Annotated in this window: 54 protein-coding genes and 1 pseudogene (2 of these 55 cut by a window edge); 32 read left to right on the forward strand and 23 right to left on the reverse strand. The window is 52.3% G+C overall.

Annotation, left to right across the window (positions count from 1 at the left end; all coding sequences use genetic code 11):
- A protein-coding gene (locus R1T41_RS18045; protein WP_317338344.1) for a peptidoglycan DD-metalloendopeptidase family protein crosses the window boundary here: on the forward strand, nucleotides 1–678 show its 3' portion. 321 nt of this gene lie to the left of the window's left edge; only the last 678 of its 999 coding nucleotides appear in the window; its start codon lies beyond the left edge, outside the window; the stop codon is at nucleotides 676–678.
- Between the two features lie 68 nt (nucleotides 679–746).
- Here R1T41_RS18045 and R1T41_RS18050 read toward each other — a convergent pair whose 3' ends face one another.
- Complete coding sequence (locus tag R1T41_RS18050; RefSeq protein WP_317338346.1) at nucleotides 747–1,610, reverse strand: ATP-binding protein; 864 nt, start codon at nucleotides 1,608–1,610, stop codon at nucleotides 747–749.
- 236 nt (nucleotides 1,611–1,846) lie between these two features.
- Here R1T41_RS18050 and yajC point away from each other — a divergent pair, with 236 nt between their 5' ends.
- From yajC to R1T41_RS18075, 5 genes are all read left to right on the forward strand, one after another.
- Entirely contained in the window at nucleotides 1,847–2,227 is a 381-nt protein-coding gene (gene yajC / locus R1T41_RS18055) for a preprotein translocase subunit YajC (RefSeq protein ID WP_317338348.1), read from the forward strand.
- Nucleotides 2,228–2,362: 135 nt separating this feature from the next.
- Complete coding sequence (secD, locus tag R1T41_RS18060) at nucleotides 2,363–3,937, forward strand: protein translocase subunit SecD (RefSeq protein WP_317338350.1); 1,575 nt, start codon at nucleotides 2,363–2,365, stop codon at nucleotides 3,935–3,937.
- 19 nt (nucleotides 3,938–3,956) lie between these two features.
- Nucleotides 3,957–4,886, forward strand: a complete 930-nt coding sequence (gene secF / locus R1T41_RS18065) for a protein translocase subunit SecF (RefSeq protein ID WP_062959951.1) — start codon at nucleotides 3,957–3,959, stop codon at nucleotides 4,884–4,886.
- A gap of 177 nt (nucleotides 4,887–5,063) precedes the next feature.
- The gene (locus tag R1T41_RS18070) at nucleotides 5,064–5,933 is read left to right on the forward strand and encodes a DMT family transporter (protein WP_317341593.1); all 870 of its coding nucleotides are present in this window, start codon (nucleotides 5,064–5,066) and stop codon (nucleotides 5,931–5,933) included.
- Between the two features lie 47 nt (nucleotides 5,934–5,980).
- On the forward strand, nucleotides 5,981–6,361 hold the full coding sequence (locus R1T41_RS18075) for an Mth938-like domain-containing protein (RefSeq protein WP_062959950.1): 381 nt from the start codon (nucleotides 5,981–5,983) through the stop codon (nucleotides 6,359–6,361).
- A gap of 15 nt (nucleotides 6,362–6,376) precedes the next feature.
- Here R1T41_RS18075 and R1T41_RS18080 read toward each other — a convergent pair whose 3' ends face one another.
- Entirely contained in the window at nucleotides 6,377–7,735 is a 1,359-nt protein-coding gene (locus R1T41_RS18080; protein ID WP_317338351.1) for an NAD(P)-binding protein, read from the reverse strand.
- A gap of 111 nt (nucleotides 7,736–7,846) precedes the next feature.
- Here R1T41_RS18080 and R1T41_RS18085 point away from each other — a divergent pair, with 111 nt between their 5' ends.
- From R1T41_RS18085 to R1T41_RS18095, 3 genes are all read left to right on the forward strand, one after another.
- A complete protein-coding gene (locus R1T41_RS18085; protein WP_317338353.1) occupies nucleotides 7,847–9,037 on the forward strand; it encodes a mechanosensitive ion channel family protein in 1,191 nt (396 codons plus the stop codon).
- A gap of 6 nt (nucleotides 9,038–9,043) precedes the next feature.
- A complete protein-coding gene (locus tag R1T41_RS18090; protein ID WP_317338355.1) occupies nucleotides 9,044–9,889 on the forward strand; it encodes a phytoene/squalene synthase family protein in 846 nt (281 codons plus the stop codon).
- Between the two features lie 144 nt (nucleotides 9,890–10,033).
- The gene (locus R1T41_RS18095; RefSeq protein WP_317338358.1) at nucleotides 10,034–10,600 is read left to right on the forward strand and encodes a hypothetical protein; all 567 of its coding nucleotides are present in this window, start codon (nucleotides 10,034–10,036) and stop codon (nucleotides 10,598–10,600) included.
- A gap of 38 nt (nucleotides 10,601–10,638) precedes the next feature.
- On the opposite strand, the gene trmFO is transcribed toward R1T41_RS18095, so the two are convergent.
- Nucleotides 10,639–11,985 (reverse strand): methylenetetrahydrofolate--tRNA-(uracil(54)-C(5))-methyltransferase (FADH(2)-oxidizing) TrmFO, encoded by a 1,347-nt coding sequence (trmFO, locus tag R1T41_RS18100; protein ID WP_247793417.1) that lies wholly within the window; start codon nucleotides 11,983–11,985, stop codon nucleotides 10,639–10,641.
- Nucleotides 11,986–12,170: 185 nt separating this feature from the next.
- Between trmFO and R1T41_RS18105 the strand changes: the two genes are divergently transcribed.
- The gene (locus R1T41_RS18105) at nucleotides 12,171–13,145 is read left to right on the forward strand and encodes a hypothetical protein (RefSeq protein WP_317338359.1); all 975 of its coding nucleotides are present in this window, start codon (nucleotides 12,171–12,173) and stop codon (nucleotides 13,143–13,145) included.
- A 22-nt stretch (nucleotides 13,146–13,167) separates the two neighbouring features.
- Here R1T41_RS18105 and uvrA read toward each other — a convergent pair whose 3' ends face one another.
- From uvrA to R1T41_RS18140, 7 genes are all read right to left on the reverse strand, one after another.
- Entirely contained in the window at nucleotides 13,168–15,996 is a 2,829-nt protein-coding gene (gene uvrA / locus R1T41_RS18110) for an excinuclease ABC subunit UvrA (protein ID WP_317338360.1), read from the reverse strand.
- Between the two features lie 191 nt (nucleotides 15,997–16,187).
- The gene (fbaA, locus tag R1T41_RS18115; RefSeq protein ID WP_097050272.1) at nucleotides 16,188–17,267 is read right to left on the reverse strand and encodes a class II fructose-bisphosphate aldolase; all 1,080 of its coding nucleotides are present in this window, start codon (nucleotides 17,265–17,267) and stop codon (nucleotides 16,188–16,190) included.
- A gap of 20 nt (nucleotides 17,268–17,287) precedes the next feature.
- Nucleotides 17,288–18,355, reverse strand: coding sequence for a Gfo/Idh/MocA family protein (locus tag R1T41_RS18120; protein ID WP_062948918.1), 1,068 nt, complete (start codon nucleotides 18,353–18,355; stop codon nucleotides 17,288–17,290).
- A gap of 43 nt (nucleotides 18,356–18,398) precedes the next feature.
- Nucleotides 18,399–19,535, reverse strand: coding sequence for an N-acetylglucosamine-6-phosphate deacetylase (gene nagA / locus R1T41_RS18125; RefSeq protein WP_317338364.1), 1,137 nt, complete (start codon nucleotides 19,533–19,535; stop codon nucleotides 18,399–18,401).
- Nucleotides 19,535–20,578: an SIS domain-containing protein gene (locus R1T41_RS18130; RefSeq protein WP_317338366.1), complete on the reverse strand. Its 1,044-nt coding sequence runs from the start codon at nucleotides 20,576–20,578 to the stop codon at nucleotides 19,535–19,537. Before R1T41_RS18130 ends, nagA begins: the two co-directional genes overlap by 1 nt.
- Nucleotides 20,579–20,628: 50 nt before the next feature.
- Nucleotides 20,629–21,390, reverse strand: coding sequence for a GntR family transcriptional regulator (locus R1T41_RS18135; protein WP_317338367.1), 762 nt, complete (start codon nucleotides 21,388–21,390; stop codon nucleotides 20,629–20,631).
- Complete coding sequence (locus tag R1T41_RS18140; protein ID WP_317338368.1) at nucleotides 21,387–22,277, reverse strand: BadF/BadG/BcrA/BcrD ATPase family protein; 891 nt, start codon at nucleotides 22,275–22,277, stop codon at nucleotides 21,387–21,389. Before R1T41_RS18140 ends, R1T41_RS18135 begins: the two co-directional genes overlap by 4 nt.
- 265 nt (nucleotides 22,278–22,542) lie before the next feature.
- On the opposite strand from R1T41_RS18140, the gene R1T41_RS18145 reads away from it, so the two are divergent.
- From R1T41_RS18145 to R1T41_RS18230, 18 genes and pseudogenes are all read left to right on the forward strand, one after another.
- Complete coding sequence (locus R1T41_RS18145) at nucleotides 22,543–23,430, forward strand: N-acetylmuramic acid 6-phosphate etherase (protein WP_317338369.1); 888 nt, start codon at nucleotides 22,543–22,545, stop codon at nucleotides 23,428–23,430.
- A 47-nt stretch (nucleotides 23,431–23,477) separates the two neighbouring features.
- Nucleotides 23,478–24,740 carry an ABC transporter substrate-binding protein gene (locus R1T41_RS18150; RefSeq protein ID WP_114110190.1) on the forward strand — a complete coding sequence of 421 codons (1,263 nt, stop codon included), beginning with the start codon at nucleotides 23,478–23,480 and terminating at the stop codon, nucleotides 24,738–24,740.
- 188 nt (nucleotides 24,741–24,928) lie between these two features.
- Entirely contained in the window at nucleotides 24,929–25,867 is a 939-nt protein-coding gene (locus R1T41_RS18155; RefSeq protein WP_317338371.1) for a sugar ABC transporter permease, read from the forward strand.
- 15 nt (nucleotides 25,868–25,882) lie between these two features.
- Nucleotides 25,883–26,731, forward strand: a complete 849-nt coding sequence (locus R1T41_RS18160; RefSeq protein WP_062959935.1) for a carbohydrate ABC transporter permease — start codon at nucleotides 25,883–25,885, stop codon at nucleotides 26,729–26,731.
- 27 nt (nucleotides 26,732–26,758) lie between these two features.
- The gene (locus R1T41_RS18165) at nucleotides 26,759–27,877 is read left to right on the forward strand and encodes a sn-glycerol-3-phosphate ABC transporter ATP-binding protein UgpC (protein WP_317338374.1); all 1,119 of its coding nucleotides are present in this window, start codon (nucleotides 26,759–26,761) and stop codon (nucleotides 27,875–27,877) included.
- A gap of 306 nt (nucleotides 27,878–28,183) precedes the next feature.
- Nucleotides 28,184–29,275, forward strand: coding sequence for an extracellular solute-binding protein (locus tag R1T41_RS18170; RefSeq protein ID WP_114121997.1), 1,092 nt, complete (start codon nucleotides 28,184–28,186; stop codon nucleotides 29,273–29,275).
- 134 nt (nucleotides 29,276–29,409) lie between these two features.
- A pseudogene (locus tag R1T41_RS18175) lies at nucleotides 29,410–29,842 on the forward strand (ABC transporter ATP-binding protein); the annotation flags it as partial.
- Nucleotides 29,843–29,878: 36 nt separating this feature from the next.
- Nucleotides 29,879–30,523 carry an ABC transporter ATP-binding protein gene (locus R1T41_RS18180; RefSeq protein ID WP_317341594.1) on the forward strand — a complete coding sequence of 215 codons (645 nt, stop codon included), beginning with the start codon at nucleotides 29,879–29,881 and terminating at the stop codon, nucleotides 30,521–30,523.
- The gene (locus tag R1T41_RS18185) at nucleotides 30,520–31,401 is read left to right on the forward strand and encodes an ABC transporter permease (protein WP_317338377.1); all 882 of its coding nucleotides are present in this window, start codon (nucleotides 30,520–30,522) and stop codon (nucleotides 31,399–31,401) included. Before R1T41_RS18180 ends, R1T41_RS18185 begins: the two co-directional genes overlap by 4 nt.
- Before the next feature lie 12 nt (nucleotides 31,402–31,413).
- A complete protein-coding gene (locus R1T41_RS18190) occupies nucleotides 31,414–32,274 on the forward strand; it encodes an ABC transporter permease (RefSeq protein WP_062948900.1) in 861 nt (286 codons plus the stop codon).
- A 445-nt stretch (nucleotides 32,275–32,719) separates the two neighbouring features.
- Nucleotides 32,720–34,018 (forward strand): extracellular solute-binding protein, encoded by a 1,299-nt coding sequence (locus R1T41_RS18195; RefSeq protein WP_317338380.1) that lies wholly within the window; start codon nucleotides 32,720–32,722, stop codon nucleotides 34,016–34,018.
- Between the two features lie 80 nt (nucleotides 34,019–34,098).
- The gene (locus R1T41_RS18200; RefSeq protein WP_062948896.1) at nucleotides 34,099–34,977 is read left to right on the forward strand and encodes an ABC transporter permease subunit; all 879 of its coding nucleotides are present in this window, start codon (nucleotides 34,099–34,101) and stop codon (nucleotides 34,975–34,977) included.
- 11 nt (nucleotides 34,978–34,988) lie between these two features.
- On the forward strand, nucleotides 34,989–35,843 hold the full coding sequence (gene ugpE / locus R1T41_RS18205) for a sn-glycerol-3-phosphate ABC transporter permease UgpE (RefSeq protein ID WP_062948894.1): 855 nt from the start codon (nucleotides 34,989–34,991) through the stop codon (nucleotides 35,841–35,843).
- A 63-nt stretch (nucleotides 35,844–35,906) separates the two neighbouring features.
- The gene (locus tag R1T41_RS18210) at nucleotides 35,907–36,977 is read left to right on the forward strand and encodes a sn-glycerol-3-phosphate import ATP-binding protein UgpC (RefSeq protein ID WP_317338383.1); all 1,071 of its coding nucleotides are present in this window, start codon (nucleotides 35,907–35,909) and stop codon (nucleotides 36,975–36,977) included.
- Nucleotides 36,978–37,145: 168 nt separating this feature from the next.
- Nucleotides 37,146–37,619 (forward strand): GAF domain-containing protein, encoded by a 474-nt coding sequence (locus R1T41_RS18215; RefSeq protein WP_317338384.1) that lies wholly within the window; start codon nucleotides 37,146–37,148, stop codon nucleotides 37,617–37,619.
- Between the two features lie 59 nt (nucleotides 37,620–37,678).
- The gene (ssb, locus tag R1T41_RS18220) at nucleotides 37,679–38,203 is read left to right on the forward strand and encodes a single-stranded DNA-binding protein (RefSeq protein WP_062948888.1); all 525 of its coding nucleotides are present in this window, start codon (nucleotides 37,679–37,681) and stop codon (nucleotides 38,201–38,203) included.
- Between the two features lie 144 nt (nucleotides 38,204–38,347).
- Nucleotides 38,348–39,220: a hypothetical protein gene (locus R1T41_RS18225; protein ID WP_317338387.1), complete on the forward strand. Its 873-nt coding sequence runs from the start codon at nucleotides 38,348–38,350 to the stop codon at nucleotides 39,218–39,220.
- 103 nt (nucleotides 39,221–39,323) lie between these two features.
- Nucleotides 39,324–39,743 (forward strand): NUDIX domain-containing protein, encoded by a 420-nt coding sequence (locus tag R1T41_RS18230; protein ID WP_231858141.1) that lies wholly within the window; start codon nucleotides 39,324–39,326, stop codon nucleotides 39,741–39,743.
- On the opposite strand, the gene R1T41_RS18235 is transcribed toward R1T41_RS18230, so the two are convergent.
- Nucleotides 39,740–40,249: a YchJ family protein gene (locus R1T41_RS18235; RefSeq protein WP_317338388.1), complete on the reverse strand. Its 510-nt coding sequence runs from the start codon at nucleotides 40,247–40,249 to the stop codon at nucleotides 39,740–39,742. The two genes, R1T41_RS18230 and R1T41_RS18235, sit on opposite strands and share 4 nt — an antisense overlap.
- Nucleotides 40,250–40,874: 625 nt before the next feature.
- On the opposite strand from R1T41_RS18235, the gene rpoH reads away from it, so the two are divergent.
- On the forward strand, nucleotides 40,875–41,744 hold the full coding sequence (gene rpoH, locus R1T41_RS18240; RefSeq protein WP_037992565.1) for an RNA polymerase sigma factor RpoH: 870 nt from the start codon (nucleotides 40,875–40,877) through the stop codon (nucleotides 41,742–41,744).
- Nucleotides 41,745–41,840: 96 nt separating this feature from the next.
- Here the strand turns inward: rpoH and R1T41_RS18245 are convergent, their stop codons facing one another.
- Both R1T41_RS18245 and R1T41_RS18250 read right to left on the reverse strand, forming a co-directional pair.
- Nucleotides 41,841–42,284 (reverse strand): NUDIX hydrolase, encoded by a 444-nt coding sequence (locus R1T41_RS18245; protein ID WP_317338389.1) that lies wholly within the window; start codon nucleotides 42,282–42,284, stop codon nucleotides 41,841–41,843.
- Nucleotides 42,274–42,540, reverse strand: a complete 267-nt coding sequence (locus R1T41_RS18250) for a hypothetical protein (protein WP_062948880.1) — start codon at nucleotides 42,538–42,540, stop codon at nucleotides 42,274–42,276. Before R1T41_RS18250 ends, R1T41_RS18245 begins: the two co-directional genes overlap by 11 nt.
- Before the next feature lie 202 nt (nucleotides 42,541–42,742).
- Here R1T41_RS18250 and R1T41_RS18255 point away from each other — a divergent pair, with 202 nt between their 5' ends.
- A complete protein-coding gene (locus tag R1T41_RS18255; RefSeq protein ID WP_317338390.1) occupies nucleotides 42,743–43,591 on the forward strand; it encodes a DUF502 domain-containing protein in 849 nt (282 codons plus the stop codon).
- Nucleotides 43,592–43,649: 58 nt separating this feature from the next.
- Here R1T41_RS18255 and recG read toward each other — a convergent pair whose 3' ends face one another.
- Nucleotides 43,650–45,737, reverse strand: a complete 2,088-nt coding sequence (gene recG, locus R1T41_RS18260) for an ATP-dependent DNA helicase RecG (protein ID WP_317338392.1) — start codon at nucleotides 45,735–45,737, stop codon at nucleotides 43,650–43,652.
- A gap of 233 nt (nucleotides 45,738–45,970) precedes the next feature.
- Here recG and R1T41_RS18265 point away from each other — a divergent pair, with 233 nt between their 5' ends.
- Both R1T41_RS18265 and mfd read left to right on the forward strand, forming a co-directional pair.
- On the forward strand, nucleotides 45,971–46,246 hold the full coding sequence (locus R1T41_RS18265) for a succinate dehydrogenase assembly factor 2 (RefSeq protein WP_317338394.1): 276 nt from the start codon (nucleotides 45,971–45,973) through the stop codon (nucleotides 46,244–46,246).
- 4 nt (nucleotides 46,247–46,250) lie between these two features.
- Entirely contained in the window at nucleotides 46,251–49,748 is a 3,498-nt protein-coding gene (gene mfd, locus R1T41_RS18270; RefSeq protein WP_317338396.1) for a transcription-repair coupling factor, read from the forward strand.
- A 60-nt stretch (nucleotides 49,749–49,808) separates the two neighbouring features.
- Here mfd and R1T41_RS18275 read toward each other — a convergent pair whose 3' ends face one another.
- The 9 genes from R1T41_RS18275 to R1T41_RS18315 form a co-directional block, all read right to left on the reverse strand.
- A complete protein-coding gene (locus R1T41_RS18275) occupies nucleotides 49,809–50,495 on the reverse strand; it encodes a DsbA family oxidoreductase (protein WP_317338398.1) in 687 nt (228 codons plus the stop codon).
- Nucleotides 50,496–50,498: 3 nt separating this feature from the next.
- Nucleotides 50,499–51,722 (reverse strand): phosphopentomutase, encoded by a 1,224-nt coding sequence (locus R1T41_RS18280; protein WP_317338399.1) that lies wholly within the window; start codon nucleotides 51,720–51,722, stop codon nucleotides 50,499–50,501.
- Nucleotides 51,723–51,779: 57 nt separating this feature from the next.
- The gene (gene deoC, locus R1T41_RS18285) at nucleotides 51,780–52,613 is read right to left on the reverse strand and encodes a deoxyribose-phosphate aldolase (RefSeq protein WP_317338401.1); all 834 of its coding nucleotides are present in this window, start codon (nucleotides 52,611–52,613) and stop codon (nucleotides 51,780–51,782) included.
- A gap of 88 nt (nucleotides 52,614–52,701) precedes the next feature.
- Nucleotides 52,702–53,841, reverse strand: coding sequence for a M14 family metallopeptidase (locus R1T41_RS18290; protein ID WP_317338402.1), 1,140 nt, complete (start codon nucleotides 53,839–53,841; stop codon nucleotides 52,702–52,704).
- A 140-nt stretch (nucleotides 53,842–53,981) separates the two neighbouring features.
- Nucleotides 53,982–54,728 (reverse strand): ABC transporter permease, encoded by a 747-nt coding sequence (locus tag R1T41_RS18295; protein ID WP_197468238.1) that lies wholly within the window; start codon nucleotides 54,726–54,728, stop codon nucleotides 53,982–53,984.
- 3 nt (nucleotides 54,729–54,731) lie between these two features.
- Nucleotides 54,732–55,424, reverse strand: coding sequence for an ABC transporter permease (locus R1T41_RS18300; RefSeq protein WP_062948862.1), 693 nt, complete (start codon nucleotides 55,422–55,424; stop codon nucleotides 54,732–54,734).
- Nucleotides 55,425–55,511: 87 nt separating this feature from the next.
- Nucleotides 55,512–56,309 (reverse strand): lysine/arginine/ornithine ABC transporter substrate-binding protein, encoded by a 798-nt coding sequence (locus R1T41_RS18305; protein ID WP_062948861.1) that lies wholly within the window; start codon nucleotides 56,307–56,309, stop codon nucleotides 55,512–55,514.
- 84 nt (nucleotides 56,310–56,393) lie between these two features.
- Entirely contained in the window at nucleotides 56,394–57,155 is a 762-nt protein-coding gene (locus tag R1T41_RS18310; RefSeq protein WP_348772122.1) for an ABC transporter ATP-binding protein, read from the reverse strand.
- Nucleotides 57,156–57,584: 429 nt separating this feature from the next.
- A protein-coding gene (locus tag R1T41_RS18315) for a methyl-accepting chemotaxis protein (protein ID WP_317338405.1) crosses the window boundary here: on the reverse strand, nucleotides 57,585–57,671 show its 3' portion. 1,857 nt of this gene lie beyond the right edge of the window; 87 of the gene's 1,944 nt are visible here — the last part of the coding sequence; the start codon falls outside the window, past its right edge — the gene reads right to left on this strand; it ends in the stop codon at nucleotides 57,585–57,587.

Raw genomic sequence — 57,671 nt, forward strand, 5'->3', positions numbered from 1 at the left:
ATTGGCGGAAAGCGCGAAGTTGTCAGCGTGCCACTAGAGACGCCGGAACCAACCGTTGCACCGGAACGCTCGACAACGGTGCAGATGGCCCGCGTGAGCCCGAACAATGGTGGCAGCATTCCGACACCAGGACTTAAGCCACAGGACTTTGCCGCACGCGCCGAACAGCGTTATGCATCGGTCAATACGTGGAAAACCGATACACGTGAAATGCCAACAACAACGCCGGTCGCTGGACAGGGCAGTGCTGTTCGCAAGAATGTGGTTATTGCCGAACCTGAAAACCGTAAGGGATTTGTCTGGCCGGTGCACGGGGATATCGTGCTGAAATACGGTGCCAGCGCGGGCGGACTTTACAATGACGGGATCAATATCAAGGCGGATCGCGGTACACCGATACTTGCAGCAGATAATGGTGTTGTCACCTATGTCGGCAACGAACTGCGCGGATTTGGCAATTTGATCCTTATCAAGCACGCCGATGATTATGTGACGGCCTATGCGCACACAGAAAACCCGATGGTGGCGCGCGGGGATATGGTTGAACGCGGTCAAAAGATTTCAAGTGTCGGCAGTACGGGGGCAGTCAATCAGCCGCAACTGCATTTTGAAATCCGGCGCGGACGCAAATCCGCCGACCCGATGAAATATCTGCCACAGATGATGGTATCACGGTAAAAGAAACGCCTGGAACCATGCAGTCCGGGCGTTTCTTTTCCTAGGTGCGCTCTGGTCAGTTAATTCACTCAGCCAAGCCTTTTGCCCATTTCACCAGCAATTTCCTGAATGAACTGCCATGCCACGCGGCCCGAACGGCTACCGCGTGTAACCGTCCATTCCTTGGCGCGTGCACGCAGGTCTTCAACCGGCATATCCAGTCCAAATTCCTTGGCGTAACCTTCGATAATCTCGAAATAGACGTCTTGCGAGATATTGTGGAACCCAAGCCACAGGCCGAAACGGTCCGAAAGAGATACTTTTTCCTCGACGGCTTCAGAGGGATTGATCGCGGTTGAGCGTTCATTTTCGATCATATCGCGTGCCATCAGATGGCGGCGGTTCGAGGTGGCATAGAAAATAACATTGTTGGGGCGACCCTCAATTCCACCTTCAAGAACTGCTTTCAGGGACTTGTAGGATTCATCCTGCATATCGAATGAAAGATCGTCGCAAAACAGAACTGTCTTGCGCCCGCTTTCCTCCAGAATATGCAAAAGATGGGGCAGGGTTGGGATGTCTTCACGATGGATTTCGACCAGCGCCAGTGCACCGGCCCGTTCGGCATTGATCCTGGCGTGCATTGCCTTGATGATTGAACTTTTACCTGTGCCACGCGCCCCCCAAAGCAGGGCATTGTTGGCCGGAAGGCCATCGGCGAACCGTTTGGTATTGTTATAAAGGATCGTCTTTTGCTGTTCGATTCCCTGCAAAAGACCGATTTCAATGCGGTTCACATTTCGGACCGGTTGCAGATAACCGCTTTCTGCCTGCCAGACAAAAGCATCGGCAGCCGACAGATCGTTGGATTTGCGCGCAGGTGGGGCCATACGTTCCAGAGCATCGGCAATGCGCTCCAGCGCAGGCAAAAGTTTATCGAAATCGTTGGTCATCAAAGCCTCTTGGATATTTCTTTTTGTCGTGGTGGTGGCATATGCATGCGAAACGCTATCACAAGGCGAACTGGCAATAACAGTGCCATATGATGTAGCTTGCTTTCATTGACGTGAACAGAACCACAGAATACGGGATTAAACCGATAAAAATCCTGTTCTTCCTTGCGTTGACGTAGCACACCGTTATATTCCGGCAGTTGATTTGTTTTGTTGTATGGGATTAGGAGTTCCTAATGTTGATTTCGCCGGCTTATGCGCAGGCCGCTGGTGGCGCAGGTGGTGCAGATATGCTTACCAGCTTCCTGCCGCTGATCCTGATTTTTGTCGTTTTTTATTTCCTGCTTATTCGTCCGCAGCAGAAAAAACAGAAAGAGCATAAAGCGATGCTCGCTGCTGTTCGTCGTGGTGACAAGATTGTCACTGCGGGTGGTCTGATCGGTACCGTTGCCAAGGTTATTGGCGATGACGAGCTTTCGGTCGAGATCGCCGAAGGCGTTAAGGTCAAGGTTGCACGCGGCATGGTTTCGACCGTTCTGTCGAAAACCGAGCCAGCCAAAGGCGATGACAAAGACGAAGACGACGCAAAAGAAACTGAAGAGACCAAAAAAGACTGATCTCTTTGATGACTTGCAAGGCGGGGCAAAATGCTCCGCCTTCTTGTTTCCAGCCGGTGGCCTGCGGGGCGAACAGCACCCGATGTTCGATAGAACCAGACCTAGGTTTTCCAGACAAATCTGGTTAAAGGACACATGCTTTATTTTACGAAATGGAAAGCAGCACTGGTTCTTCTGGTGTGTGCTTTGGGCGTTATATACGCCGCACCGAATTTCCTGCCAAAGGGCACATTCGCGACGGATGTAAGCTATCTGCCGGGTAAACAGATCAATCTTGGTCTGGATTTGCGTGGTGGCTCGCACATGCTGCTTGAAGTTGATATCAACAGCGTCATTCGCGAGCGCTATGAGGCACTTGGCGATACGATCCGGTCAACCCTGCGCGAGGAACGCATTCGTTACCGTCCGCGCGATGCTGGCCTGAACGGGGCAGAGGTCACCGTGGTCAACGCCGACGAGGTTGAAAAAGCCCGCGAACTGATCCGTAATGTCGAACCCGATACCGTAATGAGCGGCGAGGGTAACAACATTATCGTTTCTTATACCGATCAAGCCCGCAAAGAGCTTGTTGATCGCGCAATCAGCCAATCGCTTGAAGTTGTTCGCCGTCGTGTGGACGAACTGGGAACGACCGAACCGTCGATCCAGCGTCAGGGTGAAGACCGCATTGTGGTTCAGGTTCCTGGTCTTGACGATCCGTCGCGTTTGCGTGCGATCCTTGGCCGTACCGCAAAGATGAACTTCCACCTTGTGAACGAGGAAAAGACCGCGTCCGAGGCGCGTGCCACAGGCCTGCCGCCGGGAACGATGATCCTGCCATCGGCCGATGCCGGTGACCGGGCTGCCGGTATCAACGAATATCTTATTGATCGCCGTGTCGTTGTTTCGGGGGACAACCTCGTTGATTCGCAGCCGACCTTCAACGAAGGCCGACCGGTTGTTTCGTTCCGCTTTGATGCCGCCGGTGGGGCACGTTTTGGCGATATGACGTCAAAAAATGCCGGTCGTCGCCTGGCCATTATTCTTGACGGCGAGGTGATTTCGGCACCGCGGATCAACGAGCCGATTCTTGGTGGCAACGGTATCATTACCGGCCAGTTCAGTGTCCAGGAAGCCAACGATCTTTCGCTGCTGCTGCGTGCTGGTGCATTGCCGGCACCGATGCAGATACTTGAAGAACGTTCGGTTGGTCCGGGCCTTGGGCAGGATTCGGTCGAAGCCGGTGAAATTGCAGCGATCCTTGGTCTGGTCTTCGTCGTTGCCTTTATGGTGATCAGTTATGGCCGGTTCGGGGTCTATGCCGATATCGCGCTCTTGATCAACCTGATCCTTGTGCTGGCGGTGATGTCGGTCTTGCAGGCGACCCTGACCCTGCCGGGTATTGCCGGTATTGTTCTGACGGTTGGTATGGCGGTTGACGCGAACGTGCTGATTTTTGAACGTATCCGCGAGGAACGTAACAATGGCCGCACAATTATCAATGCGATTGATGCCGGTTATCGAAGTGCGATGTCGACCATTCTTGATGCCAACCTGACCACGCTGATTGCAGCGCTTGTACTGTTCAGCTTTGGTTCCGGTCCTATCAAGGGATTTGCCGTGACACTTGCGATTGGCATTGTCACGTCGATGTTCTCGGCAATCTGGGTGACCCGACTGTTGATTGCGGTCTGGGTCAAACGCCGTCGCCCGACGGAACTGGTAATTTGAGGAAGGGAGCAGGAAGAATATGAAACCATTGCATCTTGTTCCGGACGACGTGAACGTCCCGTTCCTCAAGTTCCGGAAAATTTTCTATATCGTTTCGCTGGCCATGGTGCTGGTATCCGTTGGTTTGTTTTTGACCAAAGGGCTGAATTTCGGGATCGATTTCCGGGGTGGCATTCTGGTTGAGATCAAAACCGACGGTCCGGCCGATATTGGCGCGCTACGTGACAATCTTGGTTCGCTTGGTCTTGGCGATGTTTCGATCCAGGAATTCGGTGAGCCCGATGATGTTCTGATCCAGTTGCAGCGTCAGGACGGTGATGAACAGGCCCAGATGGCGGCGCTTGCCACAGTAACCAAGGCGCTTGGTGATGATGTTACCATTCGTCGCAGTGAACTGGTTGGGCCGAAAGTCGGTGACGAGCTCAAGGAAGCCGGGGTCTATTCGGTTGCCATATCGCTGCTGCTGATCATGATTTATATCTGGTTCCGATTCGAATGGCAGTTTGCCGTAGCGTCGGTTGTGGCGCTTCTGCATGACGTTCTGATCACGATCGGGTTCTTTGTCATCACTGGGGTTCAGTTTGATCTGGCAACCTTGGCGGCGGTCCTGACTGTTGCGGGTTATTCGATCAACGATACGGTCGTTGTGTTTGACCGTATTCGTGAATATCTCCGCAAGTTTCGCAAGATGGACATTCCCGATCTGCTGGATCTTTCGATTAATTCGACCCTGTCGCGTACCACTATGACCTCGTTTACCACTTTGCTGGCGCTGATCGCGTTGTTTGTGTTCGGTGGTGAAGCGATTCGCGGTTTCACGATGGCGTTGATTTTCGGTATTGTGATCGGGACTTATTCGTCAATCTGCGTAGCATCGCCATTGCTGATGGTGCTGCGTCTGCGCCGCAAGATCCCGGAAGGCGAAGAAACCCAGGAAGCGGGTGCCTGATCGCTCCGATCTGCTGAGAGACATTTACAAAAAGGCTGGGTTTGTGCAAAAACAACCCGGCCTTTTCTTTTGGCCCAATAAGGCAAGCGAGACCTTTGCAGGCTGAATAACCCTTTTGAAAACTGGTTCCTGCCCGTGGCGCAAAACGTCGACGCGACTAATGGTAATCGTGCAAATGTGCTTGGTAGCCTCTGGATGATGACGGCAATGGCGGCTTTCGCCGTCGAAGATGCATTTGTGAAGGCTGTTTCTGGATCGCATCCTGTCGGTCAGGTATTGATCCTGTTTGGTATTGGCGGTGCCGTTCTGTTTGCAATTATCGCCAAGGTGCAGAACAAGCGTTTGCTGGACCCTGCCGTTCTCTCGCGCCCGATGTGCATACGTATCGTGTTTGAGGTTGTCGGACGTCTGTTTTATGTGCTTGCCCTTGCACTTACGCCTCTTTCTTCGACCACGGCCATTTTGCAGGCGACACCGCTTATCGTGGTTCTTGGTGCGTCGGTCATATTCGGGGAAAAGGTTGGGTGGCGAAGATGGCTGGCGATCTTTATCGGCTTGATCGGTGTCCTTATCATTCTTCGTCCAAGTGCGGATGGTTTTTCTGCGTTGTCGACGTTTGCTGTAATCGGGACAATCGGATTTGCCGGGCGTGATCTTGCCAGTCGTGCAGCGCCGATATCAATTGGAACAGCCATTCTTGGACTCTACGGTTTTATCGCCGTCATCATAGCTGGTATCGTATTTTCTGTTTGGGATGGAAAAGCTTTCACGACACCGGATGGTCAAAGTCTTTTCTATTTCGCGGGGGCGGTCATGATGGGAATTTTTGCCTATGCCGCCCTGATGAAGGCAATGCGCAGCGGCGATGTTTCATCGGTTACGCCGTTCAGATATACAAGGCTTTTGTTCGGTCTTGCCTTGGGAGTATTCCTGTTCAGCGAGGAACTCGACATACCGATGTTGATCGGGTGTAGCATCGTTGTTCTTTCCGGGTTGTTTATTTTATGGCGCGGTAAAAAAGTAAAGGCAGATGCGACTGCGCTGTAACACAGCTAATCCGAAGAAAATTCTAGGTTACGTCAAAAGGGAATAATATGTCTTTGGAAGTAAGTCCGCTGGTCGCCGAGGGCCGAAAAATCGTTACCAGCTATGGTGATGGTCTGTTTCGGTTCGGTGAGGAAACTGTCACCGGGTCGGTTTTGCTGTTTCCCAAGAATGTCTATTCCTGGCCTTATGCAAGTATTGATCAGATTGATGTCGATGCCTTCAAGCGTGTCATTGATGCATCAGACGAGATCGATATTTTGCTGTTGGGCATGGGAAGTGGCATGAAACCGCTGCCGACTGAATGGCGTATTGCATTGCGCAAGTATGGTATCGTAATTGAGCCTATGGATACGGGGGCTGCGTGCCGAACCTATAACGTGCTGGTATCGGAAGCCCGCCGCGTTGCTGCGGCGCTAATTGCCGTTTGATCCTCACCAATCCTGCTACAAGTCGCGCAGTTTCATATATTCGTGCAACTGTGCGCGTACCGTCCTTACACTCGCAATAACAGCAGCCGGTCCGGGCGGATAGTCAGGCGGAAAGGCATCACCACATAAGAACAGGTTTCGCCAAGGGGGAGCCAACCGGTGGCGAAGGGCTGCGACGCCGGGGCTGAGTTCCGGAAACGGTGCTTCACAATCGACATAACTGAATGCCGGGCACTCGCCGTTGCTTTCGATTTTTGTCCGCTGGGACAGATCAAGATTTAAGTGCTGGTCACATAATTCCGTGACGCGTTGCCAGATGGTTGCTGCCAACTGATCCGCTGTTCCGTCACTTGGCAGGATCAGACTGCTGTTCATGCTGACCTGTATGTGACGCCGATTGCAATAGATCGCGCGCACCAGATCATCGTCAGCTAGAACGCAACATGGCTCGGCAAAGCTTTTACTGGCCTGAAAGACAAATGTTCGCCGATGAGCCGGGGCAGGTGGCATGCCGATATCCGGCACTGCATCACAAAGCGGTCGTGGATGAAGGGCAAGTACCACAGCATCCTGTGGACGAACTTCAATCTGCTCATCGCCGAAAAACAGGTCGGTTGCGAAATCCGCCGTACTGTCGATATCACCAAGTTCCATGCCGCTGATGATGTCGCCACCGGCAGCGATAAATTGATCACGCAGGGCAGGCAGTGCAATATCATTCAGAATGATCGGATCAATAGCCGCGAAGGCATGACTCGCATTATGGCGTTGCATTTCCCGCCAAGTTGGCAGCAAAACACGCCCCAGCAACGAGGCCGAGCAATTATGTGCCGGCATCGAAAACAGGACTTCGGCCAGCGTCGCAAGTGCATCCTGATGATAGGTCGCTGTCGGTGCCTGCTGGTTCTCGATGGTATCAGCGGCAATTCTGACGTGTTGACGGACACGCTTGTCTTCGCTGGCATAGCGTGAAAACCATAAATTCCAGGCCGTGAACAACCGGGCAAAGATTGTTGGTCTGCGTGCTATCAAAGCCGCGGCAATACCATGATCAAGGTCAATGATGGCCGGGCTGCGTCCAGGATGTTTAAGACCGATAACCGCATGAGCCGGCCTTATCAGTTTTCGCGGTATTTCCGGCCATTGGGCGAAAAAATGCCTAACCAGATCCTCTGGATCATAGAAAATTTCCGGTTCGGCAACCTTGTGGTCTTCGGGGGCGGTTTTCATCCCGCGTGTCCAACGACTGGCGAATGGTTCACCGGAATCGTACAGCGTTACGGATACACCATCCTGCGCCATCTGAGTTGCAAGTGCGGACCCGGCCAGTCCGGCTCCAATGACATGAAGTCTTGGTGCAGCAAAGGATGCCATATGCCTGTCCTGTTTTAGTTGCTATACAGGGGCCGCAAGAAACAATCCGTAGCGGTAACCGTTAAGTCTTTGTTTGGACGGAAACCTTAACAGCAGATTACACGTGAAGTCATGGATGAAATTACAACCGAGATTGACAGCCTGAATAGCGAAGTCATTGACCATATGACCAATTGGGTCGATATGCTGGGGGGCGGTGAAATCGGCAGATATGTTGTTGCTGGTGTTGTCCTGCTGTTCGTATTCGTTATAAAGCGGGTTCTGGCTCACGGTGTAATTGGCGGGCTGCGAAAGCTGGCTCATCAGCGCAAACACAGCACCGCTGCCCATGTTCTGGATGCTTTCGAGGCCCCGGTTCAGCTTCTGGTTATTCTTGGTGGCGTGTATTTTGCCGTCGAAATTCTTGATCTGCCGAAAAATGTTGATGCCGTTCTGTTCGAATTGATCGGCATATTTGCAACCTTCTCGGTTTTCTGGGCGTTGTTCAGATCGATAGAGCCGCTTGCCATGTCGTTCAACAATCTGGCAGGTCGGTTTGGTGGCGGTCTTGGCGATGATTTGCGCCAGTTCTTTATCCGGGCGGTTAAAACGTTGATCGTTGTGATCGGTGTTGTTGTCCTGCTGGAAAACTGGGGCATTGATGTTTCGGCGTTTCTGGGCGGCCTTGGTCTTGCCGGGATGGCTGTGGCGCTGGCTGCCAAGGATTCGGTCGCCAATATTTTCGGCGGGCTAACCATTCTTGCCGATAATCTTTACAAACGCGGAGACTGGATCGAAACGCCTCATTTCGAAGGGACCGTTGAGGTTGTCGGTCTTCGCGCGACCAAGGTGCGTACGTTTGCCAAGGCATTGGTGACCATGCCGAATGCGCAGATTGTCGATTCCCCAGTGATCAATTGGTCACGAATGACCCATCGCCGGATCAAAATGCTGATCGGTGTCGAATACCGTACCACTGCCGATCAGATTGAAAAGATTGTCGAGGATATCCGTTCATTTCTGAAAAATGATGATGACGTCGCACAAACCGATGTTGCGCAGATGGTGCATTTATCGGATTTCGGGGCAAGTTCGATCAATATCGATCTGTATTACTTTACAACCACCACTGACTGGGTGAAATGGCGTGATATTCGCAATCGCCATATCATTGCATTCAAGCGTATTGTCGAAGATAACGACGCCGCGTTTGCCTTCCCGTCGCAGTCACTTTATGTCGAAACCCTGCCGGAAAAAATGCCTGAAGACATGGCGAACAAAGCCAATGATGACCGTGCCAAAACAACGCGACAAATCGGATGATGCGCGATGACTGATACGCCAAAGCTTTCCTATTGCGCCGATTATGTTCGCAGGAATGACAAAGACCGTTTTTTATGCTCGCTATTTGCTGCCCCGGAAAAACGTGAAGGTCTTTTTACGCTTTACGCTTTTAATCAGGAAGTGTCCAAAACCCGTGAAATGGTTAGCGAAACCATGTTGGGACACATTCGGTTACAATGGTGGCGTGATACACTGGCGGAGATCGAGCAGGGCAAAATTCGTAAACACGAGGTTGTCGAGCCGCTGTCGGTTCTGATCCAGTCCGGACAGATTGAACCACGCGATCTGGAGATACTGATTGCGGCACGCGAATTTGACCTTGCCGACAAGGCACCGGCAAATCAGGCGGAACTGGATCACTATATTGACCAGACCTCTGGTCATCTTGCCGTTATGGCCGCCGAGCTGCTTGGTGTAACTGATAACGATGCAAGGCATGCCGCGCGGCTTGCCGGAAATGCCTATGGCCTGGTCGGTATTTTACGCGCTATGGTTTTCCATGGTCGGGCAAAACGGCTTTATCTGCCGCAGGATCGGATGGAAAAGCATGGTGTCGGGCAGGGCGATATTTTCGAATTTCGAAAAACCGACGTGGTCAAATCGCTGACACGTGAAATCGCCGATCTGGCGCAAGACCGGATTGTCGAAGCCCGGAAGTTTCGAAAAAAACTGCCGTCAAATGCGTTGGCCGCGGCATTGCCGGTGGTTCTGGCGGATGGTTATTTGCGCAAGCTCGCAAAGGCCGGTTTTGATCCCTTCAGTGCCGAGTTTGGTCTTGCCCGTCCGGCAAGTTTCCGGCTGACAGTGAAGGCCATGCTGCATCGATACTGATTTCGTGCCCTAGATATTGGCAAAATCTCATCTAAATAGATGTAATGGATACAATATTTTCGTAAGGTCTGTGGTAGCGTTGCTTGACCCTGCTGCCTATTGGCTTCAAACGGGGCTACGGACATGAACATAACGAGGTCGAACATGATGAATTTGCATTCACCGATGAAAGCTTTGAGGCTGTTTGGTGTGCTTTTGATCGTGTGGCTTGTCGTTCCAGCCCCGTGCCATGCCGGAAGTATTGGGCCGTTTGTTGGCGATTATCACGGAACGTCGATCTATAATGCCGAGGAAGAGCTTAAAGCGCGCGATCTCGATGTTAAAATCATGGAAACCGGCCGAGGATTTACCATCGATTGGTCAACTGTGATCCACAAGGCAGATGGTCGTGAAAAAAACGTATCGCTTAGCATCGAGTTTTATGCCACCGATCGCCCGGACATTTACGGCAGCGCAATGCGATCAGGCCTGTTTGGCAAACGTGTACCCAATGATCCTTTGCAGGGTGAACCGTTTGTCTGGGCGCGTATCGTTGACAAAACCCTGACCGTGCATGCGCTTTACATTACCGATGACGGTGGTTACGAAATGCAGGTCTATGAACGCAGTCTTGATGAAAATGGCGACATGGATTTGGTGTTCAAACGGTTCCGAGATGGGGAACCGATCCGCGATGTTACCGGCAAGCTCAAACGCCAGAGCAAGTATTAAATTGATAAAGGCCGCATCGGATGATGCGGCCTTGTTTTTTATGCAGCGTTGATATCGGCAAGCCATTCGTCAAACAGCGGAATGGCGCGGTCGCTATAAAGTTTTTTGCGATCACGGCCCTTTACCCGTTTGGTCAGTTCAAGTTCCGGGAAAAGCCCGAAATTGACATTCATCGGTTGGAAGGTGCTTTCATCTGCACCGCCAGTGATATGGTTCAAAAGCGCACCCATCGCGGTTGCCAAGGGTGGGGTCGGGATGGATTTTCCTTGCTTTTCTGCCGCAGCAAAACGGCCAACCATCAAACCGACAGCGGCACTTTCCACATAACCCTCGCAACCGGTAATTTGCCCGGCAAAACGGATGTCGTTACGCGCCTTCAGGCGGAGCGTGCCGTCCAACAGGCGGGGCGAGTTCAGGAAGGTGTTGCGATGAATGCCGCCAAGACGGGCGAATTCCGCATTTTCAAGCCCCGGGATCATGCGGAACACATCGGCCTGTGCGCCATATTTCAGTTTCGTCTGGAAACCGACCATGTTGTAGAGCGTGCCCAACGCATTGTCCTGGCGCAGTTGTACGATAGCGCGTGGTTTGCGGGTAGGATCATGCGGGTTTGTCAGGCCGACAGGCTTCATCGGGCCATGACGAAGTGTTTCACGACCGCGCTCGGCCATAACTTCAATCGGTAGACAACCATCAAAATAGGGGGTGTCTTTCTCCCATTCCTTGAATTCAGTTTTATCGCCATCGATCAGGGCATCGATGAAGGCGTTGTATTGCTCTTCATTCATCGGGCAATTGATATAGTCCTTGCCATCGCCCTTATCATAACGCGACTGGAACCATGCCTTGGAAAAATCGATGCTTTCCTTATAGACGATCGGGGCAATCGCATCGAAGAAGGCAAGGCTTTCCTCGCCGGTTACCTTGCGAATGTCTTCGGCCAGTGCGCTTGAGGTCAGCGGGCCGGTTGCAATGATCGTGCTTTCCCATTCGACCGGCGGCAGGCCATCAACTTCGCCGCGTTCCATGGTGACCAGCGGATGGCTCATCAGTGCATCAGTAACTGCCTGCGAGAAACCTTCGCGGTCAACCGCAAGGGCTGCACCAGCGGGGACCTTGTGCGCATCGGCACAGCGAATGATCAGCGATCCGGCACGGCGCATTTCATCATGGATCAGGCCGACCGCGTTATATTCCCTGTCGTCAGACCGAAACGAGTTGGAACAAACCAGTTCGGCACATTTGTCGGTGTGATGGGCGTCGGTTGGGCGGGTCGGCCGCATTTCATGCAAGATGACCGGAATGCCGGCCTCGGCCAACTGCCAGGCGGCTTCGCTACCGGCAAGACCGGCGCCGATAATATGGACGGGTTTGACCGTGCTCACGGTTGCGAACTCCTCTGCAAAACGGGGTTAAACTTTCTGGCACACACATAGCGGTGCTGATGGTTTGATTTCAAGTGAATTGCACCACTTCGCTGTCTCATATCACCCATGCGGCGACAAATTATTCACAAATTGTCCGCTACTGCGTCCTTGATCCCATACACATCCATCACAAGGACGGCATCATGAGCTATCCGCATCGACCCTATGGTTACGATCCGGCCCATTGCCCCGTGATGGGACTTGTTCCGATCCGGCGATCCCGACAGACGATGACGACTGACTGCATTCCTGATGCCGATGGCGGGAATAGTGCGCCAAACAAAGATGGTGCGAACCGAAACAGCCCCGCGGCGGCAATCGGACGGATCGCCTTTCCTTTTGGCGATATCGGCGCCAACAAGTTTGGCAGCGCTGATGTCGAGAACATGATTGATTACGTTGTCGCCACAAGGCAGGGATGGCGGGCCTCGCTTGTCATGCGGTCTTTTCTACGCTGGTGGCGCAGGGATGAGGGGCTTGATGACGATGCGCAGATGCGCAAAACATCAGATGCCATTGTCATGTTGCTGGCGCTCAATCAGGGACGCGACGGGTTTGTCCATGGCTACCTTTCCGACCTTTCAGGCGGGCGCGATCATCTGGACAGCACACAGCGAGCATTTTTCCGATCAATGCGCGTGGCCGCAATCGCACTTGCCCTGTCACCGATATTGCTTGTCGTTTCGGTGATGCTGTTTTTGCAGGCAGACCAGGTTGTTAGTACCGGGAATGGTAAGCTGTTCGGGTTCAGCTATGACCTTTTGTTTTTTGTCGGCAGTTTCGGCGCGATAGGGGCGCTGGTCAGCATGATGATGCGGTTGGGTAAGGATGTCGACTGGGCGGAGATGGAACCAGCGTCGGTTTTCTTCAATTTCCTGTTTCGACCCTGCCTTGGTTTTTGTTTTGCGCTGATCGTATTACTGGCACTGCGTGCCGGTATTCTGCCGATCCCGCTGGATCAGTTGCACAATATTTCCGACATGGACCAGATCGGAACGATCCCCGGTGCCGGGCAACAGATTTCCATCGTGCTGGTGCTGGCCTTCTTGTCAGGTTTTAGCGAACGGTTGAGTTCGGCACTGGTCAAACGGGTCGAGGATCGGGTCGAAGCGGGCTAGGGTCCCGCTTCGCTTTACGGCATTACTTCAGGCCGAGATGGCGTTTAAGGTATTTACCGGTATAGCTTTCCTCGTTGGCCATGATGGCCTCTGGTGTGCCGCAACCAACCAGCTTGCCGCCGCCATCACCACCCTCGGGACCGATATCAATGATCCAGTCGGCAGTTTTTATGACATCAAGGTTATGTTCGATCACAACCACCGTGTTGCCCTGATCGACAATGGTGTGCAGCACTTCCAGAAGCTTGCGGATATCATGGAAATGAAGCCCGGTGGTGGGTTCATCAAGGATGTATAGCGTGCGGCCAGTGGCCCGCTTTGACAGTTCCTTCGCCAGCTTCACGCGTTGCGCTTCGCCACCTGAAAGGGTTGTTGCCTGCTGACCGAGATGGATGTAGCTCAACCCCACCTGTTTCAGGGTTTCCATTTTGTCGCGAATGGACGGAACTGCCTTGAAGAAATCAGCACCTTCTTCAACCGCCATGTCAAGAATGTCAGATATCGATTTACCTTTAAACGATATTTCCAGCGTTTCACGGTTATATCGTTTGCCCTTGCACTGATCACAGGTGACGTAAACGTCGGGCAGGAAGTGCATTTCGATCTTGATCACACCATCGCCCTGACAGGCTTCACACCGTCCGCCCTTGACGTTGAACGAGAAACGCCCGGGCTTGTAACCGCGCGTTTTGGCTTCGGGTAATTGCGCGAACCAGTCACGGATCGGTGTAAAGGCCCCGGTATAGGTCACGGGGTTGGAACGCGGGGTTCTGCCAATCGGGCTTTGATCGATATCGATGATTTTATCGATATGTTCGATGCCGGTAATGGTGTCATGCGCACCGGGATGATTGCGCGCATTATGCATCCGTTTTGCAAGCGCCTTATACAGCGTCTCAATAACAAGGCTCGACTTGCCACCACCTGAAACACCGGTAACACAGATGAATTTACCCAGCGGGAATTCGGCATCAACATTTTGCAGGTTGTTGGCGCGTGCCCCCTTGATCGCAATCGACTTGCCACTGCCTTTACGGCGTTCCTTGGGAACGGCGATCTGTTCGACCCCGACAAGGTATTTGCCGGTCAGGCTATTCGGGTTTTGCTGGATCTGTTCAGGGGTTCCTTCGGCAACAATCCGTCCGCCATGGATCCCGGCCCCGGGGCCCATATCGACGACATAATCGGCGGCACGAATGGCATCCTCGTCATGTTCGACAACCAGGACGGTATTGCCCAGATCGCGAAGACGTTTCAGGGTATCAAGCAGCCGATCATTATCGCGCTGATGCAGGCCGATGGATGGTTCATCCAGAACATAAAGGACACCGGTCAGGCCCGACCCGATCTGCGACGCCAATCTGATACGCTGGCTTTCACCGCCCGAGAGGGTGCCAGATGTGCGTGACATCGACAGATAATCCAGCCCGACATCGCGCAGGAATCGCAGGCGATCATTGATTTCACGCAGGATACGTCGCGCGATTTCGGTTTCTTTTTCATTCAGTTTGCCTTCAAGCGCCTGGAACCAGTCGGCAGCCTTGCCAATCGAAAGGTCGGTAATTTCCGAAATCGTGCATTTATCGATCTTTACGGCCAGCGCTTCGGGTTTCAGGCGGTGGCCTTCGCAGGTCGGACAGCTTGAAACCGTCTGGTATTTCGACAGTTCGTCGCGTGCCCACTGGCTATCGGTTTCGCGCCAGCGGCGCGACATGTTGGGAATGACACCTTCGAACGGGCGGGATACCTTGTAGCTGCGTGAACCGTCATCATAGGTTACCGTTACGTCTTCATCACCCGAACCATACAGGATGATGTCCTGTGCTGTTTTCGGAAGCTTTTCCCATGCGACATTGGTTTTGAAGCCGAAATGCTTGGCAACTGCGCGCAACGTTTGCAAATAATATTTCGACGTGGTGCTGGCCCAAGGCGCAACAGCGCCATCATCAAGGCTTTTGCCTTCGTCGGGGACGACCAGTTCCGGGTCGAATTCCATCTGGGTGCCAAGACCATCACAGGCCGGGCAGGCGCCAAACGGGTTGTTGAACGAAAACAGGCGAGGTTCGATTTCCTCGATCGTGAAGCCGGAAACCGGGCAGGCGAACTTTGCCGAGAACACGGTTGTTTCGCCGGTTTTTGCATCTTCGGTCAGAACGATGCCATCTGTCAGTTCGAGGGCGGTTTCAAAACTGTCCGCAAGGCGAGTTGCGATCCCTTCCTTGACGATCAGACGATCCACCACGACCGAGATATCGTGTTTGAGCTTTTTGTTCAGTTCAGGCGCTTCGTCGATGTCATACATTTCTCCATCGATCTTGACGCGCTGGAAACCACGCGTGCGCAAATCGCGCAGTTCCTTTTTGTATTCCCCTTTGCGGCCACGAACAAACGGTGCCAACAGATAAAGTCGCGTGCCTTCGGGCATTTCCATAACGCGGTCAACCATCTGTGATACGGTCTGACTGACAATCGGAAGACCGGTTGCCGGGGAATAGGGAATGCCGACGCGCGCCCAAAGAAGACGCATATAATCATAAATCTCGGTAACCGTTCCCACGGTCGAACGCGGGTTGCGCGATGTGGTTTTCTGTTCGATGGAAATGGCAGGAGACAAGCCGTCGATATATTCAACATCGGGCTTCTGCATCAGTTCAAGGAACTGGCGCGCATATGCTGACAGGCTTTCGACATAACGACGCTGTCCTTCGGCATAAATCGTATCGAACGCCAGCGAACTTTTACCCGACCCAGACAGACCGGTGATCACCACCAGAGAATCGCGGGGCAGTTCAACATCGATATTTTGCAGGTTATGTTCTTTCGCACCGCGAACCGAAATTTTCGTCAGCATGTCGGGCCTTTTGTTCCTGTAATGTTCGGGAAAAGGTATAGAGGAGCCAAACCTGATACGCAAGCGCACCCCTGACAGTTCCTGTCAGTATCTGTCAGGAGTAGTTTGTTTTTGTCGTAGCGCAAGACAATGCAAGAAAAAACCCGCCGGACAAACCGGCGGGTTAATCTGGCTTTTGCAATCCTGAACGATCAGCCTTTGGTAACCGAACGACCGGTTGCACCAAGATCCTTGAAAGCTTCTTCGAGGCGGGCTGCCATCGAAAGTTCGGCTTCGCGGACCCAGACGCGCGGATCGTACTGTTTTTTGTAGGGCTGATCGGTATCCGGATCGACCTGATACTTGAACGCACGTGCGTTGGCTTCGACATATTCACCAACCGGGCGCGAATAGGCGAACTGGGTATCGGTATCGATATTCATCTTAAAGACGCCATAGCCGACTGCTTCTTCGATTTTTTCTTTTTCCGAACCCGAACCGCCATGGAACACGAAGTCCAGCGGACGGTCGCCAAGATTATGCTTTTCCGAAACGTATTTCTGGGATTCCAGAAGGATTTCCGGACGAAGTTTTACGTTACCCGGTTTGTAAACGCCATGAACGTTGCCGAATGCCGCCGCGACCGAGAAATGGCCAAGCGGAGCAAGACGGCGATATGCTTCTTCGACTTCTTCGGGACGGGTATAAAGACGCGGATCGATTTCCTCGACACTGGTGTCAAGATCATGGCCGATGCCGTCTTCTTCACCGCCGGTCACGCCCAGTTCAATTTCCAGGCTCATTTCGATTTTGGCCATGCGTTTGAGGAATTCTTCGCAAGTCGACAGGTTGTCTTCGAGCGATTCCTCGGACAGGTCCAGCATGTGGGAGCTGTAAAGCGCCTTGCCTGTCTCGGCATAGGCTTTTTCGCTCCATTTCAGCATTTCATCGACCCACGGAACGAATTTCCGGTTTGCGTGGTCGGTATGCATGACGACAGCAACGCCATAATACTCAGCCATCAGTTGGGCATGACGTGCTGCCGATATAGCGCCCACGACACGGGCTGCTGCGGCGTCCTTGATGCCCTTGCCGGCAAAGAACTGTGCACCGCCATTCGAAAGCTGAATGATGATGTCAGAACCGGCATTTGCAGCGGCTTCAAGGGCGGCATTCATCGTGCTGGACGATGTGATATTGACGGCGGGAAGGGCGTAACCGTCCTGCTTGCAGGCAGCAACAAGGTCACGGTAGGCAGAACCGGTAACAACACCGGGTTTAACGGAAGGCATGTGGGTACTCCTCCTGGGGGTCAGAGTATTATTGTTTCCCCCGTGCGTACCGACTGATCCGCAGCGAGGGCGATCCGTAAGGAGCCCAATGCATCTTCCATATGCTGCGTAAGGTCAAGGTTTTCCGTTATAGACTTTAGGAAAAATTGCTGTTCACGCAGACACAGGCCGTCATGATCGGGCTCGTCGTCTGTGCGGATGATTTCGTCAGATTGTGTAAATTTTCCGGCTGCATCTGTGGCAGCATGGTGAAGCTTTAAGGCATTCGTCTTTGTATGAGTGTCGATATCAGCCGAACCGGCACCTTTTTCTTCAACATCGGTGATGGAAACGCAACCCTTGGGTCCGATCACATCTTTGACGAAAAAGGCGGTTTCGCTGATCATCGGGCCCCAACCGGCCTCGTACCAGCCAACCGATCCGTCATCAAAGCGCACCTGCAATTGGCCATAGTTATACATTTCTGGTGCAACTTCGTCAGACAGACGTACGCCGATGGCACTGACCGATACCGGTTTCGCGCCGGTCATCAGGCACATCATATCCAGATAATGCACGCCGCAATCAACAATCGGGGAAACACTGTTAAGCAACCGTTTGTGGGTTTCCCAAAAGGCGCCGCTGCTTTGCTGGTTCAGGTTCATGCGCATGACCAGCGGCTTGCCAAGTGTCTTTGCAACTTCAACGAATTTTGCCCAAGACGGATGATGGCGAAGGATATAGCCAATCACCAGCTTCCGATCATACTTTTTGGCGGCATTTACTACACGTTCGGCATCTTCGGCGGTCGCTGCCAATGGCTTTTCAATGAAGACATGCGCCCCCGCCTCAAACGCCGTGATGGCGAATTCGGCATGGGTTTCGGTATAGGTATTGATAGAGACCGCATCGGGGCTGGTTTCCGCCAACGCAGTGTGAAAATCGGTAAATTGCGGGTAGGCAGCAAAACCATCCGGAAGGTTTTCTGCCGGGATTTCGGAGCGTGCACACAGTCCGACGATTTCGTATCCGTCAAGCGCGTGATAGGCCTTTGCATGCGATAATCCCATATTGCCAAGACCGACGACAAGAATACGAACCGGCTTCATGCTATGCCTCCTGATAAGTTTTTAATGCTTTGTTATGCTGAGATTATTCTGCGCCCTTGATCCAGCTGCGCGTGACGTTGTAGTCATCATCAAACAGGATCATGTCGGCCTGATAGCTCGGTGCAATGCGTCCCATGATATCATCAAGTTTCAGGAATGTGGCCGGATAGAGGGATGCCATGCGAAGGGCTTCACCAAGATCGATGCCGACCATTTCAACGCAGTTTTTAACCGCTGCGATCATATCGAGGTCCGACCCGGCCAATGTGCCATCCGCCAGCGCGCAGCGACCATCGGTGGCAATGATTTCCTCTCCCCCCAGAACAAAACGTTTTTCGTCTGCTCCGACCGTTGGCATGGCGTCGGTCACCAGCATGATCTTGCCTTTTGCCTTGGCGTGGATGGCAACTTTCAGAACGGCGGGATGAACATGATAGCCATCAGCAATTAGTCCGCACCAAGTGTTGTCGTCGGCCATCGCAGCACCGGCAACACCGGGTTCACGGTGGGTCATCGGGCTCATGGCATTAAACAAATGCGTGAAGCCCCGCATGCCTTCGGTAATGGCAGCCTGGATGTGGCTATAAGTGCCCGCAGTATGACCGGCGCAAACCAGAACGCCACGATCAGCCAGCTTTTTAATTGTGCCTTTGGCGGCCTTTTCCGGGGCCATGGTCACCAGGATACGGCCATTGGGAAGGCGGGTCAGAAGATCAATCGCGTCATCTTCCATCGGGCGGATGATGTTCGCGTCATGCACGCCTTTGCGTTCGGCATTCAGGTACGGGCCTTCCAGATGGATGCCGACAATGCCCGGCACATCCTGACTGATCGCATCGGTGACGGCCGTTATCGCGGCTTCCATTTTATCACGGTGATCGGTGATTAGGGTCGGCAGCATGGCAGTTGTGCCGTATTTACGATGACCCGCCATGATCGCGCGAATACCGTCGATATTTGGTTCGTCATTTAGCAAGACGCCGCCGCCACCATTGACCTGAACATCGATAAGGCCGGGCGCAAGTATCTGATTTCCCGCATCAATCACCGAGATATTTTCTGGGATATGGCGGTTTCCGACAATCGCATCGACCTTCCCGTCGCGAACAATGACGGCCTTTTCGGACTGGAAATCGGTGCCGTCAAAAACGCGCGCATTGGTGATTGCAAAATCGGTCATCAGTGCGTCTCCGTGACTTTGGACAGGTGCGGCGGCGCATCAGGATTGCACCCGCGCTCCAAGGCAACATGTTCTGCCAAGGTATAGAATGTCTGGATCATAGCGATGGGGGCCAGAAGAGGGTGGATATCCTCGACCACAGGGAGATGGCCCTTGATATCGGCGTGACCGGTTTCGGCCGCAAAAAGGTTATCGGTTTTCGCCCGCATTTCTTCGAGGAAACCCTCGACACTTTCGCGCGATGCATCCTGTTGGGAAAATACCAGTAACGGGAAGTCCTTGGTTACCAGTGCCATCGGGCCATGCTTCACCTCGGCCGCGCTGAAAGCTTCGGCATGCAGGCTGCTGGTTTCCTTAAATTTAAGGGCAGCTTCCTGTGCAATGGCAAAAGCAGGGCCGCGACCGATCACATAAAGACCGTCTGATTTTGCAATCGCATCGGCAGCATCAAGCCAATCCTTGCCAAGTGCCTTTTCAAGTGATGCGGGCAAGGTGACAAGTGCCTTGCTGAATGCCGGATCCTGCGTCCATCCGCCAACGATCTGTGCGATGGCAGACAATGTTGCGATATAGGATTTGGTCGCGGCAACACTGGTTTCAGGGCCTGCCATCAGCGGAATGACGTGATCGACCATATCGGCCAACGGGGAATTGGTCACATTGACCAATGCAACCGTGCGGGCGCCGGCATCACGGGCGGCCACGGCATTTTTAACCAAATCAGGACTTTTGCCTGATTGGGATACGGCAATGAACAGGGCGTCCTTGCTGGCAATCGACCGGTTATAAATCGAAACAATAGACGGGGCCGCTGATACCACGGGAATGCCAAGCTGGCTTTCGATCAGGTATTTTGCATAAAGCGTTGCGTGGTCGGAACTGCCGCGTCCGCATGTCACGACGAATTTCGGCGGATTGGCGCGCAGATCAGAAACCAGAGCATCAATTGCAGCCTTGTTGTGATCAAGCTGCTTGGCAACGACGACCGGGGCTTCGGCCAGTTCGCGGCCCATCTGGGTTTTTGGAGTCCAGCGTGTGCTCATATCCGTGGTTTCCTTAAAGCTTTTTGAGGCAGCACAATACGCGTTCATTGTCAGCGCGCGTCGACCTGCATTTCGGCAATGAAGTCGTAACTGTCGCCGCGATAATAGGAACGGGTGAATTCGACCGGTGTGCCGTTGGCAAGGAAGGAACGCCGTTCGATATAAAGGGCGGCACTGCCATCGGGCACGCCAAGGATTTTGGCGGTTTCCCCGTCAAACAATTCAGCCCGTAGACGCTGAAGCGCGCGTTCCGGCTTTTTGCCGTATTTTGCCAGCGCATCATAAAGCGACTTTTCGACTTCTTCGGGGCTTGGCAGAAAAGCCCTTGGCACGACCGCATATTCAAGTGCCATTGGTTTTTCATTGGCTGTACGCAGGCGCCGTAGCCGGGTTACTTCGGTGCCGGGCGACAGGTTTAACGCCATAGCTTCTTCGGGCGACGCATGACCAAGAGTCTTTTCAATCCAGACTGCCCCCGGGTTCATACCGCGCGTGATCATGTCCTCGGTGAAGGAGGTCAGGCGTGACAATGCCTGTTCAACACGTGGGGCAACAAAGGTGCCTGCGCCGTGACGCTGGACAAGGACGCCTTCCTCGACAAGGGCCCGCATCGAATTGCGAACGGTAACGCGTGAAATGCCAAGTTCATTGGCCAGATCGCGTTCGCTTGGCAGTGCGTCGTCTACTTTCAGGATACCATCATCAATAACGGCCTTGATGGCGGTCTGCAGGCGACGATAAAGCGGGCCATGACCGATATTTTCGATGTCTCGGGCACGCAGGCTTGCAATGACGTCGGCTGTACTGATCATGCGTGCACCTTTTGATGTTTCCTAGCCATCAGGATTGCCCCATGCAGGGCATCGTTTTGCGCCGGAACCAGATCGGACCGGATATCATCGGGCATGCGTTTTGCCATTTGTTCGGCAAGGCCCCCCATCAAACTCAGTCGTTTCGCCCCAAATTCCTGAAGCTTGTGCAGGATGTTGCGATTGGCGGTTACGGCGACATTGATAATGCCGGCAGCAATGGTGTCACCATGGTTGTCGGCATCGAAAACCATCGGGCAAAATGCGCCATAATCCGCTGGTCGGGCCTTCTCGGCGAAGGCAACGATTTCTTCGGGACTGTTATGGAAATGCAACATGATGGTGCGTGTCAGTTCGGATGACGGAGCTAAATCCTCGTGGGCGAGCAGGGCGGTTTCGATGGCTGTTCTCCCAATACGGGCACCGCTTCCGATATCGGAAATTTCAAACCCCCAACCAGCAAGCGCCAGTTCACGACCGGCAACAATCGCTTGGCCACAGGTGCCGGTTCCGACTATTAGAATAGCACCGTCTGCGCCATCATGTGCGCCAAGACACGCGGTATAGGCATCGGTCGCAAAACAAACACTGGCAAACGGGTGAGCATAGGATTCGGCAAGTTTGCGTTCGCGCTCTAACGGTAATCCGGCCAGTCCAAGGCCGGCATGCAAATCCGAAAGGCGACGATCCGAAAGCCCGGCTTGTTCGAGTGCCATGGTTGCTGCGGCAATGATTTCGCCAAAGACATGATCGATTCCAAGGCGGGTATTCGCACCACCTCGCACGGCTTCACCAAGTATGGCGCCTGCATCATTTACAATGCGTGCGCGGCAGCGCGTGCCGCCACCATCAATGCCAAGGTAAAGCTTTTCTTTTTGCGCGTTTTGCATTCCGACCATCCCTAACTGATGGGATCATAGCAGAGTGGTATCTTAAAAAGCAATACCAATATAAATCCACTAATGTTGTTTCTGGTCCCATTTTGGCATTATGCAGATGAAGCCGATGCCACAGTGATAAATTGAATGTGCCTGTTATATATTTGAAAATAAGTAATAAATGAGGTGAAGTTATATAAATTTCGAGGGGCGTGTAGGAAGTGCCTTGCCTTGCTGGTATCATAATGGTATTTAATTAGTGGAGGGAGATTGGAAAATGGCATCACGCACCGAAGAATTTGATATGCGCTTTGCCGGGTTGGATCAGTGGTCCGACGCCGATTTCCTTATGGCTTTGTGGGAAGGCCAGATGCGCGCGGTCGCATCGCTAGGGCCGGTCCTGACGGATCTGGCGACAGCCGCAAACGGGATAGCACGTCGCCTGGGGGGCGGGGGGCGTCTCGTTTATGTTGGTGCCGGAACTTCCGGCACGGTGGCATGGCAGGATGCCAAGGAACTTGGCGGAACGTTTGGCTGGCCTGAAGACATGACCATCGTCATGCTGGCCGGTGGCTTGCAAAGCGAGCCGGGCGTATTCAATTCCGCCGAAGACGATACCAAAGCCGCCGAAGACGAAATTACCCGACATTGCATAGGTGAAGGTGACGCGGTTATCGCCGTCGCCGCCAGCGGCTCGACGCCTTATACACTGCATGCAGTTGAGTTGGCACGCGAGCGCGGTGCTTACACAGTTGGTCTTTGCAACAATCCCGATGGCAAGCTTTTGACCGCGGCAGCGTGCAGTATCTTTCTTGATAGTGCGCCCGAAGTTATTGCCGGTTCAACCCGCATGGGGGCAGGGACCGCGCAGAAGGCCGCCATAAATATCCTTTCATCGCTTGTCATGAACAAGCTTGGGCGTCTTTTCGATAACTTGATGGTCGGCATGCGTGCCGAAAACATCAAGTTACATGGTCGCGCGATCCGCATTACCAGCCATATTGCCGGTTGTGATGCGCAGAAGGCCGAAAGCGCCCTTGAAAAAGCACAGTTTGATATCCGCATCGCGGTCCTGATTGCCAAAGGGCACGAGACCGCGAAAGCCAAAGAAATTCTTGCGATGTTTAACGGAAATCTCCGGGCAGCGCTTGAGTATAAGGACTGACATCTGCAGAGATAGCAGTCCACCGACATTGATCAGAGGAGGCATAAATGTCGAATAAAGTGTTTGCAAAAGGCCTGGCAGCGGCTCTGGCGGCAAGTGTCGCCCTGGTTCCGTTGATGGCATCTGCTGGCGAACTCGTGATCGAGAGCTGGCGTAACGACGATATCGATATCTGGAATGATCAGATTATTCCGGCCTTTAACAAGGAACATCCGGAAATTAAGGTGACTTTCTCGCCGACCCCGCCGACCGATTACAACGCGCTGATCAATGCGAAATTCGCTGGCGGCACGGCTGGTGATCTGATCACGTGCCGTCCGTTCGATGCGTCGCTTGAACTTTACAAGCAGGGCAATCTTGCTCCTCTTGACGATATAGCGGGCATGGATAATTTCTCCGATGTTGCGAAATCCGCATGGCAGACGGATGATGGTTCCGTCACTTTTTGCCTGCCGATGGCGTCGGTTATTCATGGCTTCATCTATAACAAGGAAGCCTTTGAGGCAGCCGGTGTAGAAGTGCCGAAGACCCGTGCAGAATTCTATGCTGCCCTTGATAAAATCAAGGAAGAAGGCAGCTATATCCCTATGGCAATGGGGACTGCCGATCAGTGGGAAGCCGCAACAATGGGCTTCCAGAACATTGGTCCGAATTACTGGAAAGGCGAAGAGGGCCGCAAAGCCTTGATCGATGGCAGCCAGAAATTCACCGATAAACCGTATGTTGACACCTTTACCGAACTGGCAAGCTGGGCAAACTATCTTCCGGACGGTTATGAAGCCATTTCCTATCCGGATGCGCAGAACCTGTTCTCGCTTGGCCGTGCGGCTGTCTATCCGGCCGGTTCCTGGGACATTTCGCTGTTTAACAGCCAGGCCGAATTTGAATTTGGCGCATTTCCGCCGCCCCCGGCAGAAGGTTCGGACACCTGCTATATCAGCGACCACACCGATATCGCGCTGGGCTTGAATGCCAAATCGCCGAATGCGGCAGAGGCAAAGGTCTTCCTCGAATGGATGACTGGCTCGGAATTTGCGTCGCTTTACTCCAACGCGCTTCCAGGCTTCTTCTCGTTGTCGAACCACAAGGTCGAAATCACCGATCCGGTTGCCAACGAGTTCGTGAGCTGGCGTCAGAAATGCGAATCAACCATTCGTAACTCTTATCAGATTTTGTCGCGTGGCACGCCGAACCTTGAAAACGAACTGTGGAATATTTCCGCACAGGTTATCAACGGAACTGTTACTCCGGAAGAAGCCGGTAAAGCCGCTGAATCCGGACTTGCGAAGTGGTATGCGCCGCATCAGTAAGACCTGACTACAGATGGCAGGTGACTTCTTGCGCCTGCCATCCTTGTATCTACCGGGTATCTTGCAGTTTCGAACATCACGCCGATTGACAAACGGGGCGGACAGGACTGCAATCAGGCGCTCAGATGAACGCTTTCGACCGGGGACGCGCTCCCCGTACGCTTAATCTCAGAAAGACAGGATAAGGTATGGCGCATTCCGGGCCCATGACCGATTGGCGCAAGGCAAAACTGCCTGTGTTTGCCTTTCTGGCACCTGCGACGATCATTTACACATTGTTCATGATCTATCCGCTAATCGATTCCATTCGCCTCAGTTTTTATGCCACGCCAAGCGGCGGGGAGATGGCCTTTGTCGGTTTCGATAACTATCGAACCATTCTGGGCGATCCGGACTGGTCTGCGACGTTTTGGAACAGTTTCTGGAACAATATGAAATTCTTTGCGGTTCACATGCTGGTTCAGAACCCGATCGGGATCGCGCTTGCAGGCATTTTGAGCCTGCCGCAACTGAGGTTCCGCAACACCTATCGCACGATGATGATCATGCCGACCATGCTGTCGGTGGTGATTGTCGGTTTCATCTGGCAACTGATCCTGAGCCCTGTATGGGGTGTTGGCGTCGATATCCTTGATATTTTCGGCCTGAAATCGCTGTTTGGTCCGTGGCTTGGCAAGGAAGGTTCGGCCCTGATAACGCTTTCCTTTATCTCGGTCTGGCAGTGGGTCGGTATTCCGCTGATGCTGATTTATGCGGCACTTCTGGCGATCCCCGACGATCTTGTCGACGCGGCAATTGTCGACGGCGCAACCCATTTCGAGGTGTTCCTGCATATCAAGCTGCCGCTTGTTCTGCCGACGGTTGCGATGGTATCGATCCTGACATTTGTTGGTAATTTCAATGCGTTCGATCTGATTTATGCTGTAAAGGGTGCGTTGGCGGGACCGAATTTCTCGACTGATATCATGGGCACGCTATTCTATCGCACATTCTTTGGCTATCAGTTGCAGCTTGGCGATCCAAGCCTTGGTGCCACTGTTGCCTCGCTGATGTTTCTGATCATTCTTGCCGGTGTTCTTTTCTATCTGTTCGCCGTGCAGCGCCGTCTGGCGCGCTACCAGCTGTAAGGAGGCGGCAAGATCATGATGACTAAAAATATCCGTCGTGAAGACATGTCGCGTGCCGTGATCGTGCATGCGATCCTGCTGACCTACACTTTGGTGGCGCTGTATCCGATCTTTCTCGTGATCATCAACGCCTTCAAATCCCGCAAGGGGATTTTCAGCGCCCCGATGAGCCTGCCGAACGCTGAAACCTTCAGCCTTGAAGGCTTCACCAAGGTTCTGGCGAGATCAAATTTCGAGTTGTTTTTCTTTAACAGCTTCACCGTCACGGTCGTGACCATCGTTATTGTTCTGCTGCTTGCTTCCATGGCGGCCTGGGCGCTTTCGGAATACAAGTTTCCCGGCAATACCTGGCTTGCGCTTTATCTGGCGGTTGGCATCATGGTGCCGATCCGGCTGGGCTCGGTTTCGATCCTGAACCTGATTGTTGAATTGGGCCTGATCAATACGCTGACTGCTCTTATCCTTGTCTATGTCGCGCAGGGACTGCCGTTGGCGATCTTTATCCTGACCGAATTCATGCACCAAATACCCAAGGATTTGAAAGAAGCCGCCCGTTGCGACGGGGTCGGTGAATTCAAGATTTTCTTTGCGGTTATCCTGCCGCTGATCCGGCCGGCCGTGGCAACGGTCGCGGTATTTACCATGATCCCGATCTGGAATGACCTTTGGTTCCCACTGATCCTGGCGCCGGGTGATGGCAAGCAAACCATCACGCTGGGGATCCAGCAATTCATCGGTCAGTACGTTACCGACTGGAACGCGGTTCTGGCATCGCTGAGCCTCGCGATCATTCCGATCCTGATCCTTTATCTGATTTTCTCCCGACAACTCATTCGCGGCCTGACATCTGGCGCGGTGAAATGAGTATTGGTGTGACAGGAGCTTACCTAAATGGCTGATTTGAAACTTGACCAGATCCGAAAAAGCTATGGCGCTGTTGATGTGCTGCATGGCATCGATCTGGATGTTAAGGACGGCGAGTTTGTCGTCTTTGTGGGGCCGTCGGGCTGCGGAAAATCGACGTTGCTTCGCATCATCGCCGGTCTGGAAGACATCACCGGTGGTGATCTGATGATCGGTGGGGACGTCGTGAATACCAAAAGCCCGCGCGACCGCGGGATCGCCATGGTGTTCCAGTCCTATGCGCTTTATCCGCATATGACAGTCTATAAGAACATGGCATTTGGTCTGAAACTGGCCAATCACGACAAGTCGGCAATTGATCAACGGGTGCGCGAAGCCGCTCGTATCCTGCAACTGGACCAGCTTCTGGATCGCCGTCCGTCTGAATTGTCGGGTGGGCAGCGCCAGCGCGTGGCGATTGGCCGTGCGATTGTGCGCCAACCGAAAGTATTCCTGTTTGACGAACCGCTATCGAACCTTGATGCTGCCTTGCGTGTGCAGACCCGCATCGAGATTGCCAAGCTGCATCAGGAACTGGAATCGACAATTGTCTATGTCACGCATGATCAGGTCGAAGCGATGACGCTTGCCGACAAGATCGTTGTGATGAATGCCGGCAATGTCGAGCAGGTCGGATCTCCGATGCAGCTTTATCATCATCCGCAAACACGCTTTGTTGCCGGTTTTATCGGATCGCCTGCGATGAATTTCACGACTGTTCATATTGATGCTGTCGAACAGGGCAAGGTAACCGTTACCGTGCCGGGAGGCGCCAAGGCTGTTCTGCCGTTTGACGTGGCCGCAGGTGATGTTGGCAAGGATGTCGAACTGGGAGTCCGGCCGGAGCATCTTTCACCGGGTGAGCAGGGGGATTTGTCGATTTCCGGCGAGGTCGATGTTGTCGAGAAGCTCGGCGACTTTACCTATTTGTACATCAAGCTGGCGAACGGGGACCGCTTCACAATTCGTGCGCCTGGCCACAGCCGTATTAAAATTGGCGAAACTGTCAGTGCCGCAGCCGAAGCCGGTGCTTCTCATCTGTTTGATGCCAACGGAAAGGCCTATGAGAAGCTTCAATGCCCAGCGGAATATAGTGCCGACGAATAGGGTTTAGCTTCCAGATATTTAGATATGAAGGGGCTGCCGGTTTGGCGGCCCCTTTTTTAGTCGCAAACAGATGCCTTTCGGTGCTGAAACCCGAAAAAATTGTTGCAGAAGTTTAACTTGCGGAAAGTCTGGTTTCACAGCGAGAATTGAAATGAATTGTTCAAAAGAACGCAAAATGATCGATTTTGCTTTCGTTTCAACAAAGTTTCTTGCGATACTGGTGCGGTCCTGGAACGTTTGCAATGTCACAGAATACATTGACGCCGGACAGGGGAAGTGCCGTCACGTCAACAGAGAGGTAAAATAATGTCGAAAAAGCATGGCGCACTGCGCGGTTCTCTGCTTGGGCTTACCGCCCTTGCCGGAATGGTGATGCTTGGCCAAACCGCACAGGCCGAAGAACTTCGGTTGCTGACCTGGGGTGGGTACGTGCCAGATGATGTCGTCGCTGAGTTCGAAGCGGAAACAGGTATCGATGTCGAAGTCACCCTCTCAAACAATGAGGAAATGATTTCCAAGCTGCGCGCAACAGGTGGCGGCGGATTTGATCTGGCCCAACCGTCTCAGGACCGCATTGCTAGTGCACAGCTCGAGCACAACATCTACAAGCCGATCGACCTCTCCAAGATTGACGCGTCGCTCTTTATTCCTTCAATGCTTGAGGCAACAAAAGCGAACACCACATTGGATGGTGAAGTGTATGGTGTCCCTCAAATATGGGGCACGGATGGCTTGGTTCTGAACACTGCCGAAGCTTCCACGGTAAAAGATTATATCGACCTTTGCAGTGATGAAGTCGCGGGCAAAGTGTCTTACCGACTTCGCCGCCCAACCCTGATTGCATTTGCATTCTCGATGGGGATGGATCCATTTGCTGCTTATAACGACGAGGCTGCTTATCAGGAGATTCTTGATAAGGTTGAAGCAAAGTTGATTGAGTGCAAGCCGAACGTTAAAACCTATTGGGAAGGCTCTGACTCGCTCCTTAACCTGATTCGTTCAGGTGAAGTCGTGGCTGCCATGGCTTGGGACGCAGGTGGCTGGACGCTCAATAATGATAATCCGGACATGAATTTTGTTGCTCCGTCGTCTGGTGCTTTAGGCTGGGTCGACACCTTTGCCATTCCGCGTAAGGCAGAAAATGAAGAGGCTGCCTACAAGTGGATCAATTTTGTCATGAAACCAGAGATTGCCGCTCGTATCACAGCTGCGTCGAGCTACTATACTGCGTCCAACGGTGCGAGTTCCCTTCTTGATGAAGCTCAGCGTAAACAGTTTGAGACTAGTTTCCCGCAGGAAGCCTTGGACAATATCAACTGGTATCCACCTGTCCCGGCTGGATTGGAAGCTATTGAAGGCAAAACGCTTGACCGTGTGAAAGCCGCGCAGTCGAACTAAGATTTGCTGTTCTGATCCTGTTTGGATCGGATGATATTGTCCCCGGCAGAAGATGCCGGGGACATTGCATTTTTTTCCTTTCTGCGATGACCGGTTTTAGGCGGACATCGGCAATTCATTTCATGCAGGCTCCCATGGCAGATCAATTCGACCTTGAATGTCGCGACGTGGTCAAAAAATTTGATGCTTTTACCGCGGTAGATTCCATTTCACTCGCGATCCCCAAAGGGTCTTTCTTTTCCATTCTGGGTCCCAGCGGTTGCGGTAAAACAACGCTATTGCGCATGCTGGCCGGTTTTCAGGCACCTACATCCGGTGACATTCTGATTAATGGTTCATCGGTGCTGGGTGTCCCGCCAAACCGTCGGCCTGTGAATATGGTTTTCCAGCATCTGGCACTTTTTCCGATGATGAATGTTGCGGAAAACGTGGCATATGGCTTGAAACGTCGCGGTGTTGACCGGTCGACAATCGAGAAGAAGGTCAATGATACGCTGGCACGTGTCGGACTGCCGGAACTCAGGCCCCAAACAGATCGGTCAACTTTCAGGCGGCCAGAAACAGCGTATTGCGATCGCACGCTGTCTTGTTCTGGAACCGGCGGTGCTGCTTCTTGACGAGCCACTCGGTGCTCTGGACCTTAAATTACGAGAGCATATGAAGGTAGAGCTCAAGCAATTGCAGCATGAGATCGGCACGACATTCGTTTACATCACGCATGATCAGTCCGAAGCATTGGTGATGTCCGATCAGGTGGCGGTCATGAATGCCGGCCGATTTGAGCAGGTCGGCGCACCGCAGGACCTTTATTACAATCCGCAGACGGCTTTTGTCGCCGGTTTTGTTGGCGAAAGCAATCGTTGGAAAGGAACGGTCGGCACGACACAAGACGATCAGATTATGATCAATCTGCCGACCGGTGGTTCTGTTGTCGCATCCTGTACGGTTCATCCTGAATTGAGCGAGGGCCAAACGGTTGATGTATTTGTTCGTCCCGAGGCCATTGCAATTGACGGGCAGGGCAAAACCGATAATGCCATCGGAGCAAAGGTTGAGAATGTTCTGTTTAACGGTGCCGCCAGCAGTGTGCAGGTTCGCGATAGCGCAACCGGGCACGAAATGACGGTGGCCTTGCCACAAACCGGCGCATTCGCCAATCTGAAAGTGGGCGATACTGTCAATCTGACGTGGGCTGCGGAACAAACACGCTGTTTTGCCGCGCCTGAAAAACTGGGGACCGCAGCATGACTACCTCCGCGTCAACCGGCAAGGCAGGGGCGATGCGATTTGGTGCCTTGCTGCTTGCCATGCCCTTGCTGCTTTGGCTGTTCCTGCTTGTGATCCTGCCGCATGTGGATCTGCTTCTGGTGTCGTTGCGTGAACGGATTTCATACGGCAAGTACGAATTTAGCCTGATCAACTATATCGAGTTTTTCGTCGAACCGCTTTACTGGAATACCTATGTCCGTACCGCGGTGATGTCGCTTATGGCGACAGCACTGACCCTGATCATCGGTTTTCCGGTTTCTTATTACATTGCCAATGTCATGCGGGGCAAAGGCAAGAATGTTTTGTTCCTTCTATGCCTGATCCCGTTCTGGGTATCGGAGCTGGTGCGTACCTTTGGTTGGATGATCCTCCTACGTGAAAGCGGCGTGATCAGCAATTTCCTGCAATGGACCGGGATCGCGGATGGCCCGGTCGAGATGCTTTACAATGATGCGACCATCATGGTGGGGCTTGTTTATACATCAATGCTGTTCATGGTTGTGCCGCTGGTGTCGGTACTTGATAGCCTTGACGACAGCCTGATCGAAGCCGGATACGACCTTGGCGGCAATGCCTTTACCGTAACCCGCGATATTGTCATTCCGCATGCCATGCCCGGTATTGCGTCCGGTTGCATAGTTGTTTTCATGCTGACACTTGGTAACTACCTGACGCCCAACCTTTTGGGCGGCAAAGATAGCCTTTGGTTCACGGAACAGATTTATACCCAGTTCATCACCCGGTTTAACTGGGAATCGGGATCGGCATTCGGGTTCCTGTTGCTGGTTCTCTCATCCCTGATTGTATGGATCGGCCTGAAACTTAGTCGCCAGACGCTTTCAGAAACCGTGAGCTGAGGAGGCGTTATCATGATTCCAAGTATTCCCCAGCCGCGTTTCTATAAGGGCATCTATACCGGGTATATCGCACTGTTTTTCATCTATCTCAGTGCGCCGCTGATTGTTGTTGGCGTGTTTGCCTTTAACGACAGCCTGTTTCCATCCATGCCTTGGGAAGGAGCCACACTCAAATGGTTCTTTGGCAGCGAGGGGCCATATATAGGCATTTTCAATGATAGCAAACTGCTTGAAAGTGTCGGAGTTTCCGCGTTTGTCGCACTTTGTGTGACATTGCTTTCGGTTACGGTCGGAACCTGTAATGCGTTCCTGTTTGAGCGTGCACAGTTTCCCGGTAAAAACCTTCTTTATGTCGTTGCATTGTCGCCGCTGGTTATTCCGGGGGTCATTCTGGGCATATCCATCCTCGTTTTTTCCAATGCCATTGCAAATGGTGTTGAAGAAACGATTGGGTGGGATCTTGATTTCCTGCGCCCGGGATTGTTTCTGGTGATTATTGGCCAATTTGCTTTCATCACCACGATAACCACACTGGTGATATCCGCACGTCTTCGGAAATTTGATATCAGCCTGGAAGAAGCCGCCCTCAATCTGGGGGCAACACGGCAGGCTGCGCTTTGGACGATTACCATTCCATTCCTGAAACCGGCTTTGGTCGGGGCAGGGATTGTTGCATTCCTGATGTCGTTTGAAAATTTCAATACAACATTGATGCTTGTCGGCTCGGATGCGCCTCTGACCATTGCCATGTTTGACCGGCTCAAACAGGGATCAACCCCGGTACTGAATGCGCTTTCGCTGTTGCTGATGATTGTTTCCGGCGGTTTGGCATTGCTTTCAGTCTTTGTTCAGCGAGACAAGAATACCTCGTAAGCTGGGCAAGGCGACAGCATGAAGCCGTGTTCGCGAATGAACATTGAACGGGCAGTCGAAAGGCTGCCCGTTTTGCACATCAAAGCCAAATCTCTGCACCAGAATATTACAGATGCACGACATCGAAATAATTATGAAAACGGCTGAAATGCTTGAAAAGCATCGAATGAATGGAATCAGCGAGAATCAAGGTCGGTTTCAATAATTGAAAACCTTTGCAAGATGTTCGATTTATGCGATGTTCATATGAACATTTGAAGGGGTCGAATGCACACTAAAAACTAAAAAACGGCAGTTTTATCGGTCATTTCGCGCATCAAAAGTAAATTTCCGAAAACTGTCACTTGAGGAAACGTCCCCCTCGAATGAAAACAAATGCGTTGTATCAAGCCGGACAACAGGCGGCTTTGGTGCGGACAAGTTTTTATTTGGGAGATAGAAGATCATGTTTCGCAAAACCCTGATGGCTGCAGCAGCAGTGTTTGCCCTTGGCAGCACCGCCAATGCCGCAACCGAAATCACATGGTGGCACGCAATGGATGGCGCACTTGGGGGTGTCGTTGACCAGATTGCAGCCGACTTCAATGCCAGCCAGGACGAGTACAAGGTTGTTGCCATCAATAAAGGTGGCTACGAAGATACGATGACTGCCGGTATCGCGGCGTTCCGCGCGAAAAACCAGCCGCATATCATCCAGATTTTTGATGCCGGTGCTGCAACCATCATTAACGCAAAGGGTGCGACCTATCCGGTTGCCGATTTGCTGCAGAAATATGGTGTTGGCTTCGACATCAATGATTATATCCCGGGTGTCCGCTATTTCTATGCTGACTCGAACGACAAGATGATCGGCATGCCGTTCAACAGTTCGACCCCGCTTTTGTATTTCAACAAGGATGCACTTGCCAAAGCCGGTGTCGAAGTTCCGAAAACCTGGCAGGAATTCGAAGAGGTAGCGCCAAAGTTGAAAGAAGCGGGCTATGAAGGTCTTGCTGAATTGCACAGCCCTTGGATTTTCTTCGAGAACTTCATGTCCCGTCATAACCTGCAGATGGCAACTGCTAATAACGGTTACGACAGCACCGATGTGAAGCTGCTCTATAACAACGATGCGCTGAAAGATCACTGGCAGCACGTCAAAGAGTGGAAAGATGCCGGTTACTTTGGCTATTATGGCCGTGCATGGGGTGCAAACCAGGATGCCTTCCTGCAGCAGAAAGCCGCAATGTGGATCGGTTCGTCCGGCTCGTTCGGTGGTTTGAAAAAATCTGCACAGTTTGAATTCGGTACCTCGACCCTCCCATATTGGGAAGGCGTTGGTGATGCGCCAAAATCCACCTTTATCGGTGGTGGGTCGCTGTTCGCTTTTTCCGGTCACTCGGATGAAGAATATAAAGGCGTTGCCAAGTTCTTCGAATTCCTGACAAAGCCGGAAACCCAGTATTACTGGCACAAGGAAACCGGCTACGTTCCTATCACGACCGCTGCTTACGAGCTGGCCAAGAAAGATGGCTATTACAAAGAAAGCCCGGACGCTGAAGTAGGCATCCAGCAGCTGTCTGAAGAAGGTGGCGAGTGGACCAAGGGTTACCGTCTTGGTTTCTATGTCCAGATCCGTGAGGTTATCTATCGCGAAGTCGATAAGATGATGAATGGTGAAGCAACCATTGATCAGGCCTTTGCCGCGATTGAGGAAGAAGGCAATGCGTTGCTGAAACGCTTCAACGACACCTATTCGAACTAATCAGTATCTCGCTGACAGGGCGGCTTTAAACAGCCGCCCTGTTTTTCGATTCCTGGACCAGTCTTGGGGTTGCGTCAGCAATGAAACGCGTACAATTCGGGCATAGCCCGGTTCCTTATTTTTTTATCGCACCACAAATTCTGATTATTGCGATATTTTTCCTGTGGCCCGCGGCCCAGGCCGTTTATCAGTCTTTTCTGCTTGAAGACGCATTCGGTCTGTCTTCCCAGTTTGTATGGTTCCGAAATTTCGAAGATGTACTTGCCAGTGGGGCTTGGCTTCAGTCTGCGATATTCACCGCAGTCTTTTCCTTTCTTGTGGCCTTTATTTCCATTGCGATTTCGCTGTTTCTGGCGGTTCGCGCCGATGAAGTTATACGCGGAGCCAAGTCATACAAGACGCTTTTGATGTGGGGGTACGCCGTTGCGCCGCCTGTGGCCGGCTTGCTGGGCAATATGTTGTTCAATCCGCTGATGGGCGACCTTTATAAGCTGTTCAACAGTTTCGGTTTCGAATTCAACCACATCCAGAATGCTGGCGATGCCGCCTTTGTCGTGACGCTGATTGCGGTCTGGAAACAGGTCAGTGTAAATTTCATCTTCTTCCTTTCGGGCTTGCAAGGGATTCCGAAATCGGTAACCGAAGCGGCGACACTGGATTGTAAAAGTGCCGAACGCCGTTTCTGGACAATTACATTTCCGCTTCTGGCGCCGACGACTTTCTTCCTTATGGTCATTAATCTGACTTACGCGTTCTTCGAGACATTCGGGATCATTGACGTTTCGACCAAAGGATCGCCCGGCGGTTCAACCGCGACCCTTGTTTACAAGGTATATGTTGACGGGTTCCTTGGCGCGGATATGGGCGGCAGTTCGGCGCAATCGGTATTGCTGATGATTATGGTAAGTGTGCTTACCGTGTTCCAGTTCCGCTTTATCGAACGCAAAGTGCACTATTAGGGGGACGCGTCATGTATCAGTCAAAGTGGCGTACAATCACCAATCACCTGATCCTGATCATTGGATCGTTGTTCATGATCCTGCCTGTCTGGATTGCATTGGTGTCTTCAACTCATACTCGCGAGTATCTTTTCCAGCATGGTTTGCAGTTCTGGTTTGGTGGGCATTTCATTGAGAATTACGGGGCAATCCTGTTTGACAGCGCCGCAACCAAGGGGCGGGTAACCGCACTTGAAATGTTGTTTAACAGCATGGTCCTCGGGCTTGGTTTTGCAATTGGTAAGGTTATCATTTCAATGATGGCGGCCTATGCGATTGTCTATTTCCGGTTCAGACTGGCGGTGCCACTATTTTGGGTCATTTTCGCGACGCTTTTACTGCCGCTTGAGGTCCGTATCGTACCGTCTTACGAAGTCGTCGCTAATCTTGGTTTGCTTAATACCTATACGGGCTTGATTCTGCCTTTGATTGCTTCGGCAACCGGCACATTCTTCTTCCGGCAGTTTTATCGGTCGGTGCCCGATGAATTGCTCGAGGCCGCACGTTTGGATGGGGCAGGGCCGTTACGGTTTTTCATCGATATTCTGGTACCACTTTCGGTCACCATGATCGCAGCGATTTTCATCATCATGTTCGTTGTTGGCTGGAACCAGTATCTGTGGCCGTTGCTGATGACGACCGATGATCAGCTTTATACCATCGTGATCGGGATCAAGCAGGTTTACAACTCGCTCTATGAAGGCGGGCAGATACCGCAATTCCCCAAGGCATTCGCACTGACAATCATGGCGACCATTCCGCCAGTACTGGTGGTGGTAATTTTCCAGCGCATGTTCGTCAAAGGTCTGGTCGAAACCGAAAAATAGGCTCGATCAATCTATTTGATGTCAGTGATTTAAAATACACAGATCCGCATACAGGATACGAAAATGGCAACTGTTACCCTTAATCGGGCTGAAAAAACCTACGCCAACGGCTTTAAGGCCCTGCATGGTATTAATCTAGAAATTGGTGACGGGGAATTCACCGTTCTGGTGGGGCCGTCCGGCTGCGGAAAATCGACACTTCTGCGCATGATTGCCGGGCTTGAAGGCATTTCAAGCGGCGAGATCAAGATTGACGACCGGGTGGTGAACAATGTCGCCCCTGCTGATCGTGATATCGCCATGGTGTTTCAAAACTACGCGCTTTATCCGCATATGACCAATTACGCCAACATGGCTTATGGGCTCAAGAACCGCGGATACAGCAAAGTCGAGATCGACACCCGCGTTCGTGATGCAGCGAAGATTTTGCAACTTGACGATTATCTGGAACGTAAACCACAGCAGCTTTCAGGCGGTCAGCGCCAGCGCGTTGCGATGGGCCGCGCGATCGTGCGTGAACCCAAAGTCTTTTTGTTTGACGAACCGTTGTCCAACCTTGATGCCAAATTGCGTGTTGATATGCGACTTGAAATCAAGAACCTTCAGCAACGCCTTGGTATTACATCTGTTTATGTGACTCATGATCAGGTTGAAGCCATGACATTGGCAGATCGCCTGATTGTCATGAATGCCGGTATCGCCGAACAGATCGGTACGCCGATTGAAATCTATGAAAAGCCTGCCAGCCTGTTCGTTGCAAGCTTCATCGGATCACCATCAATGAATTTCCTTGATGGAAGGGTTGCGGATGACAAAAGCCATGTTGTTCTGGGCGATGGCAGCAAGATCGATCTCGACCACGTTATTGACGCAGGCCGCGATCTTGTCGTTGGCGTGCGCCCGGAACATTTCACGCTTAAGGCCGATGGTAGCGGTGCATTGAAAGCCCGGGTTCGCATGATCGAATCACTGGGGGCGGAAACCTTGATATATCTTGAGTTCGGCAAGAAGAATGAAAATGTGACCTTGCGTATGCAAGGCACACATCAGTTTGATAAAGGGCAGGAATTGTCGCTGGCAACCAGTGCAAATCTGGTTCACCTGTTCGACAAGGACAGTGGTAAACGCCTTTGATTTTATAGTTCCCTGGTCCGTCGTAAGACGGTCTGCAGCGGCCCCGGTGCATTCATTGCGCCGGGGCTGTTTTATGAGATCACACTTGTTTGGAACGGGTGATTTTGTTCTTGTCTCCATACGGGTAAACAGGTAGTTCCTAGGCGCTTACAAACGCAGGAGCATCACGTGAACGCCGAACAGAAACAGGCTCTTTATCAGGAAGCCGAAAAAGAACTGATCAGCATCACCGAAGGCGAAAAAAACGTCACAGCCCTGATGGCAACGGTTAGCTGCATTCTGGCGCAAAAGTTCGACTATTATTTCTGGACAGGCTTCTATATCGTTGATCCGGAGAAAGAAAATGAACTGGTCGTTGGGCCGTATCAGGGAACTTTGGGCTGCCTGCGTATTCCGTTTGGCCGTGGTGTCTGCGGTACGGCTGCTGCGACGCTTGAAACCCAGCTTGTTGAAGATGTGCATGCCTTTCCCGGGCATATTGCCTGTGACAGCCGGTCGAACTCCGAAATCGTGGTGCCGGTTCTGAATGCGCAAGGACAGTTGATTGCGGTGCTTGACGTCGATAGTGTCGACATCAGCTCGTTCGACGAGACTGATCGCGTCGCACTTGAAACTTTAATGCAGCGCATTTTTGCGCAATGATAACTCACCAGTTTCGTACATACGAAACGGCGGACAACACAAACTTTGGAAGATAACCCATGGCTGGCAGTGTCAATAAAGTCATTCTCGTCGGGAACCTCGGCCGCGACCCTGAAATCCGTTTCACCCAGGCGGGCAAAAAGATTGCCAATTTCAGCATTGCGACTTCGGAACAATGGCGTGACCGTCAGTCGGGTGAGCGCCGCGAGCGCACCGAATGGCATCGTATTGTCGTCTTCAACGAAGGCCTTGCCGACGTTGTCGAGCGCTTTGTGAAAAAAGGCAGCAAGCTTTACATCGAAGGCCAGCTCCGCACCCGCAAGTGGCAGGGACAGGATGGCAAGGACAACTACACCACCGAGATCGTTCTTGAAGGCTTTAACTCGAACCTGACCATGCTGGATAACCGCGGCGAAGGCGGCGGAATGGGTGGTGGTTCCGGATCGGGCGGCGGATACGGTGCAGATAACGGTGGTGGATACGGCGGCGGTTCCGATGCTGGCTGGGGTAACAGCGGATCCTCCTCGGGTAGCGGTTCGGCACCGGCTGGTGCACCGGATCTCGATGACGAGATTCCATTCTAAGAAAATATTTGATTACAAGATTTCATTGATGCCTCCGAACATGCTTTTGTCCGGGGGCATCTTTGTTTAAAGGCTAAGCAACACTAGGTTTTTTAGGTCTGTGTTAGTGTTCCGGATCGTGATTGGCGAGAAGTTGCATATAAAATGATATCCAGCGGCAAGCTAAGTCTTGAATTCATAAAGCGTCAGGCAGAAGAGGAACAAATCCTGCCGACGAACTTCAAACAGGTCAAACTGACGAAAAAGTACCTGCTGCCCCGTTTGAAGGAACTTTATGACGACATGCTGCGTCTGAGACTGCAGTTCGATCAGGAATTCGACCCGACGAACCATCCCTCAAAGGGTATTTATCCGAAAGGCTATTGTTACGAGATAACCAAGGGGGTCAAAGACCTGCTGGAACATGAACTCCGATCACCAAAGACATTGGGACTTGCGGCGTTGCGCGATTTCTGTCTGCAGGGGGGGATTGCCAAAAGGGTCTGGGGCAATCTGCGCCACGAATATTTTCAGAACGCATTCCAGTTCGGAGATCTTTATGTCGATGTTTCCAACGATACTGTAACGATCACCAAGCCAAAGGTGGAAATTCTTCCACTTGGCAAAGCCAGATTCCATTCGATTTCTGATTACGATATTTACGGCAGCTTGGCGGAAAAGTACTGGAACGGTCAGGTATATCCGAACCGGCACTTACCGGAGCTTGCCGTCATGTTCCCGATCCTGTTCGTTTCGGCCGAGGGAAACTTGCAGATACACGCAAATTACCAGACCATCCTGTATCGGAATATGCAGCTTGATTTTGCATTGGCCGAGAAGTTCCTGAACAAGGGCAGGTTTCGTGATCGGATATTGCCTGAACACCATGTCAAACGTCTGTCGTCCGAGTTCGGTGGTCTTGAAATACCGGTATCAAATGATGACCTTAAAAAGTACTTCTCGGATGCACGCCGCACAGAATTGCGTCTGGATGCAGTTCGGTGTCAATTGCTGCTTGATCAGGCACGGACAATTTGAAATTGTCGTAACTTCAAACATCTGAAGTGTTCATTTGAACATATTTGCAAGGCCGCAATCCAGGAACATCAATTTGGTTGGACCGATCTTTGGCAACCCTGACATGGGTAGAAATTATATCGTGCAAGACTGTGTCTATGCCGTCATCCTGAACGATGCAGGCGAAGTTGCCGTTGCGCGTACCCCAAAGGGGCTGGTGCTTATTGGTGGTGGGGTGGAGCGCGGAGAAAGTGAACGCGATGCATTGCATCGCGAAGCCTATGAAGAATCCGGTTACAAGATCGATATCCATAATCGCCTTGGTATTGCGTCACAATACGTCAATAACTTTGCCAAAGGTCGATTTCGACTAAAACGCGGTGTGTTTTTCCTGTGCAAATTTACCGAACGTTTGGGGCCTCCGGTTGAACCAGATCATGAATTAATCTGGTTGACCTATGACGAAGCCTATCAACAACTAATCCGTCCGTTTCATCGCTGGGCCCTTGAGATCGGTGTTATGGGCGAACAAGCGTCATCCTAGCCGCAGCATTTTTTGTATTTCTTCCCAGAGCCACACGGGCAGGGATCATTTCGACCGGTATTTGTTGGGCTGGCCGTGATATTGCCGGGCGATGTTTCGGGAAATTCACCATCGATATACAACCAGTTACCATTACGCCGTTCGAACCGGGATATTTCATGTAGCGCGTGATCCCGCCCGTTGTCACGAAATCGGGCAATAAATTCGACCATCCCGTGCTGATCGAGGATGCCACCTTTGTGTGTGGCAATAATTTCCAGGCCTAGCCATTCATTGTTATCTGCCTTGATCTGCTCAGGATCAAATCCGGATGCCTTTTCCGGAGCAAGGGTCGCCAGCAGGTAATCGGCATCGCGAGTGACAAAAGCACTATACCGAGACCGCATCAATTGCTCTGCCGTTGAGGCTTTGCGCTTTCCAGATAGTAGTTCACCGCAGCATTTGCCAAAGATTTTGGGGGCACCACATGGACAGGGGGATATTGCGTCTGTTTTCGCCATGTTCATCTATAGCTGTCCTTTGGTCATGTATGCTGTTGCCGGTCAAAATGGTCTTAGGGTTGATGCTGGGGGAATGGCAACAGGTTTCGCGCAGGACACGCGAATAAGCGAGACTTTATCTAAAGCGCAAAAACTCTGTGAAAAACAATACAGCGTGCCTTTTTTTTGCCGCATATCGATCCTAGCGTAAGATTGTCAGCATTGATAATATCCGACTGGATTTATCGGGTAAATTATGTAAAATGCTGATATTGAAAGTTAAATATAACTGAAATCCGGTCAGGTTTATCTTGACGAATTTACTCGGGTTTAGATATATTAACTTTTGCGGGTGGGGGCCCAATGGCACCGCCGGATAGTGTTCCGGCCTAATGGCGGACATGTAAATTGTCGATTTGCTTCGAGGAAGGAAGAGACACGATGAATATGAGTTATCTTTGCGTCTGCTGTCCTCTCCCATAGGGCCTATGGGATGAAATTGCGACCGGACGGAACCATTTCCCAAAATGACTGCCGGTCGTCCGAGTGATTAAGTTCACAACTGACAGTGTTTGCGCGTCATCTAGAGTCTGTTTGAATTCGTAGGAAGAATTGTCAGGCGTGATGCGTAAACCTCTCTGGAGGACATGATATGAGCACGATTAAATTACCTGCTGTACCGCAGGATGACGGATTCTCTGGTTACCTGAGACAGGTCTGGAAGTTCCCGATGCTCAGCGTAGACGAAGAATATATGCTTGCACGCCGCTATCATGAGCATGATGACACCGATGCAGCTCACAAGCTGGTCACAAGTCACCTGCGTCTTGTTGCGAAAATTGCCTTTGGATATCGCGGCTATGGCTTGCCGATGGCTGATCTGGTGGCAGAGGGTAATACCGGCCTGATGCGTGCTGTTCAGAAGTTTGACCCGGAGCGCGGTTTCCGTCTTTCAACCTATGCAATGTGGTGGATCAAAGCGGCTGTGACCGAATATATCCTGCACAGCTGGTCTATGGTGAAACTCGGCACGATGGCCGCACAGAAAAAGCTGTTCTTCAGCCTGCGTAAAGCCAAAAAGCAGCTCAACATTTATGATAATGGTGAACTGTCCCCCGAGCAGGCCGATGCGGTTGCAGAAAAGCTTGGTGTAACCGGCAAGGAAGCGTTGGAAATGAATCGTCGCCTCGCGGCGCGTGATTTCTCGCTGAATACGCCGATGCCAAAAGACGAAGGTATGGAGTATCTTGATACCCTGTCATCCGATGCACCCAGCCCGGAAAGCATTGTGGCCGACGCCGAGGAACGTGTTCTGCATAACGACATGCTAAAAAGCGCAATGGGTGAATTGCCGGAGCGCGAGCGTGAAATTATCGAAGCCCGTTTTCTGAGCGACGATCCGATCACGCTTGAAAAGCTCGGCGAACGGTTCGGTGTAAGTCGTGAACGTGTGCGTCAGCTTGAGGCACGCGCTTTCAAGAAAATTCAGGAATCTGTTCTGACGCAGCATGCTGCGGCATAACCAGACTCCGAACACAAACAGAGAAGGCGGCATCACAGGATGTCGCCTTTTTCTTTATGGTAATGTGATCTGCTTCACGATGGGATCATGGTCGGGTCATCGGCGCAAAGCGCGAGAGCGATTGATCATATCACGGGTTTTATCCCAAAGCTGATAATTGCCAAGTTCTGTCGGTGATACCCACCGGGCATTCGCGGCGTCACCACCGGCTTTTAAATCTGCTTCCAATGCTTCTGCGACAAAGTCGATCAGGGTGTAGTGATATTGCACCCGACCGTTTTTATCGGGTGTTATCAGATCGACGGTATCAACCAGGACCGGTTCGGAAATCGTGATTCCAGTTTCTTCAAAAACTTCGCGATGAACCGCTTCACGCAATGTTTCCCCAAGTTCCTGCGCACCGCCCGGAAGGCTCCAACTGCCTTTGTTTGGCGCCTTGCCGCGCTGGATCAAAAGAACATTATCGCCGTGCCATACAACAGCGCCAATGCCAATGATGGGCCGTGTCAGATAGTCGCGTTTGTCGGTATCAGATGTCATCGTCTTCTTCGATGTCTTCGTCAGGATCGACAACATCATGGACGACCTGGCCTGTCATTTCACGGGCCCGGATAGCCGGTCGCCCGAGAAACTGATCATCGGACTCCGGACGTAGCGACATGACAAAATCGACGCTTGGTGCATCCCCCAGAGCAAAATGCCGGGCAGTCTCATAATCAGGAGCAGTAACTTTGGCGGTTCGTATGCCAACAGAGCCATTGTCATCATATATGTATTCTACAATCCAGACCTGCAAAACAACTCCTATACGATGGCGGTTTGGTGTCACCCGGTTTGTTTGGTTGCGCCGCAAACTTGAATGCTGCTATCACTTCAGGGAAGGGGAGTTGCCCCAGATCAATAGTCGCAGCATTGCCATATTCCTACTGACAAATGGTGAATGCAAACATGTATTACAGGCAGTGCCATGTAATGCGACCCATCTTCACAGGTGATCAATGACCGCCAATCGTGACGACCAGCATGAAACGGACAATGAAAGTTCCGGTCATGCACTGCCAAGCCCGGGGCTTTTCGCCCGTGTGCGTGCCTATTTTCTGACCGGTGTTCTTGTTAGCGCACCGCTTGTCATTACATTCGGACTGGCATGGTGGTTTATCGAATTTGTTGACAGCAAGGTCATGCCGCTGATCCCGGGACATTATAACCCGGTCTATTACCTGCCCGAAGGCTATCAGGAATATGGTATCCCGGGATTTGGCCTTTTGGTGATCTTGATTTTCATCACGGTCGTCGGCTGGTTCACCACCAACTTTGCCGGTCGTGCCCTGATCAAGCTTTATGAACGCATTCTGGCGCGCATCCCTGCGGTTCGCAGTATCTATGGAGCGGTAAAGCAGATCCTTGAAACGGTTCTGGCCAATCAGTCCAATGCATTCAGACAGGCAGTTTTGCTTGAATATCCACGTCGTGGCATGTGGGCAATCGGCTTCATTACAGGCCAAACCAAAGGTGAAGTGCAAAATCTGACGGAAGATACTGTGATTAATATCTTTCTTCCGACGACACCGAACCCGACATCAGGTTTCCTTCTGTTCGTGCCGCGCAAGGATATCGTAATCTTGGATATGACGGTCGAGGAAGCGATTAAAATGGTTATGTCCGGTGGGATTGTAACACCACCGGATCGCCGCTCGGCAGAGGCACAAGCCAAACCGGCCGTGTCAGCCAAAACATACGAAGACCTTGATGTTCTGCGCGAAAAAGAAAATACACCGGTTCTGGTTTCCAAGCACCCGGAAGCGGGAAACGAAAATGCAGATGACAAGAGCCGCGAAGACGCTTGAAGCGGCTTGAAATCTATAGAATGAGAAGGGCGCTGCAATTTGCAAGCGCCCTTTGTTTTTATCCTGATCGGAAATAGCGAACGGCTTCGTCGCGTTCGAAAAGATACAACAACAACCGTAATGCTTCTCCGCGTGGCTTTTGCAGGTCAGGATCAAGTTCGACAATCAGGCGGGCGTCGTCGCGGGCGATTGCCAGAAGATCACCGTGCATTTCCAGACTGGCAAGGCGATAGGCTTGCAATCCGCTTTGCCGGGTGCCCAGAACTTCGCCCGCACCACGCAAGCGAAGATCTTCCTCGGCAATGATAAAACCGTCTTCTGTCTCGCGCATGATCTTGAGACGGGCTTTGGAAATCTCGCCTAAAGGTGAACCATACAGCAGCAGGCAGGTTGATGCCGCGTCTCCGCGCCCGATCCGCCCACGCAACTGATGAAGTTGTGCCAGACCAAACCGTTCGGCGTGTTCGATGACCATGATTGTTGCGTCGGGCACGTTCACCCCAACTTCAATCACCGTTGTCGCGACAAGAATAGACAGATCACCGTGGGCGAAGCGCTCCATCACGGCATCCTTGTCCTTGGCTTTCATTCTACCGTGGACAAGTCCGACACGGCTTTCGCCAAACAGGTCGACCAGAATGCGACACCGTTCTTCTGCAGCCTGCAAATCGAGGAATTCGGAATCCTCGACCAAGGGGCAAACCCAGTAGATTTTGGTCCCGGTGCGCATGGCGCGACCGATGCCTGATATGACATCGTCAACCTTGTCCGCAGGTAGAACGCGAGTATCAACCGGCTTTCGTCCCGGCGGTTTTTCGTCCAGCCGCGATACTTCCATATCCCCGAACGCTGTCAGGGTCAGAGTTCTGGGGATCGGTGTTGCGGTCATGACCAGGACATCGACTGCCTGTCCCTTGCCAGCCAGCATAAGGCGTTGATGTACGCCAAATCGATGCTGTTCATCGACAACGGCAAAGGCTAGGTCTTGGAACTGCACGTCTTCCTGGAACAGCGCATGCGTACCAACAGCAACCTGAAAAGTTCCATTGGCAAAGCCGTCGAGTGCTGTCTTGCGACTTTTGCCTTTATCGCGCCCTGTCAGGATGGCGCAGTTCACGCCGATCTTTTCCAGAAGGGGGGCAATGGTTTCAAAATGCTGGCGGGCAAGTATTTCTGTCGGGGCCATTAATGCAGCCTGACGACCAGCTTCGATTGCGTTCAGCATGGCCATCAGCGCGACAACCGTTTTCCCCGAACCAACATCCCCCTGAAGCAGGCGCAACATGCGACCGTTGCTGCCCATATCCTCGTAAATGTCTTTCAGGGCGCGTTGCTGCGCACCCGTCATGGCAAAGGGCAGTTCTGCTTCAAGGGCCTTGCGCAAACGGCCATCACCCTTTGTCGATATTCCGCCCAGCTTGCGCATTTTGGCCCGGATAAGTGCAAGGGCAAGCTGATTTGCCAGCAACTCATCATAGGCAAGTCGTTTGCGGGCAGGATGGTCAGGTGACAGATCACTCTCATTTTCAGGATTATGAACTTGATGCAGGGCGGATTTCAGGTTCGGCCATTTGTGGCGTGCCTGTAAAGCGGGATCATGCCATTCCGGCAGTTCTGGCACCATTGTCAGGGCTGCCCGGGTCGATTTGGTTAGTGTTTTACCTGTAACACCGGCAGACATCGGATAAACAGGCTCGACGGTCTGAATTTCCTCGCGCTCGGCCTCGGTCCCGATCCGGTCAGGATGGGTGATCTGATATTCGCCCCGATAGTGATCAATTTTGCCCGATACAATTCGTTTTTCACCTGTTGGTAAAACTTCATTCAGGTATTTGGCGCGTGCATTGAAAAATGCCAAAACCACCGGGCCACTCTGGGTTTTGCAAATTACCCGATATGGACGGCGGCGGTTCGGCGGAGCGTCATGGTGTTCGACCCAGACATCAAGCGTAACAATCGACCCGTCAATTGTTTCTGTTAGCGGCGGTGAAAAACGCCGGTCAATCAGCCCGGATGGCAGATGCCAGAGCAAATCGACAACATGCTCACCACCAATCAACCGCGCGAGCAAAGGCTTCAGGCGCGGACCAATACCGGGCAGGCTGTCGATTTCAGCAAAAAGCGGGAATAAAATTTCCGGACGCATGACAGTTTTCGTTGAGTTTTCAGATGAGAACGTTAATAGAACAAATCGGTTTACGTGCTGGGTATACAACAAAATTATCGTGCGACAACCGACAAGTCACGAGCCAATGCAAATTGGATGGATGACAGCATGGACCAATCGGTGAATTTACCGTACAAACCATGCCACAAAAGACAATCTGTGCCTTTGGTTTTGTGCCAAGGCATGGAACCAGAAAAGACAGGAGATCGAACGTGAGTATCGACAGCAAAGAACTTGAAGTACGACGCAAGAAGTTGCTGTTTCGCGGCGGCCATCGCGGCACCAAGGAGAACGATATCCTGATCGGTCGGTTCATGGATGCACACCTTGCGACCCTGTCAGAGGCGCAACTCGAACGTTTTGAAACACTGATGAATGACGTTCCCGATGCCGATTTCTTTAAATGGGCAACGGGTAAAGAACCGGCACCGGAAGATTACGATACCGACGTGCTACACATGATTCAGGAACTGAGCAACGCACGTTAAAACATTGAGCAAATTAAAAGAAATTATTTCGACTAAAGGTCGCAAACGGCTGTGTGGCGTGCCAGAGGGTGCCGACGCTTTGCTGCTGCGTGAATTGCTGGATGCATCGGTAAACAACTCAACAATCCTGCATGTCGTGCGCGATGATAAACGCATGGCCCAGCTTGCGGAGGCACTTGCTTTCTTTGCGGGCGAGGTCGAGGTCTTAACCCTGCCTGCATGGGATTGCTTGCCCTATGACCGGGTTTCGCCGATTGCCGAAGTAACGGCACGCCGTGTTGAAACATTGACGACACTGGCCGAGGATATCAAACCGGCCAGTGGGCAGGGACGTATTGTTCTGGCAACAGCGGCCGCGATCATGCAGCGGGTTCCGCGGGTCGACGTCATGCGGGATGGCAAACTGACCTTTAAGTCAGGACAGGAACATTCGCGCGCCGATCTGACCGGATATTTCGATCGGATGGGCTATAACCGTGCCGAACAGGTTATGGAGCCAGGTGATTACGCGGTTCGCGGTGATATTCTTGATATCTTTGCACCCGGCATGAAAGAGCCCGTGCGGCTTGATTTCTTTGGGGACGAGATCGAAAGTATTCGCCGGTTTGACGTTGAAACGCAGCGTACCGTCGGACGGATCAATGAAATCGCCCTTTTGCCCGTTGGCGAAGTGTTCCTCGATCAGGACAGCATTTCCCGGTTCCGCAGTGGATATCGCGAACTTTTTGGTGTCGTATCGCAAGCTGATCCACTTTATGAGTCGATCAGTAACGGCTTGAAATATGGTGGCATGGAACATTGGCTGCCGCTATTCCACGACGGTATGGACACTGTTTTTGCCTATCTGCCGGATGTAATGGTCAGTTTTGATCATCAATATGGCGAGGTTATCGAAAACCGCCTTGAGATGATTGACGATTATTATCAGGCGCGCCTGAACATAAAGGGCGGCGGGCTTTCGGGGGACAATGTTTACAAACCTGTTCCACCCGAACGGCTTTATCTGGATCAGGCCGAATTTGACCGAATGCTGAATGATCGCACGGTTCTTGAGCTTTCACCCTATTACGAGGAAGAAAGTCCTGAGCGTGCCGTTTTTGATATGGGCGCACGACCGGGACGTGATTTTGGCGATGTGCGGGCACGAGCCGATACCAACCTTTATGACGAGCTACGCGATTTCATTTCTGTCCAGCGTGGGAAAAATCAGCAGGTTGTTATTGCGGCCTATTCTGACGGATCACGTGACCGTATGGTTTCCGTCTTGCGCGAACATGGTGTTGCCAAGGTTGTAACCGCGGAATGCTGGGAAGACATCACCAATGATTTGACACCGGAACAGCTCGCCATTGTTATTCTTGACCTTGAGCATGGTTTCCGCCGCGAAGGCCTTTGGATCCTATCGGAACAGGATATTCTGGGCGACCGCATGAGCCGCCCGGGCGGACGCCGTCGCAAGGCCGAAAACTTCCTGCGGGAAGCATCCGAGATTTCAGAGGGTGACCTCGTCGTTCACCTTGATCACGGGATCGGTCGCTATCTTGGTCTTCGGACCGTTACCGCAGGTGGTGCGCCACACGATTGTCTGGAACTGGAATATGACGGCGGGGACAAGCTTTTTGTCCCGGTAGAAAATATTGAAGTTCTGTCGCGATATGGCTCGGACGAGGGATTGTCGATCCTTGACAAGCTTGGCGGTGTTGCATGGCAAGCCCGCAAAGCCAAGCTGCGCGAACGTATCCGTGATATGGCTGGCAAGCTGATCAAGGTTGCCGCCGAACGCCATCTGCGCAAAGGAGCGGCCTTGACCGCCCCCGAAGGCAGTTATGACGAGTTCTGTGCAAGCTTTCCGTTTGCCGAAACCGAAGATCAGGCGCGTGCCATTCGTGACACGTTGGACGATCTCGCGGCGGGCAAACCTATGGATCGTCTTGTGTGTGGTGATGTCGGTTTTGGTAAGACAGAGGTTGCATTGCGTGCTGCCTTTGCCGCGGTGATGTCCGGTAAGCAGGTTGCGATTGTCGCCCCGACCACGTTGTTGTGCCGGCAGCATTACCTGACCTTCAGGCAACGCTTTGATGGGCTTCCGGTCCGGGTTGAACAACTGTCGCGTCTGGTAACCGGTAAGAACGCCAAACTGGTCAAGGACAACCTTGAAAGCGGACATGTCGATATCGTATGCGGTACGCACGCACTGTTGGGCAATGGTGTAAAGTTCAAGGACCTTGGGCTTCTGATTATCGATGAAGAGCAGCATTTCGGCGTAAAGCACAAGGAACGCCTGAAAGAGCTTAAAACCGATGTTCACGTTCTGACGCTAACGGCGACGCCGATCCCGCGCACATTGCAGCTTGCGCTGACCGGAGTTAAAGAACTTTCGATTATTGCAACACCGCCGGTCGATCGCTTAGCTGTTCGGACCTATATCACGCCTTATGACCCGGTAGTCGTGCGCGAAGCGATCCTGCGTGAACGTCACCGTGGGGGGCAAATCTTCTATGTGTGTCCGCGGGTCAATGAACTTGGACGGATTGCGAAAGAACTTGAAACACTTGTGCCTGAAATCAAGTTTGACGTTGCACATGGCCAAATGGGGCCTCGTGACCTTGAACAGGTGATGACCGATTTCACCGATCGCAAATTTGATTTGTTGCTTGCGACCAACATCATTGAGTCCGGCATCGATGTTCCGAACGCCAATACCATGATCATCCATCGTGCTGACATGTTCGGGCTGGCACAGCTTTATCAGTTGCGCGGGCGTATCGGCCGATCAAAACAGCGTGCATATGCCTATCTGACGTTGCCGAATGGCAAGAAACTCACCGCAACGGCGCTGAAACGACTTGAGGTCATGCAGACGCTTGACAGTCTTGGTGCCGGTTTTAATCTTGCCAGCCATGACCTTGACATTCGTGGGGCAGGGAACCTGCTTGGCGAGGAACAATCCGGCCATATCAAGGAAGTAGGGATCGAACTTTATCAGCAAATGATCGAAGAAGCCGTGGCAGAAGCCAAGGGAGAGATCGAAGCCGATGATGCGACATCCTTCGTCCCGCAGATCAATGTTGGAATGCCGGTTCTGATACCGGATCGCTATGTGCCTGATCTTGGTGTGCGACTTGGCCTGTATCGTCGTATCTCGGAATTACGTTCACGCGAGGAAGTCGATCAATTCGCCGCCGAGATGATTGACCGGTTCGGCAAATTGCCGAAGGAAGTTGAAAACCTTCTGGATGTGGTCATGATCAAGCAGTGGTGCCGGACATCGAATATCGAAAAACTTGATGCCGGTCCGAAAGGTGCGCTGATCACGCTACGCAATAACGAATTTCCGAACCCGGCCGGTCTGGTTGGTTTTATCCAGCAACAGGTTGGCGTGGCACGTTTGCGTCCGGATCACAAGATCGTCTATGCCGCTGGTTGGGATGGTCCGACAGACCGTCTGGAGGGTTTGAAGCGTCTGATGCGTCGTCTGGCCGATATTGCGGCAAAGGCATAAATAAAAGGCGGGTCCGTCCGGAAACGGTACCTGCCTTTTTCTTTCCGAATGAGGCGCATATCAGACGGGTGTTTCTTCCTGGCGCGCCAGACGGATCATACGTTGCAGGATATCGGGTTCCTGTGCCCCGGACAGAGCATGGCGGCTATTAAACAGGAAGCAGGGCACACCGGTTACCCCCATTTGATGGGCGACACGGTTTTCCTGCGATACGAATTCACGATCCATATCACCACCAAGATAATCAAGGATTTCGTTTCTGTCCTCGCCATGGGAGACGGCAATTTCGGACAGAACGTCATGATCGCCAATATCGCGTCCATCAAGGAAGTAAGCGGTGAACAGGTCTTCAACAAGATCGTTGCCGACGGCGGGACGTTCGGCACAAACCTTATAAATCAGACGATGGGAATCTGTTGAGTTTGGTGTCAGGCGAATGGCATCAAAGTTGAAGTCGATCCCAACGGCTGCCCCTGCAGCTTCGATCGCCTTGTAGACACGGGTTGCACTTTCAGTGCCACCGAATTTGGCGGAAAGATACAATTTCCGGTCAATGCCACCATTTGGCATATCGGGGTTTAACAGGAATGGACGCCAGGTAATCGGCATGTGGTCCAATTGCTCGCGCGCGAGCGCCTTTTCCAGCCGTTTTTTGCCGATATAGCACCAGGGACATACCGTATCGATGATCGCCTCAATCCGGATCGCCGCCATCGATGCTTCGCTATGTCCAAGTTGCCAGTTCATGTTTTATCCATTCAGGAAAGAAGTACCCGCCGCAAGTGGCGCAATACCAAGATGGTCTGCAATGGTTTGACCGATATCGGCGAAACTGTCGCGCATGCCAATCGGACCGGGTTGAATGGCAGGACCAAACGCCATAATCGGCACGAACTCACGTGTGTGGTCGTTGCCGCGCCATGTCGGGTCACAGCCGTGATCCGCGGTGATAATGACAAGATCGTCCGGCTTTAAAACCGCACGCAGTTCGGGAATCCGGGCATCGAATTCTTCAAGTGCGTTGGCATAGCCGGGTACATCACGACGATGGCCGAATTCCATATCGAAATCGACCAGATTGGTGAAAACGATGCTGTTATCAGGGGCCTGATCAATTTCGGTCATCATGGCGTCAAAAAGGGCCATATTGCCCGATGCCTTGACCTTTTTTGAAATGCCGCGCTGCGCATAGATATCTGCAATTTTACCCACCGATATGACTGTCCCGCCAGCCTCGCTAAATTTATCCAGCAGGGTTGGTTTATGCGGCGGAATGGCAATGTCGCGGCGGTTTGCCGTTCGTTTGAAATCAGCAGGGCTGCTACCCACAAACGGGCGTGCGATAACACGGCCAATATTGTAAGGCGCAACCAGTTTAAAGGCGATCTCGCAAACCTCGTACAACCGATCCAGGCCGAAATGCTCCTCGTGGGCGGCAATCTGAAACACGCTATCGGCCGAGGTATAGCAAATCGGCATGCCGGTTTTGATGTGTTCTTCACCAAGCTCGGTAATGATCGTCGTGCCAGACGCATGACAATTGCCCAGAATGCCGGGCAGTTTTGCCTGTTCGATCAGGGCATCGGTTAGCTCCTTGGGGAAGGTCGGGACTTCAAGTGGAAAATAACCCCAGTCAAAATCAACAGGAACACCGGCGATTTCCCAATGTCCGCTTGGCGTATCCTTGCCGCGGGACAGTTCTTTGGCGTGGCCATAGGCCCCGATGATCGCCCCCCCATGCTCAAGCCCCGGCGGAACACGACCGGTTGCATCCCTGGCAGCTTCGCCAAGGCCCAGTGCCGTCATGTTTGGTATGTTCAGGGTACCTTTACGAATATCATTGTCTGCCAGCCCCTTGGCGCAGTTTTCTGCAATATGACCTAAGGTGTCCGATCCCTGATCACCGAACTTGGCCGCATCCGGGGCTGCACCGATACCGAAACTGTCTGCAACAATGATGATGGCGCGCGCCATTTCGTCTTCCTTCAGCTGTATCTGCCATTCGTGCTGATTGGCAGATAGTCATTATTCTCAGTAGTTGCCAGTCGTTCTGGGTACCGATGCCGGATCAATACCGCAAGTTTCCAACAAGGCTGTCAGGACCCCGCTTGCACCGAAGCGGAACGTTGCAGGCTCTGCCCAGCCTTCACCCATGATCTCGTCCGCAATGGCAAGAAAGAGTGCTGCGTCATCGGTCGTTTTGACACCGCCAGATGCCTTGAAACCGCAGGCAAGGCCATCTTCCTCGCGGGCGTCGCGGATGGCTGTGATCATTGCCACCGCGGCCTCGGGCGTTGCGCCAACCGGCACCTTCCCGGTCGATGTTTTGACGAAATTCGCACCATGCTTGATCGCAAGGCGGGCTGCGTCATAAACCTTTGAAAGATCGTCAAACTCGCCACTTTCAAGGATAACCTTCATCGTCGTCATCGGGCCGCAAGCCATGCGGGTTGCCTCAATCACATCAATGACGGTCTGAATGTCCCCGGCAAGAAAAGCTTTGTAAGGCAGAACCAGATCAACCTCGTCCGCACCCTTGGCAACCGCGTCAGCGGTTTCGTCGCCGACACGCTGCGCATTGGCGCCACCAGCTGGGAAATTGACTACGGTTGCGGTTTTAACGCCGCTTTGTCCCAGTGCCCGCCATGCGGTTTCGACGAAAGGGGCGTAAACGCAAACAGCGGCAGTATTGCCTGCTGGGCTTTGTGCGCGATCACACAGTGCTTCGATCTTTTCGACCGTGTCATCGTCATTCAGACTGGTCAGATCAAGAACAGAAATGGCCAGACGCGCGGTATCCGCATCGCTTTTTGCGGCAGCTTTGGCAGCTGTAATGACTTCTGAAACAGAATTCAGGTCGAACATGTCGGTATCCTTAAAACGCGCAGGACGCGAAGTGTTGAGATCGGCATGAATTATACCGAACTCTTGCTATCGCGTCCTCTAAAGAAGGTCAACGGGCGGTCAGCAGAAGTCCTTCACGCCCCGGCAGAACGTCTGCCCCGGCCACCGAGCACAGCAAACCACCCGGCACCACAAGGCGCCCACCAACGCGGGCATACATGAAACCATCCGTGCGGCTGGAAAACGGTGTTTTGTCACCGGTTTCGCAATCAAGAACATAACCCAGTTCCTGACCTGCCTTGACATGCACGCCGGCATCAACGGAAAACACGATCATCCCGCCATGGGTTGCCGTTACGCGATCAACGCCAGCAAGTGGCGTTGCTGTGCATTTTGCCTCGGGCAGGGGACCGGGATCGCCCCCGATAACACCGCGACGTTGCAGAAAGGCAAACAGGTTCTTGGCATCCTGGCTGGCAAGGTGATCATAAACATCCTGTTCACCGCGCAATTCAATTGTTGTTGAGAGCGTTGCCATTGGGATAGGGAACTTGTCACCATAGACACGACGCAGTTCGACCCACGGGCGGCTGAAAGCTTCGTCGAACGGGTTCGCACCGCTTTCTTCGGCAATCAGACATGCTTCCGCACCGATTTGGGCAGAAAGGTCTGCTGCGTCCGGCCAGCTGGAATCGCTCGTGTAAAGGTGCATTGCAGCTTCCCAGTCGCAATGCAGGTCAAGAACATAGTCTGCATCAATTGCGAGTTCCGCCAGCGTCAGACGCAAATCCTCAAGGTCGGTCAAGGGCCCGGCATTAACGCGATGCTCTTTGATCAGTCGGCGAAGTGCGGCACGCACACATTCGACGTTGGCATCGGGATCCTGACCAAGTTTCCCATCAACTGCAGCAATAAGTTCCTTGCACAGGTCAGGATAGTGCCGGTTGAAGTTCTGGCCGGTGCGCATTTCAAAGCGACCAAGCGGCTTCATGTCAACATATTGGGTGAAACCGATCGGGTTGGCGAATGGCACAACAACGATTTCCCCCTTGATCTGGTTGTTTTCTTCGGCCGTTTTCAGAAGAATTTCCAAATGGTGCAGGGCGATAACTCCGGGCAGTTCATCGGCATGTAGTGCTGCCTGAAGATAAGCTTTCGGTCCTTTGCCGGTGGTGCCGTAGCGACGGACGGTAAGCGCGCGGGCAGTACCCATTTGCGGGCGAAGCAGTTCAATGCGTTCCTGTTGCATGATATTCCTGTGGGAGTTGGTGGCGGCATTAGAAGCAACTCTGGCAACAACAGGTGAGGCAGTTGCCAGAAATACTCATGTCCCGAACGATCAATGTTTGTGGTTTCTCGACATCGAACAGCCCGAGACTTGACTGGAAATCAGATATGTCCACCGGCTTTCGCAATAGTGGATTTGTTTTCTTTCCGGTTCTCGTTCCGGCGCAGGTATTTTTCAACACCCTTGAAGCCAAAGGTCAGGACATAAACGATAATCAGATAGATCACGCCTGCCGAAATGAAGGCTTCATATGGCAATGCGGTACGCGCAACAATTTTGCGGGCGGCACCGGTCAATTCCATCATGGTCACCGTTGATGCCAGCGATGTTGCCTTAAGCGTAAAAATCACATCGTTGGTATAGGCAGGCCAGATGATCTGCCACATACGCGGGAAGATGATCCGGCGATAAATGGTGGCAGGCCGCATGCCACACGCGCGTGCAGCTTCAATCTCGCCATTCGGAACGTTCTGGATACCACCACGCATGATCTCGGCCATATAGGCCGCCGTATTCAGGACGAATGTCAGCAGGCAGTACCAGTAGGGATCACGCAGATAGGTCCAGGACCAGTGATCCTGTATGCCTTCAATGTTGGCGATAAGTTGCCCGCAACCGTAATACATCATGAACAGCTGTGCGATCAGCGGCGTACCGCGAAACACATAGATAAACGCAAAGGGCAGGGCCTGAACCCAAATAAGCTTTGAAACACGGGCGATGGCAAGCGGGATGGCAATCAGTGTGCCAAATACAACAGAAACCGCCAACAATTGCAGTGTCAGAAGGAAACCCTGCCACAGCCAGCTATCATATTTGGTCAGGACGTATATCAGATCTTCAAACATCGATTACGCCCTCGCAATGCCGCGGGAAGCCCGCTTTTCCAGTCGGTTGAAGACGAACAGCGATACAGTGGTAAAAGCCAGGAACATCGCCATTGCAACCAGATAAAATGTAAAGGGCGCTTTTTCTGTCCCTGCACCAACCGCCGCTTTCCGCAGGATTTCCTCGACACCGACGACTGAAATCAGGGCCGTATCCTTGATCAGAACCTGAAACAGGTTATTCAGCCCGGGCAGGGCGAACCGCCAGAGTTGCGGTAACTTGATACGAAGGAATATTTGCGCTGGTGTCATGCCGCACGCAGTTGCTGCTTCAATCTGGCCAACCGGAATGGATTGCATGGCTGCGCGAAATACTTCAGAGGCGAATGCACCCTGAACAAGAGCAAGTGCCGCCACGCCCGACCAGAATGCCGGGATATCGACACGAACAGCTTCACCGCCAATAAGCTCGGCAAGGTTCTGCACGGCAATCGTGCCGCCAAAATAGATCAATAAAATAACCAAAAGCTCGGGAATGCCACGGATAATAACGGTGTAGCTTTCCCCGATTATCCGCAAGCTCCGGTAACGCGACAATTTTGCCGAAGCGCCCAGCAAACCGAGAATAATCATGAATGGCAGCACGGTCAGGCAAAGCTGGACTGTCACAAGCCCACCTTCAAGCATCTGCCAACCGCGGCCGTATAAATCAAACATGGTATCTCCTGCAAACCTTCATGCCACATCAACGTCGGGCAATAAGGGAAGGGCGGCACACTGGTGCCGCCCTAAACTGCCTTCCGATCAATTCGGGTGCAGGTTGATTTCTTCGAAATATTTTTTGTTGATTTCCTGATACGAACCATTGGCAAGCATTTCGGCCAGTGCCTTGTTCAGGATTTCTTTCAGGTCCTGATCTTCTTTGCGAATGCCGATACCGGCACCTTCGCCAAAGAATTCTTTAGGCGCAAAAGTTTCCGACACGAAAGCATAGCCTTTGCCCTCATCGGACTTGACCCATTCAACGAGAACACCGGAATCGGCCAGTGTTGCATCAATGCGGCCAGCCGTAAGATCAAGCAGAGCGTTGTCCTGCGTGTCATACATACGAATTTCGGCGTTCGGGAAATTGTCTTCGAGGAAAGCAGAGTGAGTGGTCGAGCGCTGAACGCCGATCACGAGACCGTCAAGCGCGTCTTCAACAACTGCGCCATCTTTCCATGCCTCCACAGACATTCCTTCCTTACCAACAAATACCGCCGGCGTGGTGCTGTAGTAATTGGTGAAGTCGATGGAGCGTTTACGCTCTTCGGTGATCGACATCTGGGCGATAATCGCATCATATTTTTTTGCCAGCAGACCCGGAATGATCCCGTCCCAGTCCTGGGCTACGATTTCACATTCGATACCAGCCGTCTCACAAAGTTTTACCGCGAAATCGACGTCAAACCCCTGCAGTTTGCCATCCTTGTCGACATAGTTGAACGGAGGATATGCACCTTCAGTCGCAATAACGACCTTTTCCCAGGCTGCACTTGCTGCCGATGCACTCAGTGCTACACCTACGGCTGCTGCGGTCGCAACCTTGATCCAGTTTTTCATTCATAGTCTCCCTTGTTGTTGAGAACAGGCCGTATCGACACTGTCCTTGTCGGTCGGTTCTTTCGCGGAACCAGCCCTTCCACATCAGAAATCACGCTGAAGGAATTGCTTCATACGTTCTGATTTTGGATTTTCAAATACCTCTTTCGGCTCTCCAAACTCTTCCACCAGTCCCTGATGGAGGAACATGACGTGGCTCGATACTCCTTTGGCAAAACCCATCTCGTGCGTAACGACCAGCATCGTACGGCCTTCTTCGGCAAGGTCGGTCATGACCCGAAGAACTTCCCCTACAAGTTCAGGATCAAGCGCGGACGTCGGCTCGTCAAACAGCAGAACTTCAGGTTCGATTGCCAAAGCGCGGGCAATTGCGGCGCGTTGCTGCTGCCCGCCGGAAATGTGGCCGGGATAATAGTCGCGGCGTTCATACATGCCCACTTTGTGAAGCAGAGCATCGGCACGTTCGACGGCTTCTTTTTTCGGAATGCCAAGAACATGCACCGGCGCTTCGATCACATTTTCCAGAATGGTCAGGTGGCTCCAAAGATTGAAGCTTTGAAATACCATAGCCAGTTTGGTGCGAATGCGTTGAAGCTGTTTTTTGTCGGCCGGTTCCTGACTTCCATCTTTCAGGCCGCGCATCTTGATCAGTTCGCCATGAACATGCACGGTGCCGGAATTCGGTGTTTCAAGAAGGTTGATGCAGCGCAAAAAGGTACTTTTGCCAGAACCGGATGAACCGATGATCGAAATAACGTCACCGGTATTCGCGGTCAGATCAATACCTTTGAGGACTTCATGCTCCCCAAAGCTTTTGAACATCCCTTCGACCTTTAGGGCGGGTATGTTTGTGCTCATATCGAGATAAAGAGTCCCCTGTTGAAAGTTCTTGTTGTTTCGGGCCTGCCCGATCCGCACCAAATCGATGCTTCACCCCTTTGGACAATCCGAATCACATTCTTCCCCTGAATAATTGCCTTTCCGGGCACTGTAATTCTACTGATTTTTTGCAGTTATATGAAGAAAACAGCCCTCTCCGCATTATATTTGGCCGGGGTTGGGAAACCTTAGCAAATATACTGCTGTCCTAAGTGTTTTTACGCAATAAAAATTCCCAACATTTCCGAGAGTGCCGAATCACACTTGGTCTTGGCGCAAATTTTTGCACCTGAACGTGGCATTTTAGTTTTCGACCATTTTTGCAGCAACCGGAGAGTAAGCAAAAGGCCCGCACCGTGATCAATGTACGAAGCGGGCTTTGATTGTTGCTCCGGCTCAATTATCGCGAACTGTTTTGAGGAAGCCAATCACTTCCTGGCGAAGCTTTCCGGCCAAAGCCTGCATTTCATTTGACGATTGCAA

Origin of the sequence: Thalassospira lucentensis (assembly GCF_032921865.1) — a bacterium.
Taxonomy (GTDB): Bacteria; Pseudomonadota; Alphaproteobacteria; order Rhodospirillales; family Thalassospiraceae; genus Thalassospira; species Thalassospira lucentensis_A.

Excerpts from the sequence above, each read along its gene's own strand:
- R1T41_RS18145 (WP_317338369.1), top strand. The coding sequence starts at position 22,543 with ATGGCATCACGCACCGAAGAATTTGATATGCGCTTTGCCGGGTTGGAT.
- R1T41_RS18255 (WP_317338390.1), top strand. The coding sequence starts at position 42,743 with ATGACCGCCAATCGTGACGACCAGCATGAAACGGACAATGAAAGTTCC.
- R1T41_RS18245 (WP_317338389.1), bottom strand. The coding sequence starts at position 42,284 with ATGACATCTGATACCGACAAACGCGACTATCTGACACGGCCCATCATT.
- R1T41_RS18120 (WP_062948918.1), bottom strand. The coding sequence starts at position 18,355 with ATGAAGCCGGTTCGTATTCTTGTCGTCGGTCTTGGCAATATGGGATTA.
- yajC (WP_317338348.1), top strand. The coding sequence starts at position 1,847 with ATGTTGATTTCGCCGGCTTATGCGCAGGCCGCTGGTGGCGCAGGTGGT.
- R1T41_RS18170 (WP_114121997.1), top strand. The coding sequence starts at position 28,184 with ATGTCGAAAAAGCATGGCGCACTGCGCGGTTCTCTGCTTGGGCTTACC.
- R1T41_RS18300 (WP_062948862.1), bottom strand. The coding sequence starts at position 55,424 with ATGTTTGATTTATACGGCCGCGGTTGGCAGATGCTTGAAGGTGGGCTT.
- R1T41_RS18290 (WP_317338402.1), bottom strand. The coding sequence starts at position 53,841 with ATGCAACAGGAACGCATTGAACTGCTTCGCCCGCAAATGGGTACTGCC.
- R1T41_RS18155 (WP_317338371.1), top strand. The coding sequence starts at position 24,929 with ATGGCGCATTCCGGGCCCATGACCGATTGGCGCAAGGCAAAACTGCCT.
- R1T41_RS18210 (WP_317338383.1), top strand. The coding sequence starts at position 35,907 with ATGGCAACTGTTACCCTTAATCGGGCTGAAAAAACCTACGCCAACGGC.
- R1T41_RS18275 (WP_317338398.1), bottom strand. The coding sequence starts at position 50,495 with ATGAACTGGCAACTTGGACATAGCGAAGCATCGATGGCGGCGATCCGG.
- R1T41_RS18140 (WP_317338368.1), bottom strand. The coding sequence starts at position 22,277 with ATGCAAAACGCGCAAAAAGAAAAGCTTTACCTTGGCATTGATGGTGGC.
- nagA (WP_317338364.1), bottom strand. The coding sequence starts at position 19,535 with ATGACCGATTTTGCAATCACCAATGCGCGCGTTTTTGACGGCACCGAT.
- R1T41_RS18195 (WP_317338380.1), top strand. The coding sequence starts at position 32,720 with ATGTTTCGCAAAACCCTGATGGCTGCAGCAGCAGTGTTTGCCCTTGGC.
- R1T41_RS18225 (WP_317338387.1), top strand. The coding sequence starts at position 38,348 with ATGATATCCAGCGGCAAGCTAAGTCTTGAATTCATAAAGCGTCAGGCA.
- R1T41_RS18135 (WP_317338367.1), bottom strand. The coding sequence starts at position 21,390 with ATGATCAGTACAGCCGACGTCATTGCAAGCCTGCGTGCCCGAGACATC.
- R1T41_RS18085 (WP_317338353.1), top strand. The coding sequence starts at position 7,847 with ATGGATGAAATTACAACCGAGATTGACAGCCTGAATAGCGAAGTCATT.
- R1T41_RS18230 (WP_231858141.1), top strand. The coding sequence starts at position 39,324 with ATGGGTAGAAATTATATCGTGCAAGACTGTGTCTATGCCGTCATCCTG.
- rpoH (WP_037992565.1), top strand. The coding sequence starts at position 40,875 with ATGAGCACGATTAAATTACCTGCTGTACCGCAGGATGACGGATTCTCT.
- R1T41_RS18095 (WP_317338358.1), top strand. The coding sequence starts at position 10,034 with ATGATGAATTTGCATTCACCGATGAAAGCTTTGAGGCTGTTTGGTGTG.
- R1T41_RS18165 (WP_317338374.1), top strand. The coding sequence starts at position 26,759 with ATGGCTGATTTGAAACTTGACCAGATCCGAAAAAGCTATGGCGCTGTT.
- R1T41_RS18075 (WP_062959950.1), top strand. The coding sequence starts at position 5,981 with ATGTCTTTGGAAGTAAGTCCGCTGGTCGCCGAGGGCCGAAAAATCGTT.
- R1T41_RS18185 (WP_317338377.1), top strand. The coding sequence starts at position 30,520 with ATGACTACCTCCGCGTCAACCGGCAAGGCAGGGGCGATGCGATTTGGT.
- ssb (WP_062948888.1), top strand. The coding sequence starts at position 37,679 with ATGGCTGGCAGTGTCAATAAAGTCATTCTCGTCGGGAACCTCGGCCGC.
- secF (WP_062959951.1), top strand. The coding sequence starts at position 3,957 with ATGAAACCATTGCATCTTGTTCCGGACGACGTGAACGTCCCGTTCCTC.
- uvrA (WP_317338360.1), bottom strand. The coding sequence starts at position 15,996 with ATGCTGACGAAAATTTCGGTTCGCGGTGCGAAAGAACATAACCTGCAA.
- R1T41_RS18295 (WP_197468238.1), bottom strand. The coding sequence starts at position 54,728 with ATGTTTGAAGATCTGATATACGTCCTGACCAAATATGATAGCTGGCTG.
- secD (WP_317338350.1), top strand. The coding sequence starts at position 2,363 with ATGCTTTATTTTACGAAATGGAAAGCAGCACTGGTTCTTCTGGTGTGT.
- R1T41_RS18050 (WP_317338346.1), bottom strand. The coding sequence starts at position 1,610 with ATGACCAACGATTTCGATAAACTTTTGCCTGCGCTGGAGCGCATTGCC.
- R1T41_RS18190 (WP_062948900.1), top strand. The coding sequence starts at position 31,414 with ATGATTCCAAGTATTCCCCAGCCGCGTTTCTATAAGGGCATCTATACC.
- R1T41_RS18105 (WP_317338359.1), top strand. The coding sequence starts at position 12,171 with ATGAGCTATCCGCATCGACCCTATGGTTACGATCCGGCCCATTGCCCC.
- R1T41_RS18150 (WP_114110190.1), top strand. The coding sequence starts at position 23,478 with ATGTCGAATAAAGTGTTTGCAAAAGGCCTGGCAGCGGCTCTGGCGGCA.
- recG (WP_317338392.1), bottom strand. The coding sequence starts at position 45,737 with ATGCGTCCGGAAATTTTATTCCCGCTTTTTGCTGAAATCGACAGCCTG.
- R1T41_RS18090 (WP_317338355.1), top strand. The coding sequence starts at position 9,044 with ATGACTGATACGCCAAAGCTTTCCTATTGCGCCGATTATGTTCGCAGG.
- R1T41_RS18280 (WP_317338399.1), bottom strand. The coding sequence starts at position 51,722 with ATGGCGCGCGCCATCATCATTGTTGCAGACAGTTTCGGTATCGGTGCA.
- deoC (WP_317338401.1), bottom strand. The coding sequence starts at position 52,613 with ATGTTCGACCTGAATTCTGTTTCAGAAGTCATTACAGCTGCCAAAGCT.
- R1T41_RS18305 (WP_062948861.1), bottom strand. The coding sequence starts at position 56,309 with ATGAAAAACTGGATCAAGGTTGCGACCGCAGCAGCCGTAGGTGTAGCA.
- R1T41_RS18080 (WP_317338351.1), bottom strand. The coding sequence starts at position 7,735 with ATGGCATCCTTTGCTGCACCAAGACTTCATGTCATTGGAGCCGGACTG.
- R1T41_RS18200 (WP_062948896.1), top strand. The coding sequence starts at position 34,099 with ATGAAACGCGTACAATTCGGGCATAGCCCGGTTCCTTATTTTTTTATC.
- fbaA (WP_097050272.1), bottom strand. The coding sequence starts at position 17,267 with ATGCCTTCCGTTAAACCCGGTGTTGTTACCGGTTCTGCCTACCGTGAC.
- ugpE (WP_062948894.1), top strand. The coding sequence starts at position 34,989 with ATGTATCAGTCAAAGTGGCGTACAATCACCAATCACCTGATCCTGATC.
- R1T41_RS18160 (WP_062959935.1), top strand. The coding sequence starts at position 25,883 with ATGATGACTAAAAATATCCGTCGTGAAGACATGTCGCGTGCCGTGATC.
- R1T41_RS18130 (WP_317338366.1), bottom strand. The coding sequence starts at position 20,578 with ATGAGCACACGCTGGACTCCAAAAACCCAGATGGGCCGCGAACTGGCC.
- R1T41_RS18235 (WP_317338388.1), bottom strand. The coding sequence starts at position 40,249 with ATGAACATGGCGAAAACAGACGCAATATCCCCCTGTCCATGTGGTGCC.